This is a genomic window from Bradyrhizobium cosmicum, from assembly GCF_032290525.1.
Lineage (GTDB): Bacteria > Pseudomonadota > Alphaproteobacteria > Rhizobiales > Xanthobacteraceae > Bradyrhizobium > Bradyrhizobium cosmicum_A.
The window spans coordinates 112018-167854 of record NZ_JASXTA010000015.1 but is presented as its reverse complement, the minus strand read 5'-3'; the positions used below and the strand labels follow the sequence as shown (position 1 = coordinate 167854).

Sequence of the window (55837 nt, the reverse complement as noted above, 5' to 3'; positions counted from 1 at the left end):
TCACGAGCTGAACGCGTCGACCTTCACCGCGCGATGCGCTGCGTCCACCGGCCTCAACCTCTATGATTCCGTCATCGCCGGGCTCGCCGCGCTGAAAGGGCCCAAACATGGCGGCGCCAGCGTGCTCGCCTCGCAGCTCGTGAAAGCGCTGATCGACCGCGACGTCGGGCCGATGGTGCGCGAACGCGTCGCGCTCGGCGAACGCTTTGCCGGCTTCGGTCACGGCGTCTACAAGCGCGGCGATCCCCGTGCGCAGTCGCTGCTCAACGCGCTCTCGCGTGCAGGCGCGCCGCGAAAGTTCACCCGTGAGCTGCCGGAGCGGATCGCGGAGGCGACCGGCGAATTCGTCAACATCGACTACGCCCTCGCGGTCCTCGTGCACGCGCTGCGGCTGCCGGCCGGCAGCGAGCTTGCGCTGTTCGCGATGGCCCGCAGCGTCGGCTGGATTGCCCATGCCAGCGAGCAATTGCAGTTCGGCAAGCTGATCCGCCCGCGGGCGCGTTACGTGGGACCCGCGCCGGGGCGGAGAGCGGGGGCTGAGCCCAGAAGCTGAATTCAGACCCTCATGGTGAGGCCCGCGCAAGCGCGTCTCGAACCGTGCGGGCCTTGCTCCCGCCGCTCGACCGGCGCAGGCCGCGGCGTCGGGAGAAGCGCTTAATTGCTTTCCGTATCGTCCACCCCCGGGCACGCTTCCGGCATCTTCGATCTCCCCGGGAGCAATTCGTGTCGCAAGCCGTCCTGCCCAGCCGAAGCCGAGCCCTTCGCTCGCGCGCCGAACTCAATTCAGCCATTGCAACGGCATACCAGCGCATCGAAAGGGACCGACACCGCAACTGCTGGGTCCATGTGAGGCCGATCGAGGAGGCGCTGGCGGAGACGGAGGCTCTCGCGCGGCGCGAGGCGCAAGGCGAATTCCTGCCGCTCCTCGGTGTGCCTTTCGGCGTGAAGGACAACATCGACGTGGCGGGCATGCCGACCACGGCGGCCTGTCCGTCATTCGCTCATATCGCCGAGCGGTCAGCCCGGTGCGTCGAGCGGCTGACCGCAGCCGGCGCCATCTGTCTCGGCAAGACAAACCTGGATCAGTTCGCCACCGGACTCTCCGGCGCGAGGTCACCTCACGGCGCCTGCCCGAGCGCGGCCGACGATCGCTATGTCGCGGGCGGATCGAGCTCGGGCTCGGCTGTCGCCGTGGCCTCCGGCCATGTTGCTTTCTCGCTCGGAACGGACACCGGCGGCTCCGGCCGGATACCGGCAGGTTTCAACGGCATCGTCGGAATCAAGCCGACGGTCGGGTTTGTCTCGTCCCGCGGGCTGGTCCCGAACTGCCCGACGCTCGATTGTCCGTCGATCTTCTGCAATTCCGCCGCCGAGGGCAAATTGCTGCTGGGGCTCGTCGAGGGCTTCGACGACGAGGATCCATACAGCCGTCAAGCGCCCGGCCTGTCGTCGGTCTTTCCCCGCCAATTCCGCTTCGGACGCATTGCCGCTCGTCAGCTGAATTCATTCGGCATGCCCGAATGCGATGCGCTCTACGAACAGGCCTGCGAGAGGCTTGTCGGGCTCGGAGGCCAGGCCATCGAGATTGACTTCACGCCGTTCACCGAGGCCGGCGCAATGCTGTTTTCGGGGCCTTGGATCGCCGAACGCTATGCGTCGGTCAGCAGGCTCCTCGACATCGATCATGGTGATCTGCTGGAGGTGACCCGTAAGGTCCTGCATTCCGCGGCGCAGTTCACCGGGGCCGATGCATTCGCGGCGCAACACCGTCTCCTGAAGCTGCGGCGGCAGGTCCAGCTGCTCTTCAGGCAGATGGATGTCCTCGTGGTGCCCACCGCGCCGCGTCCCTACACCATTGCGGACATGCTGGAGCACCCCATCGAGCTCAATAACCGCCTCGGTCACTACTCCTACTTCGCCAATCTTCTGGACCTGTGCGCGGTGGCGCTTCCCAATGCAACGCTCGCCACCGGCATGCCCATGGGCATCACCCTGCTGGCACCCGCATGGCACGACCATGCCCTGCTGGATTTCGCGTCGCGATGGCAGCCGGACGAAGGCGGCGCTCTGTTCGGTCTCAAAGTCTATTCGCCCGCCGCCGGCTAGACGAGTTCGAGATCGAGGGCGCGCAAATTCAGAATGACGATCAGGCCCCTGTCGTAGCGGATGACGCCTCTCGCCTGCATGCGCGAGAGCTGTACCGTCACCCATTGTCGTGTCGCCCCGATCAGGTTGGCGAGATCGCTGTGGGTGAACGGAATGCCGATCACGATCTGGCGGCCCTGCTGCGAGCCATAGATCTTCGACAGAAAGATCAGCAGGCGCTGCAACCGCTCGGTCACCGATCGCGTGCCGAGCATCTGCGCCATCGCCGAGTAGCACCTGGCCTTGAAGGCCAGTGCATCCAGAAGCGCAACCGCGATGGGTGCCGACTGAAGCGCAAGCTCGCGCAAGGCCGCGCCGGGTAAAAACAGAAGCCGGCTGCGCTCGATTGCAACCGAGGACCACATATGCGCGCCGGCTCCGAACAGGTCCGGCCCGCCGACGAAATTACCGGCAAACCAGTAGGCGAGCGTCACCTCGCGTCCGGAGGGAGCTGCATAATAGCTGCGGATCCGGCCCGACTCGATCAGATAGATGCCGCTCTGCGTGTCGCCCTGGCGCCAGATATGCTTGCCGGTTTCCAGCACCTCCCTGCGGCCTATGGCGAGGACGCGGCGGCGGTCAGCCTCACCCAGGGGATCGAGCAAGCCTGGCAATGAGCTGACCAGAGTATCCGACTCCGCCAGCATGATGCCGGCCGTAGTCCTGAGAATTGCCGCTGGCATCTGCCCGCTCCCTCGTAGGAGGGCAATGCCATTCAAGAGCCATGCCAGCTCGCGCTGCGGCTAGCCGCGTGCAGTCATGAATGCGGCTTCTCGCGGTGAAGCCGACTTATGCAGACAAGTCAGGCATTTCGCCTTCTGGACCCAAAGCGGTCCTAGCCGCCCATATCCCCTCATCCCGGTTAGGAGAAGCGAGGCTCGACGAGTTCGGTCGAGGACGGGATGGCTCGAAGAAGTACCCACTTATAGCTGGCTCGCAGCCTGACGAAACAGCCTAAGATTGTATTGGATGTAGTCAAGGAGGATTTCCGATGCGCAGGCAGCTTGTTCCGCTTACTCCGGGGGACCTAGTCGATCGTCAATTCGGCACTGACGACAACCTGATAGGTAATCCTGGCGCATCGACCTTGTTCGGTGATGCTGGCGGTAGCATGTTCGATTTCTCGAAGGGAGGAAACGACACTTTTGATGAAATCGGACTTTCCAACTACACATTCTATGGCGACGTGGTCGGCAGTATCTTCGATTTTGGTCAGGGCGGCGATGACACATTCAACGGACTCACTACGTCTGGTGTCACGGCCTACGGCGACGCAGGCGCTGACATGTCGGACCATGGTAAGGGCGGCAACGATACCTTCACGAGTGGCTTCGGCAGACAGCAGATCAATACGTTCTTCGGCGATGCTGGCGGCGCCATGTCGGGTCATGCTCAGGGCGGCGACGACACTTTCATAACCCAGACGGTACAGGGCGGCACCCACACGTTTTACGGCGACGCGGGTGGCGACATGTCTGAGCACAGCAAGGGCGGTAACGACAGCTTCCAGGGCTCCAGACAAGCTGGAAACATCTTCTTTGGTGACACCGGGAGCAACATGTCCGGTGACGCCCAGGGCGGCGATGATACATTCACAGCGAGAACGGACTCGGGCAACTCATTCTACGGAGATGCCGGCGGCGACATGTCGGGCAACAGCAAAGGTGGCAACGACACCTTCAACGGGGCCTCGTTCGCAACGCAGGTGTTTTACGGTGATGCCGGAGGCAACATCTCCGGCCATGCTGAAGGAGGCGACGACAATTTTGCCGGTTCGGGTGGGGCGGTCACGTCGAAGACTTTCTACGGCGATGCTGGCGGCGGCATCTCGGGCTTTACCAAGGGCGGCAACGATACTTTCATCAACGACGGCGGCTCCACAGTATCTTTTTACGGAGACGCCGGCGCCACAATGTCGGGCCATGCGCGAGGCGGCGATGACCTTGCGACGTTGCAGGGGAGCAAGAACTTCGCCGTCGGAGATGCTATTACGATGCTTGACGCTGCTATTGGAGGTAATGACAGTCTAAGCGGCGGCGACAGATCGCTGACTGATGTTGTAAATGAGCTCTATGGGGACGCGCAGGGCATGGGCGGGGCGACCCAAGGAGGCGATGATCTTATTATCGGTGGTCATGCCGTTGTTATCGGCCGGGTCGATAACTTCTTATGGGGCGACGCGGAGCAACTTTCGGGTCATGCCAAAGGCGGCAGCGATGTCCTATACGCAGGAACGGCTGGGCAAGGTTGCACGGTCAGCAATGAGATGTGGGGAGATGGTGAACTGAGCGGCAATGCTCATGGAGGTTCCGACACGTTTGTCTTCAAGGACAATGGTCTGACGACCGTTGGAGCTAATAATCTGATCCGCGATTTCAGCCAATCTCAGGATGATAAGATAGCTTTCATTGATGTTTCCGGCGTGCAGTCGTTTAGTGACCTTGTCATCACGCAAAGCGGAACTAGCACCATCATCATGGCGGGAGCTGATCAGGTCACGCTTGCAAACTTCACCGGCTTGATGACGGCGAGTGACTTTTTGTTTGCTTGAGAGCGCACTTCGCCCACACGGCTTCATCTAGCAGGCCGCCGTAACAGTCCCGGGTACTACCGTGGTTTTTGCTGCCGTGTTCTATCTTGCCGCGTTTTTCCAAGCTCAAGGTGCAGCCTCTGAGCGGGAGATGGGCCACTACATTAGCGGGGCTGATGCAATCGTTCCTCACGGCGGAACAGATGTGTTGGCCGCAGGCAGCGCCCTGTCTTTGGCAAGCATCGCATTTGGCGAACGACGATACTTGCCATTGACCGCCCTGCCGTTGACGTTGCCGCGCTGTCCATATCGATGGGCAGTTCCTTCAAAGGCCCTGAACTATCGGCGTTACGGCTTCCGCGCCTGGCCCTTAACCGACCAGCCGGGGCGAACCGGTCCATCTCCGGTCTCGAACTGCAAACGGACCTGTTCCACTTCGCGTCTGATCGGATTCATGAGGACACGCGCTATGTCACCGTTTCCATTTGCTCGAACGCCTTGCGGCCTTCGGTCCGGATCAGATCGAGGCAGTCCCGCTTCAGGGCGAGATAGGCCGGGTCGGTCAGGATGGCGCTGGAGCGCGGGCGCGGCAGGCCTACGGGAAGGTCGCGCAGGATACGGCCCGGCCCGGCGCTCATGATCAGCACCCGATCCGACAGCAGAATGGCTTCGTCGATATCGTGCGTGACGAAAACGATGGTGGCGTTGATCCGGTCGCGAAGCTCGAGAAGATTATCCTGCATCACCGCCCGGGTCTGCGCGTCCAGGGCACCGAACGGCTCGTCCATCAGCAGGACACGCGGCTGGTTGGCGAGGGCGCGAGCGATCGCCACCCGCTGCTGCATGCCGCCTGACAGCGTATGCGGATAGGCGTTCGCGAATCTTGTCAGCCCGATCATTTCGATCAGGTCGTTCGCGATCCGCAGCGCTTCTGCTTTCGATTTGCCGAGTGCGCGCGGTCCGTGCGCGATATTACGGCGCACCGATTTCCACGGGAACAGATGCGGCTGCTGGAACACCATCCCGATATCCGGTCTGGGCCCCAGCATTGGCTCGCCGGCCACCGTCACGAGGCCTTCGAACGGTCGTTCGAGGCCTGCCATCGCATTCAGGAGTGTAGATTTTCCGCAGCCCGAGGGGCCAACGAGCGAGACGAATTCGCCCGGCATGACGGCCAGAGAGACCCGGTCCACCGCAATCACCTGGCCGCGCGGTACGTCGAAGACGATGCTCAGATCCTCGACGCGGATGGTCGCCTGAGCTGCTGTCGATGAAGCTGCGGGCGGAGCATCCACCAGCCGGAGCGGCAGGGCCGGACGAAGCGGGTTGTGCATCATCGCCACCATACGGCGCGTTCGGCAATTGCCGCGAAGGAACGATCGGCCACGAATGAGAGCAGCCCGAGCGCCGCCAGCCCTCCCATGACCTGTCCGGTCTGCATGTTCTGTTGCGCAATCTCGATCCGGTAGACGATGCCGGCAAACGCGCCCGCCAGCTCGGCGGCGACCAGTGTGTAAAACGAGATGCTGACGGCGGTGCGCAGGCCGACGACGATGTAGGGAAGCGCGCCCAGCAGGACGATTTCCGATAGCATCTGCCGGCGCGGCGTGCCGAGCATCTGCGCGGCGCGAATGAGGCCGCGGTCGACCTTCTGCACGCCGATATGGGTCGCGAGCCACACGGTGAAGAACACGCCCCAGACGACCAGAAACAGTTTGCCGGCCTCCGACAGCCCAAACCACAGGATCACGATCGGCACAAAGGCGATCGGGGGGATCGGCCGAAGAATATGGAACAACGGGGAGAGCAGGCTCGAGACCAGCCTGAACTCGCCCGTCAGGACGCCGAGCACGATCCCGCCCGCGGCGCCGATCAAAAATCCTGCGGTGACGCGGAAGAGGCTCGCGGAAAGGTCGCCGAAAAACTGGCCGTTATTGATCCAGTCGAGGACGGCGACAGCGACCGTCGAAGGCGGCGGAAACAGCACCGCGTTGACGATCCGCAATCGTGCGATCAATTCCCATACGCCGACGAAGGTCGGCACGGAGAGCACGCCGACAAGCACGTTCAGGCGCCCGGCCGCGTTGGCACGGCTGCGTGCGCCGACGCTCATGGATTGGCCGACAGCGTCACACGTGCGGCATCAAGTGTCTTCAATGGCGCAGTCGCGACGATCTTCGAGAAGTCGGGCATCCCGGCCCCGGGCGGATGATTGCCGGTATCGAGCCGCCAGGCTGCATGCGTCTTGAGCGTCTCGAGCAGCTTGTCGTCGATCCGCACATGATAGACGTAGTCCGACCAGATCAGCGCCAGCTCGTCGCGTTTCATGCCGGTCGCCGTGGCAATGATGTCGATCGCTTCATCCGGATGAGCCTTGACCCAGCCTTCAGCTTCGATGAGGGCAGCCAGGAATTTGCCGACGACCGCGGGGTTGGCCTCCAGATAGGATCGCATCACGACGATGTTGAAGGTCTCCGAGTAGAGCCCCTTGGTGTCGAGCAGGACGGCCGCCTCGCCGAGGGCTTTTTTTGCATTCGCCACATGCGGCTCCCAGGTGTCGAAGGCATCAATGCTCCCCGCCGCCAGGGCGGGAAGCATCTCCTGTGGGCGAAGATTGACGAGCGTAACGTCCTTGGCGGTGAGTCCGGCGGCTTTCAACAGAACCGTTGTGTAGACCTCGCTGCCCGTCCCGGCCGTGAAGCCGATGCGCTTGCCGCGCAGATCGGCCTTGGTCTTGATCGCGGCGGACGCGGCCGTCATCGTCTTCAGATCCGAGTACTCCATGCCGGCCACGAAGGCGATCGGCTGCTGGGCCATCGCGGCCGCGGTGACCGGCGCTTCGGCGGTCGTTGCGATGTCCGCGCCTCCTCCCACCACCGTATCGAGGCACTGCTTTCCGCTGGTGAAATTCGAGACGGAGATATCGAGCCCCTGCTTGGCGAAGAGGTCTTTCGCCTTGGCGACGATCGCGAGGCCCGAAATCGGCCCGAGATTCTGTGCAAGCCGTGCCTTCAGCAGATCTTCGGCTTTCGCTCCGGCTCCGGAATTCAAGCCCGCATACGCCGAGATCGCCAACAAGACCACGCGAAGAGCTGTTTTCGAGCGCATGCAACCACCCCCAGGAACGTCGGCGGCCGCAACGGCCGGCCGGTGATTGGATGAGGGTCATCCGAAGGCAACGCGCCGTGAAGCAATTAATCGACAACCTGGAGCGCTGACACATATTTGCGCATCGTAGATGCGCTGCGGACCGCAATTTGGGCAACAGAGAGCCCCATCCGCCCGCCGCTCGTGCTGCGCGGTCTGCGCCCAGCGGTGGGGCTTTCAACAAAACGCCGCCTGCTTGAAACGATTGCAGACGGCGTCAGTCCAGCCCGAGAGGAATTAGCAAAATCCCGGATATGCATTGGTCAGAAGGCGCGTGGGAAAGGTTCATCCGTCGGGATCTTTCGGACCCCGTCTTTCTCTAGCCACATTGCGAAACGCCAAGCGTCTGCTCAAGCAATCCGAAGCAAATGTCGTGAAGAAGAGGACGCATCTGGGAAAGGGCCGCCAAGAGATAGCTTCCTGCTCATAGTGGTGCGCGCAAGCCGGGAGATGAAAGCCATTCGTTGGTTTGCGCGGCGATATCGAGCTGACGAAGCTTCTGCAAAAGCTCGTTGCGTTTTGATCCGGGTGCGAGAAGAACCATCGCCGCTTCGATGCGCTTGTGCTCAACGGCAAGGCGTTCGTACAGTGTTGGGGATTTGTCGATAAGCCAGGTCATGGCCGCTCCTTCCAAACGTTGGGCGGGAGCATTACCGAACTCTCAGTCACCGATATGAGCCGAAAGGCAGCGCGGTGATTCCGGAACTAGGCGCCTGTTGCGTCCTGAAGTCCATCTAATTCGCTCGCTTTGCGAAATGTCACCGATCGCGCGCTCAGCCGCGACAAATCGCCCTCTCTCGGACGGCAGGACGCGGAATCATTCGGCCGCCATCGATAGCTTGGTTGACAGGACACGAAACCGGCAGGGCAAATATAAGTTGTCTAAATGGAACTATTAGTCTTTATAGTTGTTGTCTGCGGTGGTCCCCGAGAGTGGAGGGACCCACTCCAAAAGTCAGCAGCCCAAAATGGTCAGATCGCTCGTCGCCCTCGCGATGGTCACGCTCCTCGGAGCATTGGTTGTCGCTCTGCCGGGTTTCACTCCCGAAGTGCGGTCGGGCGAACTCGCGGCGATGGCCAAGAGTGACCGGCTTAAAATCCCAGCTGCAGCCTCGAATTGCTCGACGCAGGTCTGGCCAGATTTCACCGTCGCTTGCTTGCAAGGCGCGGGCTCCGGAGGCAAAGTTCTGGAAGCTCGTCTTGTGACCGCTCGCCGATAATGGCGCTTCCCTGAGCCGTTTCATCGACGACGCGCTGTCGGAAGCTGCGCGTGCTCGCCAGAAACGCGCAGCAATAACCATCGGCGCGCCGCTCTGCCGCCACCCAGTGGCCGAGCAATTGCTTTTCAGCGTCCGCTGACAATTTCCGACAAATCCATCCGCTCCCTTCTTTTCTAAAGAGTGAGGCTATTCATGTCAGCAGATCCAGGTCCGGTGCCGAATGTGCTTGTCGTGGAGGATGAGATGGTCCTGCGCATGCGCGCGGTCGACATCGTGGAGGATGCCGGCTTTCATCCCGTCGAGGCTGTCAACGCCGACGAAGCAATATCGATACTCGAGTCTCGCTCGGACATCTCGCTGCTTTTCACGGACATTCAGATGCCTGGGACCATCGATGGTCTCAAGCTCGCCCATGCGGTGCACGAACGCTGGCCTTCGATCAAGATCATACTGGTATCAGGCCAAGTGAAGCCATCCGACGCGGAAAGGCCGGAGAACAGCCGCTTCTTCGGCAAGCCGCTCGGCGTCTCGCAGATGATCACCGAGTTGCAGGACATGGTGGGCGTAGGTGCACTCAGGATCGTTCCGGATCCGACCCAGTGGCCATCTGATCCCGCTCCCCGGGTAGCCCAGGATGCCGTCCTTTCTGCGGAGAACGACAGCCTTCGTTTGCTGCTCGAACAGGCCGGGATTGACGCGCAGGCTCTCCTTGTCCAGGCGGGGATCGATGCCGAGCGGCGTGAGGCCGCCGACAAATTGCAGAAGCTGATCCTCGGAGAGCTTCATCATCGCGTCAAGAATACGCTGGCGATGGTCAGCGCTATCGCGTCCCAGAGCTTCCGCGCGGCTCCCAGTATCGAGCACGGACAGAGGGCGATGGAAGGGCGGCTGGCCGCATTGGGACGAGCCCACGATCTGCTGATGCAGGTCAGCTGGGCGGATGCCAGCCTTACTCACACGCTGAGCAGTGCGACGGAGCCCTATGACGGGCAGGGGGACAGACGCTTTCATTTCAACGGACCGGACATCAGGATCACTTCCGCAGCGGTCATCGCGCTCGCGATGACTTTCAACGAGCTGTGCACCAATACCACCAAGTTTGGGGCCCTCGCGGTCGCTATAGGCCGCGTCGAAATTGCATGGACGATAGATGAGCTGAAGCAACGTCTCCGCCTTGTGTGGACGGAAAGAGGGGGCCCAGCGGTCGAGCCTCCAACGCGGCGAAGCTTCGGCACCCGCATGATGGAGTCTCTCGGCCAGCAACTGAGCGGTCGGGTGCAACTCGCCTACGAACCGGGTGGATTCGTCTATTCCCTGGATGTGCCGCTTGGCCCAGTCGCAGTGCCGCCCGAAGCTGTCCTTTTGCGCTAGCGCCAGCAAGCTCGTGCGAGGTCGAACAGGAAACAGAGCGTGATGTCTCCTAAAGACGTGACCATGCCGGTATGGCACGAAAAGCACCTGCGCGCCGCTGGCGTCGCACCCTTCGAAATACTGTCCAAGAATATCCACCCTGCCGATCTCGAAACGGTCAGGTCAGCATTTGGCCGCGATCAAGCGCGACCAAGATCAACTGTTATGAGGTCGTCCAGGCGATATAGCCCTAAGCCGGCGGCTTGGCCGCCGCGATGCCGCCGCTGCGCCTGTGGCGATGGTACCAGATCGCAAGCCCCGCGATGATCGCGACGCCGACCACACCGAGAATCCAGACGTGCTTGCCGATATGCCCGTGATGCGGAAGCCCGGCATATTCATGCAGGGCCGACACCGCCAGCACGCCCGGCAGCACATGCGCGGGCGCCCAGAGCAGGATGGCCGGGATGTTCACCGCATAGAACTTCGCGGGCGCCATTCCCAACGCGCCGGCGGTCACCGGCACGAAAGCGCGGATCGGCGGTACGAAGCGGGCGAAGAAGACGGCCCAGGTGCCGAAGCGGTTGAAGAAGGTTTCGCTCTGTTCGACGACGCGCGGATAATTGGTCAGCGGCCAGGTATTGAGGATATCGCGCTGCTGCCGGTGCCCGATCCAGTAGGCCGAGCCGTCGCCCAGCACGGCGCCGATCGCCGCCGCCAGCAGCACCCATTGCAGCTTGAGCTCGCCGCCCGGAACCAGGGCGCTCAGCGCCAGGATGATGGTCGATCCGGGGATCACTGATCCCACCACCGGCACGGCTTCGAGAAGTGCGGCCAGGAACAGGGTCAGATAGGCCAGCCACGCATGGGCCGAAACGAACGAGATGAGGGGATCGAGAAAGGAGGTCACGTCGTCTTTCGTGCTGGCGGCGGGGATCGCAGCTCGGACCCTACATAAGTAGGGCAAGCCGGGAAAAGTGCCATTCGCTTGGGCAGGCCCCCCATCCCGCCCGAAATTCAGGCGTGATTCGCAACGCAGCCCTCCCAAAACTGCGTTCCTCACCTATCTAAATGAAAAGACAGCGGAACTTTGATTGCGGGGCGGGCTTCTGCCCGCACGTTGTCTCTGATAAGTTCGCAAACGCACCCAGCCGCAGCCACCGTGCAAATAAACTGGTTTCGGGATCGCCCGGGACCTCGGAGGATTGATGACGACCGCCGCCCTGTCCAAAGTTGAGGAAGTTTCCGGTTTGCCCGACATGAAGGTGTCGGTCCGCCAGGTGTTCGGGATCGACAGCGATCTCGAAGTGCCGGCCTATTCCGAAGTCGATCCTCACGTGCCCGAAGTCGATTCCGACTACCGCTTCGACCGCGCCACCACGCTCGCCATTCTCGCCGGCTTCGCCCGCAATCGCCGCGTGATGGTGACCGGCTATCACGGCACCGGTAAATCCACCCATATCGAGCAGGTCGCCGCCCGCCTGAACTGGCCCTGCGTGCGCGTCAACCTCGACAGCCATATCAGCCGCATCGACCTCGTCGGCAAGGACTCGATCGTGGTCCGCGAGGGCAAGCAGGTCACCGAATTCCGCGACGGCATCCTGCCCTGGGCGCTCCAGAACAACGTCGCCCTGGTGTTCGACGAATACGACGCCGGCCGCCCCGACGTGATGTTCGTGATCCAGCGCGTGCTGGAAGTCTCCGGCCGCCTCACGCTGCTCGACCAGAACAAGGTGATCAAGCCGCATCCGGCGTTCCGCCTGTTCTCCACGGCGAACACCGTTGGCCTCGGCGACACGTCGGGCCTCTATCACGGCACCCAGCAGATCAACCAGGGCCAGATGGACCGCTGGTCGATCGTCACCACGCTGAACTATCTCAGCCATGACGAGGAAGTGGAGATCGTGCTGGCCAAGGCCAAGCACTATCGCACCACGGAGGGCCGCGACATCGTCAACAAGATGGTGCGCCTTGCCGATCTCACCCGCAACGCCTTCGCCAATGGCGATCTGTCGACGGTGATGAGCCCGCGCACGGTGATCACCTGGGCAGAAAATGCCGACATCTTCGGCGATATCGGCTTCGCCTTCCGCGTCACCTTCCTCAACAAGTGCGACGAGCTCGAGCGTCCGCTGGTCGCCGAGTTCTATCAGCGCTGCTTCAACGCGGAGCTGCCGGAATCGGCGGTCAACGTGGCGCTGAGCTAGAAACCAGTGATGTCGTCCCGGACAAGCGAACTCCTGGCGGCGCGAAGCGCCGTCCGGAATGAGCGCAGATCCGGGACCCATAACCACGGGACGTGGTTGTTGCGAAGATGGGGCCGTCAGTGCGCTCAATAACTGCATGCAGTGGTTATGGGTCCCTGCCTTCGCGGGGACGACGGTGAGATCGAGATGAGCACATCAACGTCCAACTCCAAATTCCGCAACACCAAGGAAGCCCCGACCGAGCCGTTCAAGCGCTCGGTGGCGTCGTGCCTGAAGGCGATCGCCAAGACGCCCGAGCTCGACGTCAGCTTCGCGGCCGAGCGCCCGGGTCTTGCGCCAGGCAAAGCCCGTTTGCCCGAACCCGCGCGGAAAATGACCAAGCGGGATGCCGCGATCGTGCGCGGCCATGCCGATTCCATCGCGCTCAAGCTCGCCTGTCACGATGCCAAGCTGCATCGCAAGCTGATGCCCGGCAATCCGCAGGCGCGCGGTGTGTTCGAGGCGGTGGAGCAGGCTCGCGTCGAGGCGATCGGCGCGCGCCGCATGGCGGGCGTGGCCAAAAACCTCACCGCGATGCTCGACGACCATTTCCACCGCGGCAAGTTCGACGAGATCACCGATCGCGCCGATGCGCCGCTGGCCGACGCGCTGGCGATGCTGGTGCGCGAGCGTCTCACCGGCATGGCGCCGCCGACGGCCGCGAAGAAGATGGTCGATCTCTGGCGTCCCATTCTCGAAGACAAGATCGGCAAGCGGCTCGACCGGCTTGATAATCTCGTCGAGGACCAGACCCGGTTCGGCGACGCCGTGCATGATCTCCTGACGGCGCTCGAGCTCGGCGACGAGCGCGGCGCCGACAGCGAAGACAATGACGACAACGACGAGAACCAGGACGGCGACAACGACCAGTCCGGCGCCGAGGGCTCGCCCGATTCCGACGCCGCCCAGGAGATGAGCGCCGACCAGGCGCAGGCCTCCAGCGAGGAGATGAGCGAGAGCGCGATGGAAAGCGCGCAGGCCTCGACCTCGGACAGCTTCGACGACGGCGAGCTCGGCGACGACGAGACGCCGGGCGAGGCGACGCGTCCGAACGCGCACGGCAAGAACGAGCCGCGCGGACCGGAATATCACGCCTTCGCGCCGAAATTCGACGAGGTCATCGCGGCCGAAGACCTCTGCGACCATGACGAGCTGGAGCGGCTGCGCGCCTATCTCGACAAGCAGCTCGCGCATCTGCAGGGCATCGTCGCCCGCCTCGCCAACCGCCTGCAGCGCCGCCTGATGGCGCAGCAGAATCGCGCCTGGGAGTTCGATCTCGAAGAGGGCATTCTGGACCCCGCGCGGCTGTCGCGCGTCGTCACCGATCCCTATCATCCGCTGTCCTTCATGCACGAGAAGGAGGCGACGTTCCGCGACACCGTGGTGACGCTGCTGCTCGACAATTCCGGCTCGATGCGCGGACGCCCGATCACGGTCGCGGCGACCTGCGCCGACATCCTCGCCCGCACGCTGGAGCGTTGTGGCGTCAAGGTCGAGATTCTGGGCTTCACCACGCGCGCCTGGAAGGGCGGGCAATCGCGCGAGGCCTGGCTTGCCGCCGGCAAGCCGGCCAGTCCCGGCCGCCTCAACGATCTCCGCCACATCATTTACAAATCGGCGGATGCCCCGTGGCGTCGCGCGCGAAAGAACCTCGGCCTGATGATGCGCGAGGGGCTGCTGAAAGAGAACATCGACGGGGAGGCGCTGGACTGGGCGCACAAGCGTCTCTTGGGCCGGCCCGAGCAGCGCAAGATCCTGATGATGATCTCCGACGGTGCGCCGGTCGACGATTCCACGCTGTCGGTCAATCCCGGCAACTATCTCGAGCGGCACCTGCGCCACATCATCGAGGAGATCGAGACCCGCTCGCCGGTCGAGCTGATCGCGATCGGCATCGGCCATGACGTGACGCGCTATTATCGCCGCGCGGTGACGATCGTGGACGCCGAAGAGCTCGGCGGCGCCATCACCGAGAAGCTCGCCGAGCTGTTCAGCGAGACCAACACCGCGCCCACGCAAGCTCCGGGCCGTCCGCGGCGCAAACTGCATTCGTGAGCACGCATCGATCCCGCCGCAGCTTTATCGGCCACGCGGCGGCGGGATTTTCCAGTCTCGCGATATCCCGATTTGCGCAGGCGCAGCCTGCGACCGAGCCGCCGCCGCGCAGCGCCCAGAACGAGCACGCCGTCACCGAGCCCGTCAGCATCGAGGTGAACGCGCGCCCGATTCCGAATTTCGAGCCGCGCGACCGCGCGCGGACGCGCTTCGGCTCGCTGGAATATCGCAGCGGCCTGGTGCTGACCTCGCCCTATCGCGGCTTTGGCGGCCTGTCCGGCATCCGGCTGGACGCCAAGGGCGAGCGCTTCCTCGCGATCTCCGACCAGGGCGGCTGGTTCACCGGCCGCATCCGCTATTCCGGCCGCACCATGGCCGGGCTCGACGACGTCGAGGCCGCGCCGATTCTCAACGCCGAAGGGCGGCCGATCACGGAGAAGCGGCTCTGGTACGATACCGAGGCGCTCGCGCGCGACGGCAATCTCGTCTATGTCGGGCTCGAGCGCGTCAACCAGATCATGCGCTTCGATTTCTCGAAAGGCGGCACGCGTGTCCGCGGCGAGGTGGTGCCGACGCCGCCCGCGTTGCGCAAATTGCCCTATAACAAGGGACTGGAAGCGATGGTCGCGGTCCCGAAGGGCCAGCCGCTTGCGGGCACGCTGATCGCCTTCTCCGAGCGCGGGCTGGATGCCGACGGCAATCTGGCCGGCTTCCTGATCGGCGGCCCTTCGCCCGGGCAGTTCAGCGTCCGCCGCCTCGACAAATTCGACATCAGCGATGCCGCGCTGCTGCCTTCGGGCGAGCTTCTGATCCTCGAGCGCAAATTCTCCTGGTTCACCGGCATCAACATCCGCATCCGCGCGATCCCCCTGAAGTCGATCGCCCCGAACGCGCTGGTCGACGGCCCCGCGCTGTTCAACGCCGATCTCGGCCACGAGGTCGACAACATGGAAGGCCTCGACGCCCATGTCACAGCAGAGGGCGAGACCGTGCTGACACTGGTGTCCGACGACAATTTCTCGCTGCTCCAGCGCACGCTGCTGCTGCAATTCACGCTGGTGGAGTAGTTCCGGCAGTTTCCGCAGCACCGCCATGCCCCCGGTGCGGCTGGCAATCCGCAGCTCCTCCACTACACTTCCCTCATTGCCACCTCACATCCCCTGGAACTCCCCGCATGAGCGCCCTGTTTTCCCCGATCAAGCTGCGTGGCCTGACGCTGAAGAACCGCATCGTGGTGTCGCCGATGTGCCAGTATTCGGCCGAGGACGGCGTTCCCACCGACTGGCACTTCACCCACATCAACAATCTCAGCCTGTCGGGCGCCGCGATGTTCTGCATCGAGGCGACCCATGTCGAGGCGATCGGCCGCATCACGCCGGGCTGCCTCGGGCTCTACAGCGACGCTGCCGAAGCGGCGCTGAAGCAGATCCTAACCTCCGTGCGCAAGCATTCGACCGCGGCGATCGCGATGCAGCTCGCCCATGCGGGCCGCAAAGCGAGCAGCGCGCGGCCCTGGGACGGCGGCCAGCTGATTCCGGTCAGCGATGGCGGCTGGCAGACGGTGGCGCCATCAGCGGTGCCGCACAAGGAGGGCGAGGCCGCGCCGCTGGCGCTGGACGCGGCCGGCCTCAAGCGCATCCGCGAGGCCTTCGTCGACAGTGCGAAGCGGGCCGCACGGCTCGGCATCGACGCGATCGAGCTGCACGGCGCGCACGGCTATCTCATGCATCAATTCCTCTCGCCGATCTCCAACAGGCGTACCGACGAATATGGCGGGTCTTTGCAAAACCGCATGCGCTTTCCGCTCGAGGTGTATGACGCGGTGCGCGCCGTGTTCCCGCACGAGCGGCCGGTCGGCATGCGGGTGTCGTCGACCGACTGGGTCGAGGGCGGCTGGGATCTGGCGCAGACCATTGAATTTTCAAAGGCGCTGAAGGCGCGCGGCGTCGACTGGATCGATGCCTCCTCCGGCGGCGTCTCGCCGCTGCAGAAGATTCCGCTCGGCCCCGGCTATCAGGTGCAGTTCGCCGAGGCCATCAAGCGCGAGACCGGCCTGCCCACCATGGCGGTCGGCCTGATCACCGACGCCAGGCACGCCGAGGAGATCGTCAGCAGTGGCAAGGCCGACATGGTCGCGCTCGCCCGCGGCATGCTCTACGATCCGCGCTGGGGCTGGCACGCCGGCGCCGAGCTCGGCGGCGAGATCGATGCCCCGCCGCAATATTGGCGCTCGCAACCGTCGACGCAGAAGGCGCTGTTCGGCAAGACCAGTTTCGGAGCGCGGTAGGCGCTTTACCTCGCCCCGCTTGCGGGGAGAGGTCGCATCCCATCGAAGATGGGATGCGGGTGAGGGGGTGCAGGTGCGGCGATGATCTCAAGTGTGGAGAGAGGCCCCTCACCCCAGCCCTCTCCCCGTAAGAACGGGGAGAGGGAGTAACTCCTCCCTCACGCATCCGTAAAGTTCCTCAGCTTCCACGCTCCGCAAAACTGGCTTAACCTTGCGCCCGTCAACGCCTCACGGAGGCCGGCCATGCGATTTGGTGTTCGCAAAACTGCCCACGTCTTCGAGCGCGTCGGCCTCGCGATGGCGGGGGCGGCGTGCGGGCTGTTCGTCGGTGCCTATGTCGGCTCGGCGATCGCGCCGCTCACCACGCAGGGCTTCCTGCTGCTGATGATGCTGCTCGGCTTCGTCGGCTTCTATCTCGGCATCGACACGCCGCAGCTTCCCTTCGACGAGGCGCATAGCGCCATCGACGCAGCGGAATTCCTGAGTTCCGCCGGCACGCTCTTCGCCACGCTCACCGCGCTCGCCTCCGTCGCCGTCATCGTGCTGCGCCTCGACCCGCACATCGCCTGGACCTGGCTCGCGCTGCTCGGCTGGATCGCGGGTGTCGCGATGCAGATCGTCGCGGGCGCGAAGGCGCGGATGCGGAAGTAGCCTTTTTACCCTCCAGGGAGGGTGAGCGCTCGCTCAAAACACCACGCCGACCCGCGTGCCGCGCTTCCAGGCGATGCGGCAGCGCTTCTTGGTGTTGACGTGCAGCAGCTCGAACCTGTCGGGAATCTTCACCTGGCCGCCGAGATCGACGCAGGCCCCGCCCGGCGAATAGTCGATCAGCGTGCAGACGATCACCGGCGCGCGGGGGTCGGTGATGATCTTGGCCTGGCGGGACACCAAGCCTGCGGGTTTTACGCGGGCGTATTTGCGCGGATACATTGGCACTCTCCTCCAATGCCGCGGGTAGCGGCGGGTCTGTTCCAATGATGAAAGGGAGATGATGCGATCCGGCTAAGGCGAGGCCGAGAATTTTAATGAAAAGTGTCGGCGAATGGAGAAAGCGGCGGTAGTGGGGTGTGCTGCCACTGCCTCAACCACCGTCATTGCGAGGAGCGCAGCGACCAAGCAATCCAGACTGCCTCCGCGGAAGGACTCTGGATTGCTTCGCGGAGCCTGTCATCGGGCCGCGCCTTGCGCGGACCCGGTGGCTCGCAATGACGAGCAGAGTCACCCCGTCACGATCTCCCCCGCCGCCTCCACCCCCTCATGCGGCGGCACCGGCATCGGCACCGTCACGTACTCCTTCGGCAGATTCACCGGCCGATAGCCCGGCTCCACCGCCATCCGCTTCAGCACGCTCTCATGCACATGCGCGCCTTCGGGAATGACGCGCGGCTCGCAATCGGGGATGTAGAAGCCGAAAGACACCTTCCGCTCCGGCCATTCCCTGTACTTCGCGCTCTTCGGCAAATACTCCAGCACGCGCCAGCCCGGCGTCATCGAATTGTGCAGCTCGCCCACCTTTCCCGTATATTCAGGCGGCACGTATTTGAACGGCGAGTTCTTGCGCTGGACGCCCCAGGCGAGCTGGTTCACGGTGCGCGGGTTGAAGTTCAGCCCGGCCTTTGCCGCCTCCTCGATCATCCAGAGCAGCGGATACTTGGACTCCCCGCTCTCGGCCTCCGGATAGCCGCCGCCGACGTCGCCATGCACGCCGGCGAACCACACCTGCAAAATGTCCTGCGGCTCCTTCTTCTCGTCCGGCACGTAGCGATTGCGCCAGAACTCCTGCGGCTCCGCATACGCGTTGAGGCGGAACATGCGGCGCTGCTCGTCGATCGCGATCGCCTGGCGGAAGATCTTGACGCTCGGATTGCGCAGCGTGAAGGCGAGCTCCTCCAGGCTGAACACGAAGAAGAAATTGTCGCGCCGCGGCACGATCACGCTCGCCACCGTGTCCCAGACGCCGATGAAGTGGATGGTCGGCCAGCGCGTCGAGGTGATGCGCGCGAACTGGGCGGCGAGATCGAATTCGTCCTTCGGCAGCGGGCCCTGCTCGTCGGTGGCGATGTTCTTGAGGTCCTCGATGTCGTTGCCGCGCCCGGTGCCGGAATATTGCTTGTAGGCGACAAGGCCCGAGCCTGCGAGGTTGGCCTGCTCCGGCGAGATCAGCCCGATCTTGTGGATCAGCCCGGCCAGCACCCGCACCGTATAGGCACCGCGCGAGAAGCCGAACAGATAGATGCGGTCGCCCGGCGCGTAATGCTCGACCAGGAAGCAATAGGCGCCGAGCACGTTGTCATCGAGCCCGTAGCCGGTGGCGAGCCCAAGCACCAGGTTGAAATTGGCCTTGAGCCGGTGCCACGTGGTCGGCTCCGTCACCGTGCCGACGCCGGGGTCGTAAAACACCATCTGCCGCGGCTGCGTCTTGTCGGTCTTGCGCAGGCAGCGATACAGCTTGAGGACGTTGGAGATGTTCTCGCCGATCTCGTTGCCGGTGCCGTCGCAGCAGATGACGAGGTTCTTCGGCTCGACTTTGTGCTCGGTCTCCACGGTATGCCCCTCCCGGTGATGCTACCCGGGCGAGTATAGCCGAAAAGCGCGACGGCGAGGAGACGATGGTGCCAGCCGCGACGGCAGTGCGCTCCCTCGCCCCGCTTGCGGGGAGAGGGTTGGGGTGAGGGGGAGTCTCCGCGAGGGAGGTGAGGGTTGGACTCGCGGAGAGTCCCCCTCACCCGCCGCGCGCGGGACGATGCTTCGCATCGCCCGGGGCGCGTCGGCCTCTCCCCGCAGGCGGGGAGAGGCGAAGAGCTCGAGCCGCTACTTCTTCTTCGTCGGCCCGAAATCCGGCTGCCAGGCCGGCTCCTTGCGGCTCGGTGCCGCGGCGATCGGCTTGGCCTTGTCCTTCTTCGGCTTCTTGATCTCGCGGTTGCTGCGTTGCTGGCCCTTGCTCATGTCGCTCTCCGGTGGTTTGAGTTCGTCGAGTTCGTCCGATTGCAGCACGCGGCCGCGCGGGGTGCAGACGCGCACGTCCATGTAGCCGTCGCGCAGCAGTTTTCGCGCGAGCTGCAGCGCCACCGTGGCGCTGCTGCGGCCGAGATTGGCGTTGCCGTATTCGCCCGTAGCCCAGACCAGATAAGGCACGCGCACGGCCCTAGCCATTGAGAATCGCGGCTCCGCGCAGGAGGAGAAGCAGGAATAGCGGCATCACCGCCAGAGGCACGATCCATTCGAGGATGCGACCGCGCGACATCGAACGTTCCCTGCGGGTCGGTCGGCGGGAGCGCAACCGCCCCTCGGTCACCGGTCGAAGCCCGTCGGATGTGGCCTTGATGCCGCGAGTCTACGCCTGCGGCCTGCCAATAGCGAGCGCTAAAGTGCGCCGCGCTGCGGCAAGGCTCGCGTGCAGCGCGGCCGCGATAATGCTGGCTATTGCCGCGCAAGGAGCACATGGTTGGGCCACGTCGGCGTCGGTTGGGGCCCCTCTTTGCCAAAGGCAGGTGCACATGACTATCCGCTCACGGCGAGAAACAATCACCTTCAAGCATCCGTTCCACATCCGCGGCGTCGAGCGCGAGCTGCCCGCGGGCGCCTATGAGGTCGTCACCGACGAGGAGATGATCGAGGGCCTGTCGTTCGCGTCGTATCGCCGCGTCGCCACCATGATCACGGTGCCGTCCGAAGGCGTGCGCGGCGCGACGGAGCTGCTGTCGATCGGCTCGGTCGACCTTGCGGACGCGCAGGCGGCCGATGCGAGTGCCGCCACATGACTGACCACTCCGTGGATCTCGACAAGCATCGCGGCATGGCCGCCCAGAAGGCGACCGACCTGCGCCGCGCGCTGGCCGAGGTCGAATCCCATGTCAGGGAGCTGCGCGAGCGCGAGGCCGATCTCGAGCACCGCATGATGACGGTGCCGGCGATGTCGTGGCCCGAGGCCGCGGTGAAGGCGCGCCATCTGCTCAACCTCTATGCCGCAAGCCTCCCCGTCGAGGACACCCGCCACCGCGCCCTGGTGGCCGCGCTGCTGGACGATTTCGCAAGGCTCGGCGGCGATAATTGAAGGCGGCCACGGTTCACCTCTCCCGCCCTCGTCTCGCCGAAGCCTTAGCGAAGGCGGAAGGCCGAGCGCACCTATCATGCAAAGGAACACCCCATGACCCTCACCACCGGCCGCTTCATCGCCCACGACCAGGACCGCGGCATCGTCCAGTTCTCGATGCAGGACGGGCCTAAGGAGATTCCCTGCGCGATCTCGACCTCCGCCATGGACGACCTCGAGCGCGGCCCGCGCGCCCGCCCCAATGAGCGCGAAGCCCAGTTCACCCGCCTGCGCGACCGCATCGAAGCCTGCACCGGGCGGAAGTATCAGGCGACGGAGTTCGAAGGCACCCCGCCGGGCATCGTGCTGCGGAGCATTGATTTTCGGGGGTAGGGGGAAAGCTGCGGGCTTACTCGCACATGACGAAATTTCGCTGTTCGTTGCTGCCTGTAAAGAACTTGGTTGGATTATGTAGCTCAGGATCAATTGCTACGAAGAAGCCTTCATCTGGTGAAATTCCCAAAAATACAGTTGTGAGAAGACCAAGGGGATCTTGGTAGATCTCATGAAGGTTGTTTTCGAGCTTGCTCCCATACTTCACTTGGAAGCTTCTTTCATCGTCTGGTCGATTCTTTGTCGGCGTTCTTGTAGCGAGAAAGGCGTACGCGACGACGCCCATTCTCTCGCCGGCGAGCGTTTCGAAAGCAATCACAAACGGGGCGCGATCTGGCTCGGAGGCGTAAATGATCCGGCAGCCACGAGATTCAAGCGCTTCACGCATGAACCGAACGAGCGGTTCGCGGTCTGCTCTCTGAACGCGATAGGTCCTTGGCCCTTCGAACATCATGGAAGCTTCCGTATCTGCTCGGCCCAGCGCCGTACGCAAATCATTTGCGCCAATTATTGAGGAGACTTTCGCGTGCGGCTAGAGGAAATGCAGTCCTGCAATCGTGGAATGGGAGCGCCCCACAAACAAAAACGGCCGGATCTTCCGATCCGGCCGTCACGCAAAACTCTACTCGGCTAAGCCTACGCCACGCGACGCAACCTAGCCCCCGCCCAATTCCAAATCCGCTTAGCTCGCCTGCTTCTCCGGCGCCGGGCCGACCTTTTTCTGGATGGCGCGCTTCAGCTCGAGGGCGCGCGGCGACAGCAGGTCGGCCTTGGCCTTGAGCAGATAGGGGTCGAGGCCGCCATTGTGGTCGACGCTCTTGACCGCGTTGGTGGAGACGCGCAGGCGCACGTTGCGGCCCAGCGCTTCGCTGATGAAGGTCACGTTGACCAGGTTCGGCAAGAAGCGGCGCTTGGTCTTGATGTTGGAGTGGCTGACCTTGTGGCCGACGAGGGGGCCCTTGGCCGTCAGTTCGCAGCGGCGAGACATGGTAGAAATCCTCTTCTGTCCCCCAACGATTTGCGGCCGCCATCCGGGGCGCCACGGGGGCTAATTCTGTCGTCCTTGCAGGGAGCGGGCGGACGTATAGGGGGGATGCGGCGGGACGTCAAGGCGACGGGCTGTTTTTGGCCCGTCGTTCCCCCGTTGCGCGCTTGCGCAATGGGGGCGCGCGGGAGCGCGAACACGGGATCTCGAGCCGCATATCACGAGCCTCAAATCAGGTGTCATCGCCCGGCTCGACCGGGCGATCCAGTACGCCGTGACGGTGCGGCTGGAGCCGAGGGGCCGCGGCGTACTGGATGCCCCGGTCAAGCCGGGGCATGACAGGGGAATACGCGGCAACAGCTTACTACCCCCGATCACCAAAACGGCAATGTTTCAAACCCCTTACCATCACATAAAGGGCGTATTCACCCGCGAAATATCGGGTGGAGTTCCCGGCCCGATAGGCCCGGACACATTGTCTGGCGCGGTTTTTGGCTTAAGTAACAGCCGTCGCGCCCCGATTGGATCGTTCCGTGCTCACATCTTCCCGACTTTTGCCCAAGGGCTTGGTCAGGCCCCGTGCCGGCCGGCTGGCCTTCGCGGCCCTGTGCGGGCTCGCGCTGGCGTGGGCGGCGGAGCCGGTGGCGGCGCAGGGCAAGCTCGAGGCGCAGTATGAAGCGACGCTGTCGGGAATTCCCGTCGGCAAGGGCGCTTGGAACATCGACATCGGCGACGACGTGTTCGCGGCCGCCGCCTCCGGCGGCACCTCGGGGCTGCTGAAATCGTTTGCGGGCGGGTCCGGCACCGGCGCCTCGCAGGGGCGGGTGGTGAACGGCGCGCTGGTCGCGACCGGCTATCAGGCCTCCACCACCACCTCGAAGAAGACCGAAGAGATCCGCATCACGCTCGACAAGGGCAATGTGAAGGAGTTCGGCATCGTGCCGGAGCCGCCGGTCGATGCCGACCGCATCGTCGTCACCGAGGCGCACCGCCGCGGCGTCTGGGATCCGATGACGGCCTCGCTGCTGCGCGTGCCCGGCACCGGCGACCCGGTCTCGCCGGAGGCCTGCCACAACTCAGCGCCAGTGTTCGACGGCCGCATGCGCTACGAGCTCAAGCTCGATTTCAAGCGCATGGAGAGCGTCAAGGCGGAGAAGGGCTACAAGGGCCCGGTGGTGGTCTGCTCGCTCTATTTCGTCCCGGTGGCGGGCTACATCCCCGACCGCCCCGTGATCAAATACCTCGCCGCCCAGCGCAACATCGAGATCGCGTTCGCGCCGGTGGCGGGCACGCGCATCCTGGTGCCGTTCTGGCTCAAAGTGCCGACGCCGCTCGGCCCCGCCATGCTGGAAGCCACCAGCTTCATCACCTCGGCCCAGCCCCCGAAGGTCGCCAAGACGCAGTAAAGCCTCGCTGCCGTAGCCCGGATGGAGCGCAAGCGTAATCCGGGATTCTTTGCAGCGGCTCCCCGCATTCCGCTCCGCTCCATGCGGGCTACGGGCTGAACGCCTGTCGCGTTGACCCGTCCCGTCGGGCAGATACGAATACACATGATTTCAATGGCTTACCTACTGTGCATGGGGTTGTTTTCGCAGTTTTGTCGTGGCGGGCCTTCGGGCCGGGAATCCATTTGACTCCTTGTCGATTCTGATTCGACTCGGCGCCATCCCCAACTTAAGGCTTTCAGCCACCGAAACGCCGCTTGTGCGGCGGGGCAAAACTCCATCTAGTGCGCAACCGGGACGAGTCCCGCGACATGTTGCGTGAACGGAACGGGACTCAATTGGTCGTCAGCGATTCGGCCGCGATTCGTTCTGGAGTCGTTCCGAAGCTTAAAGCCAACGGGAAAAGCGTCGCAAAGTGAGACAGTTGCGCGGGATTTTTGGAAGCAGCTCCCACAGACTCGGTGTCATCGCCCGGCTCGGCCGGGCGATCCAGTACGCCGAGGCGGTTGTGGTTGAGCAGGCAGGCTGCGGCGTACTGGATGCCCCGGTCAAGCCGGGGCATGACAGCGGAGAAGGTGACCAAGCGTTCGGAGACATGGCGGACAGAGCCCAGTCGCCTCATCGCCCACAACAGCACTGACATTCGCCCCAATCGGCACTACCTAATCCCCCAGATGCCCTTTTCCTCCTCCCCCTTCGCTTCCGACCGCGCCCCCGGCGCTGGCGTCACTGCGGTGCTCGGGCCGACCAACACCGGCAAGACCCATCTCGCCATCGAACGGATGCTGGCGCATCCCTCGGGCGTGATTGGCCTGCCGCTGCGCCTGCTCGCGCGCGAGGTCTACAACAAGATCGCGGCACGGGTCGGCAGCGACGCCGTCGCGCTTGTAACGGGCGAGGAGAAGATCAAGCCGAAGAACCCGCGCTACTGGGTCTCCACCGTCGAGGCGATGCCGCGCGACCTCGACGTCTCCTTCCTCGCCGTCGACGAGGTCCAGATCGCCTCCGATCTCGAACGCGGCCACGTCTTCACCGACCGCATCCTCAACCGCCGCGGCCGCGACGAGACGCTGCTGCTGGGCGCCGCGACGATGCGCCCGATCATCGAACGGCTGCTGCCGGGCGTCTCCATGATCACGCGGCCACGGCTGTCGCAGCTCGAATTCGCCGGCGACCGCAAGATCACGCGCCAGCCGCGCCGCACCGCCATCGTCGCTTTCTCCGCCGACGAGGTCTATGCCATCGCCGAGCTGATCCGCCGCCAGCATGGCGGCGCCGCCGTGGTGCTGGGATCGCTCTCGCCGCGCACGCGCAATGCGCAGGTGGAGATGTTCCAGAACGGCGATGTCGACTACCTCGTCGCCACCGACGCGGTCGGCATGGGCCTCAATCTCGACGTCGATCATGTTGCGTTTGCCTCCGACCGCAAGTTCGACGGGTACCAGTTCCGCCGCCTGACGCCGTCCGAATTCGCGCAGATCGCCGGCCGCGCCGGCCGCGCCACCCGCAACGGCACCTTCGGCACCACGGGCCGCTGCGGGCCGTTCGAGCCCGAGCTCGTCAATGCGCTGCAGAACCACACCTTCGACAATGTGAAGATGCTGCAATGGCGCAACTCGAAGCTGGATTTCTCCTCGCTCGGCGCGCTTCAGGTCTCGCTGAACCAGTCGCCCGGCCATGAGGCGCTGACGCGTGCGCCGATCGCCGAGGACATGCGGGTGCTCGACCACGCCGCCCGCGACGTCGATGTGCGCGATATCGCCCATGGCAAGGAGGCTGTGGAGCGGCTGTGGGAGGCCTGTCAGGTCCCCGACTACCGAAAACTGTCGCCCGCCGCCCATGCCGAGCTCGTCACCACGCTGTACGGCTTCCTGATGCGGAAGGGATGCATCCCCGATTCCTGGTTTGCGGCCCAGATCGAACAGGCCGACCGCATCGACGGCGATATCGACACGCTGTCGGCCCGGATCGCGCAGATCCGCACCTGGACCTTCGTCGCCAACCGCCCGGACTGGCTGAAAGACCCCGAACGCTGGCAGGGGATCGCGCGGGAGGTCGAAAATAAATTATCGGATGCGCTCCATGAACGCTTGACTGAGCGTTTCGTTGATCGCCGGACCAGTGTATTGATGCGCCGCCTGCGGGAGAACACGAGCTTGAATACTGAAATCGGCAAGACCGGCGAAGTCATCGTCGAGGGCCATGTCATCGGCCGTCTCGATGGCTTCACCTTTGCACCGGATGCTGCGGAAGCCGGCTCCGATGCGAAAGCCTTGCAGGCTGCAGCCCAAGCGGTGCTTGCCGGCGAGATCAACACGCGTGCTGAAAGACTGGGCAACGCGCCGGACGAGCAGTTCGTGCTGACCTCCGAAGGCACCATCCGCTGGACCGGCGACGCCGTGGCGCGGCTGTCCGCCGCAGAGGACGCGCTGCATCCGCGCATCCGCATCATCTCCGACGAGCGGCTGACGGGTGCGCCCCGTGAGAAGGTGCAGGCCCGGCTCGAGCTCTGGCTCAAGACGCATATCGAAAAGCTGCTCGGGCCGATGTTCGAGCTGTCGAAGGCCGAGGACGTCACCGGCATTGCCCGCGGCATCGCCTATCAGCTGGTCGAGGCGCTCGGCGTGCTCGAGCGGCCGAAGATCGCGAACGAGCTGAAGGATCTCGACCAGCCCTCGCGCGCGACCTTGCGCAAATACGGCGTCCGCTTCGGCGCCTATCACCTCTATTTCCCCGGCCTCTTGAAGCCCGCCGCGCGTGCGCTGGCCGCGCTGCTCTGGGCGCTGAAGCAGGACAATGTCGATCTGTCGTCGTTGTCCGGCGCCCAGCATCTGGCAAGCTCCGGCCGCACCTCGTTCCCGGTCGACAAGCAGCTGCCGCGCGATGCCTATCGCGTGCTCGGCTACAAGCAGGCCGGCGAGCGCGCCGTGCGCGTCGACATTCTGGAGCGCCTTGCCGATCTGATCCGCCCGGCGCTGGCCTGGCGCGAGAACTCGCCCGGCGAAAAGCCCGCCGGCGCGTTCGATGGCCGCAGCTTCGTGGTGACGCAGGCGATGACCTCGCTCACCGGTTCCGCGGGCGAGGACTTTGCGTCCGTGCTGCGTGCGCTCGGCTATCGCATGGAGAAGCGCCCGCCGCTGCCGCCGAAGCCGGTGGCGCCTGTCGTCGCTGAGACGCCGGCCGCTGAAGTCGGCGCAGAGACTCCTACCGAGACGACTGCGACCGAGGACGCCGCAGCACCCGCGGACGCCGCGATCGAAGCTGCAGCTGAGCCGGTCACCGTCGAAGACGCGCCCGCCATGGAGCAGCACGACGAGCCCGCGCCCGAAGGGCCTGTGCTCGAAGCATCTGCTGAAACTTCCGTCACGCCCGAAGACGCCCCCGGCATCGCGCCGCCGGCGGATGAAGAAGCTGCTGCACCCACGGAGGCTGCTGACGCAGCTCCCGCCGAGGCCGCCGCAGCGGAAGCCGCTGCATCGCCCGATGCCGCCGCGCCGGTCGAGGCCGCGGCTGCGCCTGCCGAGCCGGAGCTCATCGAGGTCTGGCGTCCCGGCGGCCGTCACGAGGAGCGCAAGCCGCGCCACGAGCGTCATCGCCATCAGCGTCACCACAACAACCAGCCGCGTCCGCAGGCCGGCGCTGAAGCAGGCGCCGCACCCGCTGAAGGCGAGGCCGCGCCGGCTGCCGATGGCGAGAAGCGCGGCGAACGTCATCGTCACGGCGGCCATCGCCGCGATGGGGCGAGGGATTTCCGCAAGCCGCGTGAGGGTGGCGCCGAAGGCGCGCCGCGCCAGGAGGGGCGCGACGACAAGAACCGCCGATTCGAGGGCAAGGACAACAAGGATCGCGATCGCAACAAGGGCAAGTTCGGCGGCGATCGCGACAAGGGCCGCGACAATCGTGGCCGCGACCGCGACAAGGGCCGTGACCGTCAGGGTGGTCCGTCGCTGCGTCCCTACGCCTCGAGCGCTACCCCGCGCGAGCGCGATCGTCCGGTTGATCCCAACTCGCCCTTCGCAAAGCTCGCTGCACTGAAGGAGCAGCTCGCGGGGCGCAAGGAGTAGCCCCACGACCGAGCGGCAGCGCATCGACAAATGGCTGTGGCACGCGCGGGTGGTGAAGGCGCGTACCTCCGCGGCCGAGCTCGTCGGATCCGGCCACGTCCGCGTCAACGGCGCGCGCGAGACGTCGCCGGGCCACGCGATCAAGATCGGCGACGTGCTGACCATCGCGCTCGATCGCACCGTGCGCGTGTTGAAAGTCACGGGCTTCAACGAGCGCCGCGGCGATGCCGCCTCGGCCCGCGTGCTCTACGAGGAGCTCAGCGAAGCAAAGCGCAATTAATTGCGCTTAACGTTCATTTCTTGGTCGATCACGCACACAAAGCCGTCATGATCGGCCGTTCCCGACCTTGCAGCGCCGGGCCATCCGCGCTACGCAAGCCGCGACTTTTGAATAAGCTTTTCGGAGCGTTGGATGACTTACGTCGTCACTGAAAACTGCATCAAGTGCAAGTACACCGACTGCGTCGAGGTCTGCCCGGTCGACTGTTTCTACGAGGGCGACAACATGCTCGTCATCCATCCTGACGAATGCATCGACTGCGGCGTGTGCGAGCCGGAATGCCCCGCCGACGCCATCAAGCCGGACACGGAACCGGGCCTCGAAAAGTGGCTTTCGGTCAACGCCGACTATGCCAAGAGCTGGCCGAACATCACCCAGAAGAAAGAATCACCTGCCGACGCGAAGGAATTCGACGGTCAGGAAGGCAAGTTCGAGAAATATTTTTCTCCGAACCCCGGCTCGGGGGACTAATTCGCGCCCAAACTTAACCCTAATAGCGTCGTTGCCGCCGAAAACCAGCCCTCAAGACCCCTAAATCATTGATTTTTGCGGGAAATGTGCTATATTGGGCACATTAAGCCGAACCCCGTCAGCCCGTTGGCCCCTCTGGGTTCCCGTGAAACCAAATGTCGAACAGGGGCGTGGCAGTTTCCGCGCGCAGGCTGTGTCACAGAAAACGCGTAAAAAGAGTACTTCAGCGAGGGCTTCCCACAAGGAGGCCAAAAAAGTCGCCGCGGCCAGCCGTAGCGCATCCAAGGGTCGGACCGCGACGAAGGCGCCGGCTGCAAAGTCCTCGAAGAACAAAAGAAGCGCAATGCCTCACAAGACTGCCAAACCGGCCGCGAAAGCGACCGTTGCCAAGCCTGCTGCCGCCAAGCCCGCTGCTGTTAAGGCTCCCGCTAAGCCGGTCGTGAAGGCCGCTGCGCCTGCGCCGAAGGCTGCTGTTGCTGCTGCTCCTGCCAAGGCTCCTGTCGCTGCCAAGCCGGTTGCGAAGGCCGCTGCGCCTGCGCCGAAGGTCGAGGAAAAGAAGGTCGTGACCCAGCGTCAGGGCTTCAAGGCCAACGAATTCGTCGTCTACCCCGCTCACGGCGTCGGCCAGATCCTGGCCATCGAGGAGCAGGAGATCGCCGGTGCGAAGCTCGAGCTGTTCGTCATCAACTTCATCAAGGACAAGATGACGCTGCGCGTTCCGACCGCCAAGGTCGCCAACGTGGGCATGCGCAAGCTGTCCGATCCCGCGTTGGTGAAGAAGGCGCTGGAGACCCTCAAGGGCCGCGCCCGCGTCAAGCGCACCATGTGGTCGCGCCGCGCCCAGGAATACGAAGCGAAGATCAACTCGGGCGACATCGTCGCGATCGCGGAAGTCGTGCGCGACCTCTATCGCTCGGAGTCGCAGCCGGAGCAGTCCTACAGCGAACGCCAGCTCTATGAAGCGGCGCTCGATCGCCTCTCCCGCGAGATCGCGGTGGTGCAGCACTCGACCGAGACCGAAGCGGTCAAGGAGATCGAGGCCCAACTCGCCAAGAGCCCGCGCCGCACCGGTGCCAAGTCCGAAGCCGCCGAAGGCGAGGGCGATACGGATGCCGAGGGCGACAGCGACGATGGCGATGGCGCCACGGTCGCCGACGAGGCAGCGTAAGCGTCTCGCGTCGATCGCAGACAATCAAAGCCCGGCCGGTTTGGCCGGGCTTTTTGTTGCCGTTGGACGAGCCCGGGCCGACGCCTACCTCACCGGACGCTTCTCCAGCTTCCTTGCCAATGTCCGCCGGTGCATCCCGAGCCGCCGCGCGGCTTCCGAGATATTGAAATCCGTCTCGATCAGCGTCTGGTGGATGCGCTCCCATTCCAGCGTCTTGATCGAGGTCGGCCGCGCGTCGAGCGCGACTTCGGCGTTGCCCTCGGCCCTGTGGAAGGCGGCCTCGATGTCGTCGGTGTTCGACGGTTTTGCGAGATAGTGACAGGCGCCAAGCTTGATCGCCTCGACGGCGGTGGAGATGCTGGCAAAGCCGGTCAGCACCACGATCAGCATGTCCGGATCGTGCGCGTGCAGCAGCTCGACGCAGGCGAGGCCCGAGGCGCCGCCGAGCTTGAGGTCGACCACGGCATGGCCGAAAGATCGTTCCTCCAGCACTTGTCGCACCTCGTCGATGGAAGCTGCCAGCACGACGTCGTAGCCGCGGCGCTCGAATGAGCGTTTGAGCGTGCGCGCGAAGCCGGCATCGTCCTCGACGACGATGAGCGAACGGTCAGGCGTCAAAGTTGCCTCCGATCGCGAGCGTTGCGAGCGGCAGGGTGAGGCGGACGGTGGCGCCGCGCTTGCGATGGTTCTCGGCGGTCACGCTGCCCCCCAGCTTGCGTACCACGTTCACCACCAGGAACAGGCCGAGCCCGCCGCCGGCGCGGCCCTTGCTCGACTGGTAGGGCTTGCCGAGCTGCGCCAGCATCTCCGGCGCGAAACCGGGGCCGCGGTCGCTGATCGACAGTACGAGATTGTCGCCCTCGCGCTCGGCCACCAGCTCGACCCAGTCGCGCGAGACCTCATAGGCGTTGTCGAGCACGTTGAAGATCACCTGCTTCAGCGCGATGTCCGAGACGATCGCGACGTCCTCGCCGAACGTGTTGATGAAGTAGAGCGTCCGGGCCGATCGTGCGTCGCGCCATTCGTCCACCAGCGCGGTGATGAAGGCCGTCACCGTCGTCGGCGACGAGCCTTCGCCGCGGGCTTCGCCCGCCGAGACCAGGATGCCCGTGACGATCGATTTGCAGCGCTGCAGCGAGGTCTCCATTTCCGAAAGGTCCTCGGCGAGCTCCTGGTCGGCGGCGAGATCCGGCATGCGGCGCCAGTCGCTGAGGATCACCGAGAGCGAGGCGAGCGGCGTGCCGAGCTCATGGGCCGCGCCGGAGGCGAGCAGGCCCATGCGGACAATGTGATCCTGCTCGGCGGCGTGCTGCCGCAGCGCGGCCAGATGCGCGTCGCGCTCGCGCAGGTTCCTGTTGATGCGGGTGACGAACACGACCAGCAACACGGCATTGAGCACGAAGCCCAGCAGCATACCGGCGACAGTGAGCGTGTAGGTCTCGCTCAGCGGGTTCGGCGGAAGCTCGAGCGGCCGGTAGGCCAAGGTCAGCCAAACGAAGCTCGCGCACGTCAGGGCCACCAGCGACCAGGTCGAGCGGGCGTCGAGCAGCACCGCGCCCAGCGTCACCTGAAGCAGGAACAGCGAGGTGAACGGATTGGTGGCGCCGCCGCTGAGGTAAAGCTGCGCGGTCAGTGCGGCGACGTCGAGCATCAAGGCAACCAGCAGCTCGTTGCTGGAGACGGCGGCACGATGGCGCACCCAGACGAGGCTCGAGACGTTGAGCAGCACCAGCGCGCCGATCACCGCGCCCATCCGCTCCAACGGCAGGGGAATGCCGAGCCAGAAATGCACGCCGCCGATGGTCACGATCTGGCCGACCACGGCGGTCCAGCGCAGCTGGATCAGCAGCGCCATGTTCTTGCGGTTGGTCTCGTCGTCGGTGGGCGCGGTGCCGATCAGCTCGCTGCGCGCATCCGCCTGCGATTGCAGCGTGACGACGCCATGCGTTCTTCCGTCGTCAGGCCTGTTCGACGATCGTTCCAGCATCTGATCCCGTCCTGCGGGCGGTGGCGTCTGAGCCGCCGGCCGGTTCGTGGACGAAGCGGTTGCGGCGGAACAGTCCGCCGCCGAATGTGACGAAAAGCCTGCCCGCCAGCATGAAGGCTAGGGCAAACCACGTCAGCGCGTAGATCAGGTGGTTATTGGGAAAGCGGATCACGGTCAATCCGCCGATTGGCCCGGCGCCGCTTTGTGATCCGGCATCGGCGTCGATGAAGAAGGGCGCGACCTCGTGGAGGCCGCGTGCCGCCGCAATCGCGGCGACGTCGCGCGAGTACCAGCGGTTGTGCTGAGGCACGTTGGTCCTGAGGAAACCGCCCTTCGGCTCGCTCATGCGGAGCAGGCCGGTGACCTCGACCTCGCCGTCCGGATTGCCGTCCCGGCGCGTCGATGCGTCGCGCCGCTCGGACGGCACAAAGCCGCGGTTGACCAGGACCTGTGAACCGTCGCTGCGCTCGAGCGGCGTCAGCACCCAATAACCGGGACCTTCCTCTGTGACGGCCTGGACCAGCGTCTCGCGGTCGTGCAGGAAGCGGCCCTTGAGGCGGACATGCCTGTATTCGTCATTGGCGTTGGAGACCGCGGGCCACGCCGCCGGCGCGGGGATCGGCTGCGCCGAGGCGTGGACGCGTTGCTCGACACGGTCGATCAGCGCCAGCTTCCAAGTGCGGCGCTCGATCTGCCAAACGCCGAGCGCGATCAGAACAGCAAAGGCCGTGAGCGAGAGGACCGTGAGCCACAGGCGCGGACGCGCAGCGTTGCGCCGAGCGTCCTTTACCTTGCCTGTCACGGTCCTCAACTCGCTCACTTCATTCCCGTCATCTGATGCATCGGCATCATGTTGCTGTTGAGGTGGTTCATCACCCACAGCGAACCCGACAGCGCGATCACCACCATGACGATGGTGAAGATCAGGGCCATCATGCTCCAGCCGTTCTCCGACGTCGTGTTCATGTGCAGGAAGTAGACCATGTGCACGACGATCTGCACGACCGCGAACGCCATGATGACGAGTGCGGTGATCTGCTTGCTCGGCAGCGCTCCGCTCATCACCAGCCAGAACGGGATCGCGGTGAGCACGACCGACAGCACGAAGCCGAGCATGTAGGTCGAGAACGTGCCGTGAGCGTGGCCGTCGCCGTGGTGACGATGGTCCGCGCCAGCTGTGTGGGTGTCGGTGTTCATCGCAGAACTCCCAGGAGATAGACGAAGGTGAAGACGCCGATCCAGACCACGTCGAGGAAGTGCCAGAACATCGACAGGCACATCAGGCGGCGGCGGTTGGCCTCGATCAGGCCGAACTTCCAGACCTGCACCATCAGGGTCACCAGCCAGATCAGGCCGCAGGAGACGTGCAGGCCGTGGGTACCGACCAGGGTGAAGAAGGCGGACAGGAAGGCGCTGCGCTGCGGGGTGGCACCCTCATGGATCATGTGGGCGAACTCGGACAGCTCGATGCCGATGAAGGCGGCGCCGAACAGGCCGGTGATCGCCAGCCACATCTGGGTCTGAGCGATCTTGTTCTGCTGCATCGTCAGCATCGCAAAACCATACGTGATCGACGACAGCAGCAGCATCGAGGTGTTCACCGCGACCAGCGGCAGCTCGAACAGGTCCTTCGGCGCGGGACCGGCGGCGTAGTTGCCGCCGAGCACGCCGAAGGTGGCGAACAGGATCGCGAAGATGAGGCAGTCGCTCATCAGGTAGATCCAGAAGCCCAGCGAGGTGCTGTACCCTTCCGGATGCGGATGTTCGTCGGCGAGGTAGAAGACCGGCTCGCCGGTTTGGGTGGGATTGACAGCGACAGTCATTTACTTGGCTCCGGCGAGCAGTTTGGTGCGCGCGTCCTCGGCCCGGACGACGTCGTCGGCCGGAATGTCGAAGTCGCGGTGATAGTTGAAGGTGTGGCCGATGCCGACGGCGAGCATCGCGATGAAGCTCACGGCGGCAAGCCACCAGATGTACCAGATCAGTCCAAATCCCATCGCGGTGGCAAAGCCGGCGAGGATGACGCCGGTGCCGGTGCTGCTGGGCATGTGGATCGGCCTGAACCCGGTGAGCGGACGCTGGTAGCCGCGCTTCTTCATGTCCCACCACGCGTCATTGTCGTGAACGACGGGCGTGAAGGCGAAGTTGTAGTCGGGCGGCGGCGAGGATGTCGCCCATTCCAGCGTGCGTGCATCCCAGGGATCGCCGGTGACGTCCTTGAGCTGCTCGCGCTTGAGGAAGCTCACCGCGAACTGCATCAGCATCGAGAGAATGCCGAGGAAGACGAGGAAGGCACCGATCGCGGCGATGACGAACCAGATCTGAAGGCTCGGATCGTCGAACACGCGCAGCCGGCGGGTCACGCCCATCAGGCCGAGCACGTAGAGCGGCATGAAGGCGAGATAGAAGCCGACCACCCAGAACCAGAACGACAGCTTGCCCCAGAACACATCGAGCTTGAAGCCGAACGCCTTCGGGAACCAGTAGTTGATGCCGGCAAAGGCGCCGAACACCACGCCGCCGATGATGACGTTGTGGAAGTGCGCGATCAGGAACAGGCTGTTGTGCAGGACGAAGTCCGCCGGCGGCACCGCGAGCAGCACGCCGGTCATGCCGCCGAGCACGAAGGTCAGCATGAACGCGATCGTCCACATCATCGGCAGCTCGTAGCGGATGCGGCCGCGATACATCGTGAACAGCCAGTTGAACATCTTCGCGCCCGTCGGGATCGAGATGATCATCGTGGTGATGCCGAAGAACGAGTTGACGCTGGCGCCCGAGCCCATCGTGAAGAAATGGTGCAGCCAGACCAGGTACGACAGGATGGTGATGACGACCGTGGCGTAGACCATCGAGGTGTAGCCGAACAGCCGCTTGCCGGAAAAGGTCGAAGTGACTTCCGAGAAGATGCCGAAGGCGGGCAGAACCAGGATGTAGACTTCGGGATGACCCCAGATCCAGATCAGGTTCACGTACATCATCGGGCTGCCGCCGAAATCGTTCGTGAAGAAGTTGGTGCCGACGTAGCGGTCGAGCGAGAGCAGCGCGAGCACGACGGTCAGGACGGGGAAGGATGCGACGATCAGGACGTTGGTGCAGAGCGAGGTCCAGGTGAACACCGGCATCCGCATCATGCTCATGCCGGGGGCCCGCAGCTTCACGATGGTGCAGATCAGGTTGATGCCGGACAACGTCGTGCCGACGCCGGCGACCTGGAGCGCCCAGATGTAGTAGTCGACGCCGACGTCGGGACTGTAGCCGATATTCGACAGCGGCGGATAAGCCAGCCAGCCGGTGCGGGCGAATTCGCCGATGAATAGCGAGGCCATCACCAGCACCGCGCCGCCGACCGTCATCCAGAAGCTGAAATTGTTCAGGAACGGGAACGACACGTCGCGGGCGCCGATCTGGAGCGGCACGACATAGTTCATCAGGCCGGTGACCAGCGGCATCGCCACGAAGAAGATCATGATCACGCCGTGGGCGGTGAAGACCTGGTCGTAGTGATGGGCGTTGAGATAGCCTTCGGAGCCGCCGAACGCGAGCATCTGCTGGCCGCGCATCATCAGCGCGTCGGCGAAGCCGCGCAGCAGCATCACGATGCCGAGGATCATGTACATGATGCCGATGCGCTTGTGGTCCACGGTGGTGAACCACTCGCGCCAGAGGTAGCCCCAGAGACGGAAATAAGTGAGACCGCCGAGCAGCGCGGCGCCGCCGAGCGCGACGACCGCGAAGGTGCCGACGACGATCGGCTCGTGCAGCGGCAGCGATTCGAGGCCGAGCCGGCCGAAGATGAGCTTGAGAAGATCAGGAGACATGGGGGATCTCTTTAGGAGTCTGACTTCGGACGCTGTCCGAGGAGGAAGGACGAGGACTTCAGCGGCGCGAAGATCGGCCGCTTCAGGCCGGCGCCGGTCAGCGGCGCGGTGTCAACGGGGGCCGTGACGGAAGCAGTGGTCTTGCCCTGCGGCGCATCGGGCGTGCAGGTGCCGGCGACGAAGCTCGGCTCCGGCCCCAGCGCCGTGCCGCGGCGAGCGTATTTGTCGTAGGCCAGCGGCAGCGTGTTGTTCAGGCCCTGATGGCCGGCGCCGCCCTTGGCGTCGATCGCCATCATCTCGCTCTGGCACATCTTGCCGGTCTCGACGCACATGTTGAGGATCAGGCGGTAGAGGTCGGAATCGATCGTGCCGTAGCGGCGCACCGGCTCGTTCTGGCTGGGTTTCTCCAACTGGAGATATTCGGCGCGACCGAGCGAGCCGCCGGCGGATTTGGCGCTGGCGACCCAGGCGTCAAAGCCCTTGTCGTCGAGGCCCTGGAAGTTGAAGTGCATGCCGGAGAAGCCGGCGCCGCTGTAGTTCGCCGAAAAGCCCTTGTAGGTGCCGGCGTGGTTCACCACCGCGTGGAGCTTGGTCTCCATGCCCGGCATCGCGTAGATCTGGCCGGCGAGCGCGGGGATGTAGAACGAATTCATCACCGAGGACGCGGTGATGCGGAATTTGATCGGACGGTCGACCGGAGCTGCCAGATCGTTGACGGTGGCGATGCCGTAGTCCGGATAGATGAAGAGCCACTTCCAGTCGAGCGCGACGACGTCGACCTCAAGCGGAGCCTTGGATTGGTCCACGGCGCGGTCGGCATGGATGCGGCCGAGCGTGCGATAGGGGTCGAGCAGATGCGTGCCCATCCAGGTCAGCGCGCCGAGGCAAATGATGATCAGCAGCGGTGCCGACCAGATCACCAGTTCGAGCTTGGTCGAGTGGTCCCAATCCGGCTCGTAGCGAGCCGAGGTGTTGGACTGGCGGTAGCGCCAGGCGAACAGCACCGTCAGCGCCATCACGGGGACGACGATCAGGAGCATCAGGACGGTGGAGATAATGACGAGGTCGCGCTGTTGTGCCGCGATATCGCCGGCTGGCGCCAGCACGACGTAGTTGCAGCCACTGAGCGCAGCTGCCAGGGGTAGCAGCGCCAGGATCTTGAGACGGGACACGGGCCGAGCCTTTGAGAATGAGTTTCCGTTGCGGGGCCAAGGGGTAGCTGCGGCGCAGCAATCCGGACATTGGACAATTTGTCCAATGTTGCAGTGCGGAATATTGAGCCAGACAGGACCAGATTGCCTGGCGCCTCGCCGGGCGGTCGGCTTTGGTTTTCAGGACGTTAAGGGCGCTACGCATGGCGACGGCACAGACCTCCGCATTGGCAGACATCCCCTCGGGCGAGCACGGCCACGACCAGGCCAGTCCCGGCGAGATCGCCATCGGCGTCATCATCGGCCGCACCTCGGAATTCTTCGACTTCTTCGTCTACGCGATCGCCTCGGTGATCGTGTTCCCGCGCCTGGTCTTCCCGTTCACGAGCGAGCTGACCGGCACGCTCTATTCCTTCATGATTTTCGCGCTGGCCTTCATGGCCCGGCCGATCGGCACCGTCATTTTCATGACCGTCGACCGCGAGTACGGCAAGACGGCCAAGCTGGTCTCGGCGCTGTTCCTGCTCGGCACCGCCACCGTGGCGCTGGCGTTCCTGCCCGGCTATCACGAGATCGGCGTTGCCGCGATCTGGCTGCTGGCGTTGGCGCGGATCGCGCAGGGTCTGGCCTGGGGCGGCGCCTGGGACGGCATGGCTTCGCTGCTGGCGCTGAATGCGCCGTCCTCAAAGCGTGGCTGGTATGCGATGGTGCCGCAGCTCGGCGCCCCACTCGGGCTGATCGTGGCGAGCGCGCTGTTCGCCTATTTCGCCGGCAATCTCTCCGCCGACGACTTCTTCGACTGGGGCTGGCGTTATCCGTTCTTCGTCGCCTTCGCCATCAACGTGGTGGCGCTGTTCGCGCGCCTGCGCATGGTGACGACGGAAGAATATGCCTCGCTGTTCGAGACCCGTGAGCTGCAGCCGGCGCGCATCTCCGAGACCGTCGCCCGCGAAGGCCATAACATCATGCTCGGCGCATTCGCGCCGCTGGCAAGCTTCGCGCTGTTCCACATGGTCACGGTGTTTCCGCTGTCCTGGGTGTTCCTGTTCACCCGCGAAAGCCCGGTGCGCTTTTTGATCATCGAAATCGTCGCCGCCGTGTTCGGTGTCGCCGCGATCGTGCTCTCCGGCATCATCGCCGACCGCGTCGGCCGCAAGTCGCTGCTGATGGGATCGGCGATCGCGATCGCGATCTACAGCGGTTTTGCCCCGCAGCTGCTCGATGCCGGCGCGTTCGGCGAGACCATCTACATGGTGATCGGTTTCATCCTGCTGGGTCTGTCGTTCGGCCAGTCGTCGGGCGCGATCGCCTCGAACTTCAAGCAGGCCTACCGCTACACGGCCTCGGCGCTGACCTCGGACATGGCCTGGCTGTTCGGCGCCGGCTTTGCGCCGCTGGTCGCGCTCCTGCTCGCGACCAATCTCGGCGTCATCGCCTCGGGTGCCTATCTGCTGTCGGGCGCGTTCTGGACCCTGCTCGCGCTCTGGCTCGCTGGCCAGCGCGAGGCGGGTGACATGGATGCGGGCGAATCTTCGGCCAGCTGACAGCCTCTACCCGCGTGGCCTGCCGTCTCCCTGCGAATCCCGATCGATATTGAGATTCGCAAGCAGGACGGTCAGCCGCTTCGCTAACTGCCTGACGTCGGAATCGACCAGTCCTTCGCGGATGCAAACGACGGCGCGAGAAGGAGGCAGTTTTGGCAGATAGTAATCATTGGATCTGACGACGTCGGATGTGACCAGGGCGCTCGGCATCGCGGATACGCCGAGGCCCGCCCGGACGGCACTGATGCGGACGGCGGAGTCCGAGCTTCGAAGCACGATCCGGTAGGGGATTTCGCTGTGCCCCAGCGGGCCGATCATCCAATCGTCCTCGGGCAACGTTACGATCGGGATCGGCGCACCAGGCCGAGCGACAAAGTCTCTCGACTTGATCCAGGTCGTCTCAAACTGGAACTCCCCGACGATTAAATCTTCGAGATCGTTTCCGAAATCCTCACGCAGGAACAGACACGCGACATCAACGAATCCTTCGAGGAGACCGCGTCGAATTTCGCTGGAATGCTCGGCTGAGACGAAGGCGTTGGAAAGACCTTCCTTGCTGAACTCGTCGAACAGCGGCTGTGCGAGAAGTTGGCTCACGCCGAGGCGGCGCACGGAGGATTTATCTGATCCTCCCAGCCTGAGAAGCTGATCATTGGCGTCGATGATGCGGCGAGCTTGCTGAAGCGCAAGCTTGCCGAGTTCGGTCAGAGCCGTCCCGTTCGCCGTCCGTGAGAAAAGTTCGCCGCCGACAAGTCCTTGGAGACGTTTGACCTGGGCGCTGATCGCCGGCTGGCTGAGACTAAGCTTATCGGCGGCCTTGGACATGCTGCCCGTCTCGGCGATTGCCACGACGGTTCGCATGGTCTCCATAGGAATATTCTGAATGTGCTGTCGAAGCATACGGGCTCCTTTGGCCTGTCTGCATCAAATAAATTGATCTCCCTATCCGTGCGATTTTGCTGATCGAGCGCAGGTCCACGGTCGGAAAACACATCAAAACTCTTATCGTTCGCGCTTTTCAGCGTCGATTACGTCAGGGAAATCTATATGCCTATTTGCATGCATAGGCTTATCAACTTTTGCGTGCAGATCAGTCCATACATTTTAAATGCGCCTTGCTCAAGCTCGTAGAAATTCGGGTATTGAGGCTTTTGCCGCATGCGCTTTTTAAGAAACCAGAGTGGGGCATCGTCGGTCGAATTCGCCATTATGCTCCCTCTCTTCCTCACGCTCATATTCGGGATCGTGGTGTTCGGGTCCTATCTCACGATGGTCCACGGCGTTCAGCAGCTTGCTGCGGAGGCTGCGCGCACGTCGATCGCGGGGCTGAACGATAGCGAACGCAGCAGCCTCGCCAATGCTTATGTCACGTCCAGCGCGTCCAGCTATCCGTTGCTCGACGCCAACAAGCTCAACGTGGCTGCGGCTCCATCGAGCTCGGATCCAAACTCTTATGTCGTGACGGTTCGATATGATGCGTCCTCAAACTTCATATTCGCGCTTCCCTTCGTGCCCTCGTTGCCATCGTTGATCGCGCGGTCGGCTGTGATTCCGAATGGAGGCTTCTGAAATGAGGTTGCGGTCGCACATTCGCCGTTTCGTCGCCAACACGCGAGGAAACTTTACGATGATGAGCGTGGGGTTGATGACGCTCGTCATCGGCTGCACCGCGCTTGGAGTCGACGTCGGCGCGATCTTCACGGACAAGCGAAGAGCGCAGAGCGCCGCCGATCTTGCCGCCATCATCGCCGCGAGCAATTTGACCGGCGCCTACAACGCTGCGTCCGCAACTGTGGTCAAGAACAACTACCCAGCAAACGCACTGGTTGCCGTGGATATCGGCACCTATACACCCAATCCTGCGGTGGGGCCGCAAGCTCGCTTCGTAACGCCGGCCGCGGGGACCGCCAACGCCGCGCGGGTCACGTTGAAGACCGAGACGCCGCTGTATTTCGCGCGTTACATCACCGGAAAAGACAAGTTCACGATCAACACGTCGGCGACGGCTTCAAGCACGGCCATTGCCTCCTTTGCGATCGGTTCCCGCCTTGTTTCGATGAACGGTGGCCTGCTCAATGCCATTCTTGGCGGTATGCTCGGCACCAGTATCTCGCTGTCGGCGATGGACTACCAATCCTTGGTCAACGCCCGGATTGACGCCTTTGATTTCCTTTCGGCCCTGGCGACGCGCTTGAATCTGACCGGGGTGAGTTACGACACGCTACTGTCGGGTAATTACAAGCTGCCCGACGTGATCGCTGCGGCCCTTGCGGCACAGCAGGCCGCCAACGGCGCGAGTTCGGCGACGATCGCGCTGTCCACCATATCGCAGGCCGTTGCCGGCCTTCCGACCAAGGTCAGTCTTGGCTCGGTGATCGACGTCGGACCGTACAACGGGATGATTGCCGGACAAAAGCCGAAGGCCGGTGCGAGCGTTTCGGTCTACAGTCTCGTGTCGGCGATCGCCGAGTTGGCCAACGGTTCGCATCAGGTCACCGCGTCCGTCAACCTCGGACTGCCGGGCATCACGGCTGCCAGTCTCGTCGCCATGGTCGGAGAACGCCCCGTTGGCTCGAGCTGGCTTGCAGTCGGCACGCAGGGTGCGAGTGTTCACACTGCCCAGACGCGAATCCTGCTCACCGTCCAGATAGGCGGAAGCGGAATCATTCCGGCGATCAATCTGCCTCTCTATGTCGAGATCGCCCAGGGGACGGCCACGCTCGACGCCATTTCCTGCAACCGGGCGAATATCACGAACTCGACTGTGACGCTGGGTGTGACGCCGGGAGTCGTGGACGCGTGGATCGGCAATGTCTCGCTGGCGGACATGACGAATTTCAGGAGCAAGCCGAATCCACCCGCGGCCGTGCTCGTCAATGTCGCCGGGCTCAATGTCTCGGGCCGTGCGCATGCTGCGATCGGGAATACGTCAGCGACATCGGTCGAGTTCACCTACGTCGACATTCAGTCGCAACTGGCGAAGACGGTCAGCACGCGAAACTTCACCTCGTCGCTAACCTCGAGCCTGCTCGGCGATCTCTCGTTGAGCGTCAGCGGCGCGGGTCTGCCGATCCCCGGACTGACATCCGCGGTCAGCGGCATCCTGGCGGGGGCGACCGGCCCGATCGATCAACTCATTGGCTCGGTGCTGTCGACGCTCGGGGTCCGTGTCGGCCAAGCCGATGTTTGGGTGTCTGGCGTCCGTTGTGACGGCGCAGTGCTGGTCAACTAGAGCCTGACCGATGATACTCGATGATCTCAGCCTTGGGCGGGGACGCACGACATCCTGTGGCCGCGCTGGCGATGATGCGCCTCAATCCGCGACGACCTTGACGCGATCCCGCACCTTCACCTGCGCGTTGCGATCGAGCCCGTTCAGGACGCGAAAGCGCTCGGCGGGATGATCGACGCCGGCCATGCGGTGCGAGAGCGACTCCACGGTGTCGCCCGGCTGCACGGTGATGACCTTGATGCGCAGCGGACGGGCGGCCTGGATTTCCTCGAGCGTCAGGCGGCGGAATGAATTGACGGTCTCGCGCGCGTTGCGATCGCTCTCGGTCGACTTCTGCCGTGCCGCGAAGATGAAGCGATAGACGTCGCTGCCGAAGCGCAGCGCATAGACCTTGAACTGCCACTGGTCGCCCTTGGCAGTGGCGGACGCGGCCGGAAAGCCGTTGATGGTGATGTCCTCGGTCGACGCCTTCTCGACGCCTTCCATCCAGCCGGAATTGAGGTAATCGCCGAGCGACTGCTCGGCCGGCACCCGCACGACGTCGAAGCGCATCGCCTGCGAGCCGCCGTCGCGCACGCCGATCACCGCCTGGGCCGTGTTGTCGAGCGTAAAATTGTCCGGCGCCTGGAAGGTGAAGCCGAGCTTTGGATGCAGAAAACGCCGGCCGCGCACAAAGCCTTCGCTGGGGTCTTCGCCATAGACGAGATTGTCGATTGCGGCGAGATAGGTCTCGCGGTCGCGCTCGGCGCCCTCGGGCGCCGCATATTGCCGCGCGATGGTCTGCGCGTTCTGCACGCGCTCCGGGGTTGCCGGATGCGACGAGGTGAAATCCTGCGCGCGCGGATCGAGCGAGGTCTTGCCGGCCTTGAGCTCGGCATTGCGCTCCATCGCCGAGAGGAAGCGGGCGGCGCCGTAGGGGTCGAAATGGGCCTTGGCGGAAATGCCGACGCCGATGCCGTCAGCCTCGAACTCCTGTTTGCGCGAAAAGCTCGCCATGGTGAGCTTGGTCTTGGCGAGCGCGAGTGCGGTGAGGTCGGGATCGTTGCTCATGTCGGTGACGACACGGGTGACGATCGCGGCCTGGCGGGCCTGGTCCTCGCGCATCGCGGCATGCTTGGACAGCACATGCGCCATTTCGTGGCTGAGCACGGAGGACAATTCCGACGTATCGCTCGCAAGCGCAAGAAGTCCGCGCGTGACATAGAGCTGGCCGTTCGGCAGCGCGAAGGCGTTCACCGCGCCGGAATTGAGAATGGTGACCCTGTAGCCCTGGTCGGGTCGGTCGGACGCCGCGACCAGCCGGTCGACGGTTTTGCTGACGAGTGATTCGAGCCTGGGATCGTCATAGGTACCGCCATAGCCCGCCAGGATGCGCTCGTGCTCCTTCTCGGTGGCGGGGGTTTGCGCGACGGCCGGCTTTGCCTTCGGCATGGCGACAGTCGACGGCGCCGCCGCGGTCTGGAACCGGTTCATGTCCCCGCAACCGGCCAGAAGCCCGCCCAGCACAAGGCATAGCGCGGCCGGCGCAGCCCGAAGGCGGCGTGCTTCGCCCTTTCTGTGCTGTTCTAGCACCCCATCCACGTCGCTTAACCCGTGCCCGGCCCCTTTAGGGCCTTACCCCTGTCGGCTCGTTTGCGCCCAGCAACTCGACCTGTCCCACGAGGCGCACGTCGATCCGTGGCCCCGTATTCCCCTCAACCCAGCCCCGAACGCGAACACGTTTATTTTCCAAGGACTTAAGGGTTAATCCGGCGGTTTCGAACGCCGGCAGCATGCGCTTTGAAATAGTCACGGCAAAGCCGCGTGTCCAGTTCCGTCCGAAGTTGAGGTAGGTCGTTGCCCCAGCTTGCCGGACCGACAGGACTTTGCCCTCGACCACCATAAAGCGCCCCATCCCCGCCAAAATATCGTCCGGACTTTCCGGGTTTTTTATGGCCGACGGGTCAGCCCAGCTGCCCTTTTTTTGGCGCCGTGCCTCGGCTTCCGACGCCATCAGGGCGGCCGCGCAGACCTTGTCCGCGATCTCGGCGGAGGCGATGGCATCGCCTTGGGCCAGCAGCGTGGCCTGCGCCGATACCTCGCTGTCCCGAATGAAGACCAACGCGCCTTGCCGTCCGTAGCGATCGGGCGTGTCGTCAGAGCTCCGCAGCGTCACGTCGCGGCCGACGAGCAGCGCTGCCAGCGACTGCTTCGTCGTCGCCGTGGGCTCAATGCCGGTGAGACGGATTTCGCGGCCGTCGTCGAGACGCACACTCCGCCCATCGATGATGGCGGCGACGCGGCCTTCGCCTTGTGCTTCGAATTGGCACGGCGCGGCAAACGCGGCATGAGCCGCGACGAGAGGAAATGCGATAATGAGGTGAAGCAGTCGCGTCACGTTGCCCGGAGAGGTTGCGTTTCGCTCCAACCATAACTCAGGCGCGGCGGAACGCGAAGACTGCTCGTTCATACTCCGTCATTGCGAGCGCAGCGAAGCAATCCAGACTCCCTCCGAGGAAAGATCCTGGATTGCTTCGCTACGCTCGCAATGACGACGGAGGCACTCTTCCGCATCTCGTCATTCCGCTTTGCGGAAAGCGCGCGTTGATCGTTCACTTGCATCGCCGCTCGCGCTTGCTGCGCTCACGCGCATGCGGCATGATTGCGGCAACAGCAATAACCAAGCCGCCATCAGAGTACGGCGCGATAAGGGAGGTCTTTTCGATGAAGAACATGTTGTCGGGCATTTTTGCCGCAGCGCTTGCCCTCAGTGCGAGCGCCGCGCAGGCCCAGGACAAGCCGCCACTCAAGATCGGCGGCATCCTCGACATGTCGAGCCTGTACGCCGACATCACCGGCCCCGGCAGCGAGACCGCGGCCAAGATGGCCGTGGAGGACTTTGGCGGCGAGGTGCTCGGCCGCAAGATCCAGGTGCTGGCCGCCGACCATCAGAACAAGGCTGATCTGTCCGCCAACATCGCCCGTGACATGCTCGACAATCAGGGCGTCGAGATGATCTACGACGTCGCGGCGTCCGCGACCGCGCTGGCCGCCGGCGAGATCGCGAAGGCGCGCAACAAGATCGTCATGTTCAACGGCCCGGGTTCGATCCGCCTCACCAACGAGGCCTGTGGTCCCTACACCATCCACTACGTGTTCGACACCTACGGCCAGGCCAATACGACCGGCCTCGCCGCCGTGAAGTCGGGCCTCGACAGCTGGTACTTCCTGACCGCCGATTACGCCTTCGGCCAGGACCTAGAGAAGGACACCAGCGCCGTCGTCACCAGGACCGGCGGCAAGGTGCTCGGCGCCGTGCGTCATCCGCTCAACACATCGGATTTCTCGTCGTTCCTGCTTCAGGCGCAGGCCTCCAAGGCCAAGGTGATTGGCCTCGCCAATGCCGGAGGCGACACCGTCAACGCCATCAAGCAGGCGGCCGAGTTCGGCATCACCAAGGGCGGCCAGAAGGTGTCGCCGCTGCTCGCCTTCGTCACCGACATCGATTCGATCGGACTGGAGACCGCGCAGGGCCTGCTGCTGGCCGAAGCCTTCTACTGGGACATGAACGATGAGACGCGCGCGTTCTCGAAGCGCTTCCAGGAGCGCGTGAAGCGGCCGCCGACTTCGGCGCAGGCCGGCGTCTATTCCTCCATCACGCACTATCTCAAGGCGGTGAAGGCGGCCGGCACGACCGACGCGGCCACGGTCATCAAGCTGATGAAGGAAACGCCGATCAACGACTTCTTCGCCAAGAACGGCAAGATCCGCGAGGACGGTCGCATGATCCACGACATGTACCTGTTCGAGGTGAAGAAGCCGTCGGAGTCCAAGGGACGCTGGGACGACTACAAGCTGCTCGCAACCGTATCCGGCAGCGAGGCGTTCCAGTCGCTGGAGCAGTCGCGCTGCCCGCTGGTGAAGAAATGACGGCGTGACGTAAGTCGCGACGTCATCCCGGGGCGCGAAGCGAACCCGGGATCTCGAGGTTCCGGGTTCTCGCTTCGCGAGCCCCGGAACGACGGAGATACAAAACAACAAGGGAGACGTCCCATGAACGACATGGTCCTGCAAAAGCTCGAAGGCGGGCTGCTCACCATCACGATGAATCGCCCGGAGCGGAAGAACGCGCTCAATCCCGACATGGTCGCAGGATTAGTCGAGGCGGCGCGGCGCGCGGCTGATGATCCCGAGGTGCGTGCGGTGCTGTTCAAGGGCGCCGGCGGTTCGTTCTGCGTCGGCGGCGACGTCAAGTCGATGGCGGCAGGCCGTGCGCCGCTGCCGTTCGAGCAGAAGCTTGCGAATTTGCGCCGCGGCATGGAGGTCTCGCGCATCCTGCACCAGATGCCGAAGCCCGTGGTGGCGCAGCTCGACGGCGCGGCGGCCGGCGCCGGCCTCTCGATGGCGTTGTCCTGCGATCTGCGCATCGCCTCCGAATCCTGCAAGATCACCACAGCCTTTGCGAAAGTCGGCTTCTCCGGCGATTACGGCGGCACCTATTTCCTGACGCAGCTGCTCGGCAGCGCGCGGGCGCGCGAGCTCTATCTGATGTCGCCGGTACTCACGGCGAAGGAAGCGCATGCAATCGGAATGGTAACGAAGGTCGTGCCCGACGCCGAGATCGACGCCGCCGCGCACGAGCTCGCGCTGTCGCTGGCGCAGGGCCCGTCGATCGCGCTCGGTTTCATCAAGCGCAACATCAACAATGCCGAGCATCTGGCGCTGGAGGACTGCTTCGACGGCGAGGCGATCCACCACACCCGCTGCAGCGACACCGAGGATCACAAGGAGGCTGCGAAGGCTTTCGTCGAGAAGCGCAAGCCGGCCTTCAAGGGCGCATGACCATGGCGCCCTACATGCGGTTGCGGCAGATCTGCCTGGTTGCGCCGCAGCTGGAGCCTGTCATCTCCGATATTGCCGGGATCATGGGCCTCGAGGTCTGCTACCGCGACGGCAATGTCGCGAAATACGGCTTGGAGAACGCGTTGCTTCCGGTCGATACGGTCCTGCTGGAGGTGGTGGCGCCGTTCAGGGGCGGCACCACGGCGGGCCGCTTCATCGAGAAGACCGGCGGCCGCGGCGGCTACATGGCGATCTTCTGCTGCGACGATCCCGACGAGCGTGGCCGCAATGCCAATGCGCTTGGGGTGCGCACCGCCAACGTGATCGACCACGCGCCCTATCACGGTGTCCAGCTCCACCCGCGCGACTGCCGCGCCGCCTTTATCGAGTTCAACCACACCGAAGGCAGCGACGATATTTTTGGCCCGTATCCGCCGGCCGGGCCGAACTGGCAAAAGTTCATCCGCAAGGACGTGACGCAGGCGCTGACGGGCGTTGAGATGCAGAGCCCGGATCCGCAGGGGCTGGCGGAGCATTGGGGCGGGATCATCGGGGTTGCGGCCGGCGACGCCGAACTGAAGCTGCCCAATGCGACCTTCCACTTTGTGAAGAGCGCCAGCGAGATCATGAGTGCGCTGGAGTTTCGGGTGGCCGATGTCGCGGGCGTGCTGCACGCCGCGAAGGCCCGGGGGCTTCCGGTTGCGGGCAACGAGTTCTTGCTCGGTGGCGTGACGTTCCGCGTAAGTTGATTTCTTGGCGTGATCCGTCACCCTGAGGTGCTCGCCTCTTCGGCGAGCCTCGAAGGGCGACGGCCACCAGCGGGGCCGCTCATCCTTCGAGGCTCCCGGCGCGATGCTAGGCATCGCGCCACTCGCACCGCAGGATGACGGGTTGCGAGAGGGGCGTGCGGCGAGACTCCGCCGCAATCATCTTCCCCTAAAATTCGCGGCTCGGCGCTCTTCGGTGGCCTTGACGCCTTCCTTGAAATCTTCCGTCGCGCGCAACCGTGTCTGTTCGCCAAGTTCATGGTTGGTCGCAGCCATGACGCGGTCGGCGAGGCTGGCGCGCATCGTGGCGCGCGTCGAGAGCAGGCCGAGCGGGGAGCATTCCGCGATCTCGCCGGCGAGCTTCATCGCGGCCGCCTTGACCTGGTCCTGCGGCACCAGCTCGTTGGCGAGGCCCCATTTGACTGCCTCTTCGCCGGTGACGCGGCGGCTGGTGTAGAACATCAGCTCGGCGTTGTTCTTGCCGATCAGCTCGGGCAGGGTCACGGTCAGGCCGAAGCCGGGATGGAAGCCGAGTTTTGTGAAATTCGCGGAGAAACGCGCTTCGGGACAGGTGACGCGGAAGTCGGCCGACACCGCGAGACCCAGGCCGCCGCCGATGGCCGCGCCCTGCACGGCGGCGACGATCGGCTTTTTGGCGCGGAAGATGCGCACGGCCTGGATGTAGAGATGATTGATCGAGCCGAGATTGTCGGCCGGATCGCCCTTCTTCTCGGCCTCGCGCGCCTCCTGCGCCTGCCGCGCCGGATCGCCGAAATTGGCGCCGGCGCAGAACGCCTTGCCTTGTGCCGAGAGAACCGAGGCGCGGATCTCGATGTCGCGATCGAACTCGTCGAGCGCATCCGCAATCTGGTTGATCAGCGAGATGTCGAAGAAGTTGAGCGGCGGGCGGCGGATCTCGATGGTGCCGACATGCCCGACTTTTTCGACGCCGATATCTGTGTAGGTGCTCATGATGTCCTCGAAGAGTTAGCGCAAACCGAGCCCGCGCGACTAGCGCAAGCCAAGGCCGCGGGCGATGATGCCGCGCAGCACCTCGGTGGTGCCGCCCTGGATTGTGAGTTTCGGTGCGGTCTTGATGGCGAAGTCGAGCTGCCGCTCCAGCGTCTCGCGGTTGGTCGCGGTCTCCTCGACGAACGCCGCCAGATCGCGGACGCGATGAGGCAGCTGCTGCTCCCAGACCGTGCCGATGTCCTTGACGATGGACGCCTCCACCACCGGCTCCTTGCCGGCCTGCAGCATGCCGGCGACCGAGACCGACATGCGCCGCATGGTGTGGAGCTGCGCCACGAGCCGGCCGATGCCCTCGGCGCTGCGCGTGTCCGGGTCGGGACCGACCGCGCGCACGAGCTCGGTCAGCACGTAGTAGGTCTCGAGGAAGCGTTCGGGACCCGAGCGCTCATAGGCGAGCTCCGATGTTGCCTGCTTCCAGGCACCGTCGACCTCGCCGAGCACGTGATCGTCGGGCACGAAGAAGTCGGTGAACACGACCTCGTTGAACTCGTACTGGCCGGTGATCTGGCCGATCGGGTTCACCTGGATGCCGGGCTGCTTCATCTTGACCAGAAACTGCGTCAGGCCGTGACGGCGGTTTTCCTTGGTCGGCGGTGAGGTCCGGAAAATCGCGATCATGTAATCGGCGATGTGCGCCGACGAGGTCCAGATTTTCGTTCCGTTGACGAGATAGCCGCCGTCGGTCTTGGTCGCACGCGTTTTCGCGGCGAACAGGTCGGAGCCCGAGTTCGGCTCGCTCATGCCGATCGCAAAACAGATCTCGCCGCGGCAGATGCGCGGCAGGATGTCCATCTTGATGTGCTCGGGCGCGTATTTGATCAGCACCGGCCCGCTCTGGCGATCGGCGACGAAGAAGCGCCGCGTCGGCGCGTTGGCGACACGCATCTCCTCGGTCACCACGTAACGTTCGAGGAAGGAGCGTTCCTGGCCGCCGTATTTCTTCGGCCAGGTCATGCCCAGCCAGCCCTTGGCGCCGACCCGGCGGGAAAATTCGGGCGCGTCGGTGTCCTCGCGGTTGGGCTTGTGCGGATCGAAGGTGCCGGCGGCGATCTCCTCGGCGAGGAACGCGCGCACTTCCTTGCGCAATTGCTCGCACTTCTCGGGCAGGCGGATCGGATCGAAACGGAGGGCAGCGGTCATTGTTGTCTCGTCTCCTGATCAGCGCGACGCCACGAGCGGCCACAATTCGTCGGCGCCGCGGTTTGCAACCAGTCTGCCGAGCTCGACGGCCCAGTGGCTCTCCGAGCCGAAATCGTCGCGCCAGGCCAGCGCCCGCAGCGAATAACGATGCAGGATGTGCTCGCTGGTGAAGCCGATTGCGCCATGCACCTGATGGGCGATGGCGCCGCCCTTTTCGGCGGCCTCCGCGCAGCGGATCTTTGCAGAGGCGGCTTCGAGATAGACCTCATCGTCGAACGATTTTGCATTGGCGATGGCATCGGCGGCCGAGGTTGCTGCTGCAAGAGCGGCGGCGGATTCGCCGGCGAGGCGGGCGAGATTGTGCTGCACCGCCTGGAATTTCGAGATCTTCTTCTCGAAGGCGACGCGTTCGTTGGAATAGCGCACGGAGATGTCGAGCATCGATTCCAGCGCGCCCGCGATCTGGAGGCTGCGCGCGACGCCGCCGATCAGCATCATCGTGGTCTGGTCAAAGCCCTTTGGTGCGGGCTTGATGGTGATTGGCTGCACCTCGTCGAGCGTGACGGTGTCGCTGTGGTCGTAACCGACATTGAGCCCGGCCTCGATCCGCGCCTTGCTCGCATCCACAAGCGCGATCGAGACGCCGTCGTTGCGATGCGTCAGTACCGCAAAGTGCTTCGCCGCCTTGGCAAAGGGCACGCCGCGGGCGCGCCCGGAGAGTGCACCGTCGGCGTCGAGCGTGATGCGGTCCCTCGGGGAGGCCGGCAGCACCGTCATCTCGCCTTCCGGCGACGCGATCCTGGCCTGTGCCAGCAGCCAGCCCGCCAGCATGGTCTCGGCCAGCGGAACTGCGACCGCGAAGCGGCCGGCGGCGTTGAGCAGCGCAAAACCGTCGGCGAGACTCGCGCCGGAGCCGCCGAGATCGTCGGGCACCCAGGCCAAGGGCAAGCCGGCTTCGCTCAGCGCCTGCCATAGCGGCGCCTGCCAGGAGTCCTTCTTGTCGTTGTTGATGGTCTGCGGGTCGGCGAGATCGGCGAAGATTTTCTCCGCGGTCTCGACGACGATATTGTCACTCTCCGCCACAGCGTTCCCCGTCTCTTGCCATTGGCGCGGTCCGCCCTGAGGCACGGCGCGCGGTCTCTTCTTGCGCCCGATGATCCGAAAAAGCCATGGCCCTGACAAGCGTTGACCGCAAGCCTGTCTGCGGCACCGGCATGGGGCGAGAGCCGGTCTGGACTAATTCCGCTTAGCGGAGTTTGCTCGATTTGCAGCGCGCGACAAACTCGCTAAACAGGGCGCCGATAAGTCAATCAAGGGGAAGGACATCCGGATGGCAAAAGACGGCTTGTGCGCAATCGTGACGGGGTCCGCATCCGGACTTGGTGCGGCGACCGCGGAAATTCTCGCGCGGAGCGGGGCGCGGCTCGTCATCAACTATTCCTCGAGCCAGAAGGAGGCCGAGGCCACGGCAGAGCTCTGCCGCAAGGCGGGCGCTGCGGAAGTTCTGGTCGCGCAGGGCGACGTCTCGAAGGATGACGATTGCCGCAAGATCGTTGCGGCCGCCAGCGGCTGGGGCCGGCTCGACATCCTCGTCAACAATGCCGGCACCACCAAGCATGTCGCCCATGCCGATCTCGACGGATTGTCCGCGGAAGATTTCCAGCGATTGTACGGCGTCAACACCATCGGCCCGTTCCAGATGGTGCGCGCGGCGCGCAGCCTGCTGGAGGCTGGTGCGAAGGCCGCGGAGCGGCCGTCGGCCGTGGTCAACATCTCCTCCGTTGCCGGCATCAGCGGGGTCGGCTCGTCGATCGCCTATGCCGCCAGCAAGGGCGCGCTCAACACCATGACGCTGTCGCTGTCGCGCGCGCTGGCGCCGCTGATCCGCGTCAACACGGTCTGCCCCGGCTATATCGATACGCCCTGGTTCACCAAGGGCCGCGGCGAGGCCGGCGCAAAGCAGGTACGCGACGGCGTGGTGGCGAAGGTGCCGCTGAAGGTCGCATCGACTGCGGAAGACATCGCGCAGCTCGTCTGCTTCCTGGCAATGCCGGCCTCCAGCAACATGACCGGCGAGGTCGTGCGCATGGATGCGGGCATGCATCTGATTACGTGAGTTCTGACGCGCTCTCTCCACGTCATGGCCGGGCTTGACCCGGCCATCCACGTGTCGCCGCGCGGATCAAAGACGTGGATGCCCGGGTCAAGCCCGGGCATGACGATGAGGTGGTGGTGTGCCGCTTTCGGCGCCTTGAAGCGTCATCCCTTGATCACGCCGCTCGCGACCAGCCGGTGCCAGATGAACAGCACCACCACCGCACCGATCGTGGCCATGATGAAGCCCGCGCCCTGGTCGGGGGTATAGTGCCCGATGGCCTGGCCGACGAAGGTGGCCAGAAACGCACCCGCGATGCCGAGGACGGTGGTGAGGATGAACCCGCTCGGGTTGTTCGGTCCCGGCGCGAGCCAGCGCGCGATGAGGCCGGCGACGAAGCCGACGACGATGATCCACAACAGGCCGCCCATGCTCATGTCTCTATTCCCCTTGCCGAATGCGTAGATCCAATTTGGATTAGAGTCTGCCCGAGAGCTCGTTCTCGGTCGGCAGCCGTCCGTCCGGCGTCAGATGGTCGATCACCTGCGGCAGGTACTGGCTGAGGCCGGAGAGCAGCTCCTCGCGCGACAGGCCGCTCTGGGCGGACAGGCTTTCGATCTGGTCGGCGCCGAGCGCATTGGCGAGATCGTTCGGCGCGATCGGCTTGTTCTCACCCTTGCCGACCCAGGTCTTCGCGGTCTCGCCATGACCGCCCTGCTGAAGCTGGTTGAGGAGATCGCCGAGGCCGCCGCTGAGCACGGTGCCGGCCGCACCGCCCGCGAGCAGGCCGCCGAGGCCGCCTTTGAGCAGGCCTCCGAGACCGCCAAGGCCGCCGCTGTCCGCGGTGTTCACAGGCGGAGGGGCCGGCGTCGGCGACGGTTGCGGCGCCGTGCCGGACTGGTTTGCGGTCATATGCTTGAATGCTTTCCAGGCGAGCAGGCCGAGCAGCGCCATGGTCATCGGCGACATGCCGCCGGAGGATTTCTCGGAGCTCGGTGTGCTGGGGCCGCGCGGGCCGTTCTGCATGCCGTTGAGGACGTCGAGTAGACCCATGGTGCTCTCCTTTGGCGTCTCGTTCGGCGAGCGCTCGCCGCCGACTGCCCCCGGGGCGAAAACATATGAGGCTCTCATGACGGTTACAAGGCGAATGCACCGCGATGGGCAGCCGGTCGCGCCTCTGCTATCCAAGGCGGGTCGTTCAGAGAGCAAGGCGAGGCGATGACGGATCGACCGATCGTGGTGGCCGGCGCGGGTGCCATCGGCTGTTTCGTCGGCGGCATGCTGGCGGCCTCGGGCCGCCGCGTCGCGCTGCTGGTGCGGCCGCGGGTGAAGACCGAGATCGAGCGGTTCGGCCTGCGGCTCACCGATTTCGACGGCTCCGAGAACAAGCTCGGGCCGGGCCAGCTCGCGCTGTCGGAAGATCCCGCGATCTTCCACAGCGCCGGCATCGTGCTGGTCACGGTGAAGAGCGCCGATACTGCCGATGTCACGGACCAGATCGCGCAGCACGCGCCGCAGGATGCCGTGATCGTTTCGCTGCAAAACGGCGTCGGCAACGTCGCGGTTCTGCGCGAGCGCCTCGGCGGCCGGCGTGTGCTCGCCGGCATGGTGCCGTTCAACGTGATCGCGATGGGTGAGGGGCGCTTTCACCGCTCCACCTCCGGCGACATCCATGTCGGCGCGGATGAGGCGAACACGGCGGCGGCGCTGTCGGTGCCGGGCCTCGCCATGCGCGCCAGCCGCGACATCACCGGCGTGCAATGGGGCAAGCTGATCATCAATCTGAACAACGCGCTCAGCGCTCTCTCCGACATGCCGCTCGCGGCGCAGCTGGCGAACCGCAATTGGCGAAGACTGTTCGCCGACCAGATGGCCGAAGGCCTGGCCGCCCTGAAGGCCGCCGGCATCGCGCCGGTGTCGGCAACGCCGATCCCGATGCGCTGGACGCCGGCCTTGCTGAGGCTGCCCGATGCGATCTTCAACGCAATCCTCGGACGCACGATGAAGATCGATCCCGAGGCGCGCTCCTCGATGTGGCAGGACTTGAAGCAGGGCCGCAGGACCGAGATCGACTATCTCCAGGGCGCGGTCATTGCGCTTGCCGAGCAGAATGGTGTCGACGTGCCGCTGATGCGCCGCATTGTTGCGCTGATCGAAGAGGCCGAGAGTGCGGGCAAGGGCCCGCCCGGGCTGACGCCGCAGCAGATTCGCGGTGTGGCTTGAGTGCGATGGAGGAGAGCGATGGGGCGAGGTTGGATGATCGGGCTCGCACTGGCCGTGCTCTGCGGCGCGGCGACGCTCGCCCACGCCAGGCCGCCGACGGTCATGAATTCGCCCGGCTATGACAGGCGATTGCAGGAGAGCAGGTCGCAATTGGGCAGTTCACCGGCGACAACAGCGCCGGCGAATCCAACGGTGCCCGCGTCCAAGCGCAGCAAGAAGAAGCATCCGAACTAGGCCGCACCCTCAGCTGTCGTCCCGGACAAGCGCGCCCAAAGCGCGCGCCGATCCGGGACCAATAACCACAGGGAGGCGTTGCGGCGCGAGGTTTGTAACTCCGAGCTTCCGTCAAACTCAATTTCGTGGCTATGGGTCCCGGATCTGCGCTTGCGCTTGTCCGGGACGACAGCGGAGTTTGTGGCCTCAGCTCAACCCTTCTTCGCCGGCTTGCTCGGCGTCGGGTTGAACAGCTTCTTCAGGTCGTTCAGGCTTTCCGACAGCCGTGGCCATTCGCAGGAGAACGAACCCTTGGCGCAGGGCGCGCCTTTTGGCCGCTGAGCGACGGTCTGCAACACCTTCGGTCGCTCGACCGGGACCGGCACGCGCGCGACCTCGGTGCGCAGTGCGACCTGCTGAAGCTGCTGCGCTTGCTGTTCCTGCTGCTCGCGCATGGCGGCCTGGGCCGCTTCGTTGCTGCGGCGCTGATTGGCGAGATAGGCGGTGTAGAATTCGTCGATCTTCTTCTGTTCCTCCGGCGTCGGATTCGGTCCGGCGATATCGAAGCTGCGGTCCTGGAGGAAATCGTAATAGGAATAGCCGCCGCCTGCCTTGCGCCGGCCGGCGAACTTGGCGTTGCACTCGGCAAGGGCGGACGTTTTCTCGGCCTTGGTCGCGGCCTTCTCGGCGAGATCGGCGCATTCCTCGAAATCAACCGGCGCGCGCTTCCACCATTGCGCCTGGGCGTGCGACGGCGTCAGCAGAAAAAATCCTGCTGCGGCAACGACAAGCGCCGCACGACGCGATGCAACTACGTCCGACATTCTACGAGAGCATTCCTTGCAAAACTCAACCCGAACTGAGTCGAGTCGGATTTTTGCCCCTTTCTCGCCCGCTTGTCACCCGTGGAACCCGGGAATTTCATGGCTGTAATGCTGACATTTTTTGCTTGACGTGGCGCGGGAGTCACAGCCTCGCGGCACATGATGCGCTTAGACTTTTATCGGTTCGAATGCGAAGGGGGAATGTCCGTCATGAGAGCGTTGACCTGCGTCGCCGCAATCGCTTTGGCGCTGGTTTCGAGCCATGCGTTCGCCGCCGACGAGGATGCGCCCAACCACAAGCCCGTGAGGGCGATTGCCGATGCGCGCCTTTCGGTCGGCGGCCAGGGCATGCTGCCGCTCTATCTCTCCAGCGACTGGTCGCTGCCGCTGCCGGGGGTTTTGCGGGCCATCATCGTGTTGCAGGGGCGCCTGCGCAACGCCGACGCATACTACATGTCGGCTCATAGCGCGCAGGTCGCAGCGGGCGACGATGGCAGGAGCGCACTCATGATCGTGCCGCAATTCCTGGCGGAGATCGATATCGAAGCGCACAGGCTCCCCGCGGACACGCTGCGCTGGTCACTGGAGGGATGGGAGGGCGGCGATGCTGCGCTGGCGCCGAATCCGGTGTCGTCCTTCGAGGCGCTCGACGCGATCCTGGCAAAACTCTCGGACCGGCGCGTCTTCCCGAACCTGAAGCAGGTCGTGGTCGCCGGCCATTCCGGCGGCGCGCAGGTCGCGCAGCGCTACGCCATTGCCGGCAAAGGCGAGACGGCGCTGGCGCGCCAGCATATCGAGGTTCGTTACGTCATCGCCAATCCGTCCTCGTACGCCTATTTCAGCGACGAGCGGCCCGTCCCCAAGATCGCCGCATCCTGCCCGGGCTTCAACAACTGGAAATACGGCATGGACGGGCGTCCGCCCTATCTTGCGAGCGCAACGCCCGCGGCGCTGGAGCAGCGCTATGTCGAGCGCGAGGTGATCTACCTGCTCGGCACGCTCGACACCAATCCGAAGCACGCCGCGCTCGACAAGAGCTGCATGGCCGAGGCCCAAGGTCCAACCCGCTATGCCCGTGGCCACGCCTATGTCGATGCGATGGTCAAGCGCAATCGCGGCACGCCCAATCACCGGGTCTGGGACGTCGCCGGCATGGGCCATGACGGCG

Annotated in this window: 55 protein-coding genes (2 of these 55 running past the window's edge); 27 read left to right on the top strand and 28 right to left on the bottom strand. The window is 64.3% G+C overall.

The annotated features are described in order from the left end of the window. Nucleotides 1–553: the final stretch of a citrate synthase family protein gene (locus QSV46_RS25775; RefSeq protein ID WP_314958110.1), read on the top strand. 674 nt of this gene lie to the left of the window's left edge; only the last 553 of its 1227 coding nucleotides appear in the window; the start codon falls outside the window, past its left edge; the stop codon is at nucleotides 551–553. A gap of 170 nt (nucleotides 554–723) precedes the next feature. After that, nucleotides 724–2106, top strand: coding sequence for an allophanate hydrolase (gene atzF, locus QSV46_RS25770; protein WP_314958109.1), 1383 nt, complete (start codon nucleotides 724–726; stop codon nucleotides 2104–2106). On the opposite strand, the gene QSV46_RS25765 is transcribed toward atzF, so the two are convergent. Next, the gene (locus tag QSV46_RS25765) at nucleotides 2103–2828 is read right to left on the bottom strand and encodes a Crp/Fnr family transcriptional regulator (protein ID WP_314958108.1); all 726 of its coding nucleotides are present in this window, start codon (nucleotides 2826–2828) and stop codon (nucleotides 2103–2105) included. The two genes, atzF and QSV46_RS25765, sit on opposite strands and share 4 nt — an antisense overlap. A gap of 308 nt (nucleotides 2829–3136) precedes the next feature. Here QSV46_RS25765 and QSV46_RS25760 point away from each other — a divergent pair, with 308 nt between their 5' ends. After that, nucleotides 3137–4696 carry a hypothetical protein gene (locus tag QSV46_RS25760; RefSeq protein WP_314958106.1) on the top strand — a complete coding sequence of 520 codons (1560 nt, stop codon included), beginning with the start codon at nucleotides 3137–3139 and terminating at the stop codon, nucleotides 4694–4696. 446 nt (nucleotides 4697–5142) lie between these two features. Here QSV46_RS25760 and QSV46_RS25755 read toward each other — a convergent pair whose 3' ends face one another. The 4 genes from QSV46_RS25755 to QSV46_RS25740 form a co-directional block, all read right to left on the bottom strand. Further along, nucleotides 5143–6021 carry an ABC transporter ATP-binding protein gene (locus QSV46_RS25755; protein WP_314958104.1) on the bottom strand — a complete coding sequence of 293 codons (879 nt, stop codon included), beginning with the start codon at nucleotides 6019–6021 and terminating at the stop codon, nucleotides 5143–5145. Continuing rightward, nucleotides 6009–6788: an ABC transporter permease gene (locus tag QSV46_RS25750; RefSeq protein WP_314958103.1), complete on the bottom strand. Its 780-nt coding sequence runs from the start codon at nucleotides 6786–6788 to the stop codon at nucleotides 6009–6011. Before QSV46_RS25750 ends, QSV46_RS25755 begins: the two co-directional genes overlap by 13 nt. Beyond that, nucleotides 6785–7783, bottom strand: coding sequence for an NrtA/SsuA/CpmA family ABC transporter substrate-binding protein (locus QSV46_RS25745; RefSeq protein ID WP_314958101.1), 999 nt, complete (start codon nucleotides 7781–7783; stop codon nucleotides 6785–6787). The genes QSV46_RS25750 and QSV46_RS25745 overlap by 4 nt, the downstream gene beginning before the upstream one ends. A 463-nt stretch (nucleotides 7784–8246) precedes the next feature. Next, entirely contained in the window at nucleotides 8247–8441 is a 195-nt protein-coding gene (locus QSV46_RS25740) for a hypothetical protein (RefSeq protein ID WP_314958099.1), read from the bottom strand. A gap of 793 nt (nucleotides 8442–9234) precedes the next feature. Here QSV46_RS25740 and QSV46_RS25735 point away from each other — a divergent pair. Then, a complete protein-coding gene (locus QSV46_RS25735; RefSeq protein WP_314958097.1) occupies nucleotides 9235–10413 on the top strand; it encodes a sensor histidine kinase in 1179 nt (392 codons plus the stop codon). Between the two features lie 229 nt (nucleotides 10414–10642). On the opposite strand, the gene QSV46_RS25730 is transcribed toward QSV46_RS25735, so the two are convergent. After that, nucleotides 10643–11302 carry a DedA family protein gene (locus QSV46_RS25730; RefSeq protein ID WP_314958096.1) on the bottom strand — a complete coding sequence of 220 codons (660 nt, stop codon included), beginning with the start codon at nucleotides 11300–11302 and terminating at the stop codon, nucleotides 10643–10645. A gap of 298 nt (nucleotides 11303–11600) precedes the next feature. On the opposite strand from QSV46_RS25730, the gene cobS reads away from it, so the two are divergent. From cobS to QSV46_RS25705, 5 genes are all read left to right on the top strand, one after another. Continuing rightward, entirely contained in the window at nucleotides 11601–12599 is a 999-nt protein-coding gene (cobS, locus tag QSV46_RS25725; protein WP_314958095.1) for a cobaltochelatase subunit CobS, read from the top strand. A 186-nt stretch (nucleotides 12600–12785) separates the two neighbouring features. Further along, the gene (gene cobT / locus QSV46_RS25720; RefSeq protein WP_314958093.1) at nucleotides 12786–14693 is read left to right on the top strand and encodes a cobaltochelatase subunit CobT; all 1908 of its coding nucleotides are present in this window, start codon (nucleotides 12786–12788) and stop codon (nucleotides 14691–14693) included. Next, on the top strand, nucleotides 14690–15760 hold the full coding sequence (locus tag QSV46_RS25715) for an esterase-like activity of phytase family protein (protein WP_314958092.1): 1071 nt from the start codon (nucleotides 14690–14692) through the stop codon (nucleotides 15758–15760). Before cobT ends, QSV46_RS25715 begins: the two co-directional genes overlap by 4 nt. A 107-nt stretch (nucleotides 15761–15867) precedes the next feature. Further along, nucleotides 15868–16980, top strand: a complete 1113-nt coding sequence (locus tag QSV46_RS25710; RefSeq protein WP_314958091.1) for an NADH:flavin oxidoreductase/NADH oxidase — start codon at nucleotides 15868–15870, stop codon at nucleotides 16978–16980. Between the two features lie 243 nt (nucleotides 16981–17223). Further along, nucleotides 17224–17631 carry a hypothetical protein gene (locus tag QSV46_RS25705; protein WP_314958089.1) on the top strand — a complete coding sequence of 136 codons (408 nt, stop codon included), beginning with the start codon at nucleotides 17224–17226 and terminating at the stop codon, nucleotides 17629–17631. Nucleotides 17632–17664: 33 nt separating this feature from the next. Here the strand turns inward: QSV46_RS25705 and QSV46_RS25700 are convergent, their stop codons facing one another. The 3 genes from QSV46_RS25700 to QSV46_RS25690 all read right to left on the bottom strand — a co-directional run bounded on the left by QSV46_RS25700 (nucleotide 17665) and on the right by QSV46_RS25690 (nucleotide 20133). Next, nucleotides 17665–17910, bottom strand: a complete 246-nt coding sequence (locus tag QSV46_RS25700; RefSeq protein ID WP_314958088.1) for a PilZ domain-containing protein — start codon at nucleotides 17908–17910, stop codon at nucleotides 17665–17667. 288 nt (nucleotides 17911–18198) lie between these two features. Next, nucleotides 18199–19524, bottom strand: a complete 1326-nt coding sequence (locus QSV46_RS25695; protein ID WP_314958086.1) for a DUF2235 domain-containing protein — start codon at nucleotides 19522–19524, stop codon at nucleotides 18199–18201. 267 nt (nucleotides 19525–19791) lie between these two features. After that, nucleotides 19792–20133, bottom strand: a complete 342-nt coding sequence (locus QSV46_RS25690) for a hypothetical protein (protein WP_314958084.1) — start codon at nucleotides 20131–20133, stop codon at nucleotides 19792–19794. A gap of 344 nt (nucleotides 20134–20477) precedes the next feature. Between QSV46_RS25690 and QSV46_RS25685 the strand changes: the two genes are divergently transcribed. The 3 genes from QSV46_RS25685 (at nucleotide 20478) to QSV46_RS25675 (ending at nucleotide 21406) form a co-directional block, all read left to right on the top strand. Then, nucleotides 20478–20741 (top strand): hypothetical protein, encoded by a 264-nt coding sequence (locus tag QSV46_RS25685; RefSeq protein ID WP_314958082.1) that lies wholly within the window; start codon nucleotides 20478–20480, stop codon nucleotides 20739–20741. Next, entirely contained in the window at nucleotides 20738–21034 is a 297-nt protein-coding gene (locus tag QSV46_RS25680) for a hypothetical protein (protein ID WP_314958080.1), read from the top strand. Before QSV46_RS25685 ends, QSV46_RS25680 begins: the two co-directional genes overlap by 4 nt. 93 nt (nucleotides 21035–21127) lie before the next feature. After that, entirely contained in the window at nucleotides 21128–21406 is a 279-nt protein-coding gene (locus QSV46_RS25675; protein ID WP_314958078.1) for a DUF1488 domain-containing protein, read from the top strand. A gap of 16 nt (nucleotides 21407–21422) precedes the next feature. Here QSV46_RS25675 and QSV46_RS25670 read toward each other — a convergent pair whose 3' ends face one another. Both QSV46_RS25670 and rpmB read right to left on the bottom strand, forming a co-directional pair. Further along, on the bottom strand, nucleotides 21423–21860 hold the full coding sequence (locus QSV46_RS25670; protein ID WP_314958077.1) for a hypothetical protein: 438 nt from the start codon (nucleotides 21858–21860) through the stop codon (nucleotides 21423–21425). Nucleotides 21861–22088: 228 nt separating this feature from the next. Further along, nucleotides 22089–22394, bottom strand: a complete 306-nt coding sequence (rpmB, locus tag QSV46_RS25665; protein WP_314958076.1) for a 50S ribosomal protein L28 — start codon at nucleotides 22392–22394, stop codon at nucleotides 22089–22091. Between the two features lie 530 nt (nucleotides 22395–22924). On the opposite strand from rpmB, the gene QSV46_RS25660 reads away from it, so the two are divergent. Further along, complete coding sequence (locus QSV46_RS25660; protein ID WP_409997209.1) at nucleotides 22925–23797, top strand: DUF3108 domain-containing protein; 873 nt, start codon at nucleotides 22925–22927, stop codon at nucleotides 23795–23797. 373 nt (nucleotides 23798–24170) lie between these two features. Here the strand turns inward: QSV46_RS25660 and QSV46_RS25655 are convergent, their stop codons facing one another. Next, on the bottom strand, nucleotides 24171–24479 hold the full coding sequence (locus QSV46_RS25655) for a hypothetical protein (protein ID WP_314958075.1): 309 nt from the start codon (nucleotides 24477–24479) through the stop codon (nucleotides 24171–24173). A gap of 31 nt (nucleotides 24480–24510) precedes the next feature. On the opposite strand from QSV46_RS25655, the gene QSV46_RS25650 reads away from it, so the two are divergent. From QSV46_RS25650 to QSV46_RS25635, 4 genes are all read left to right on the top strand, one after another. Then, nucleotides 24511–27900, top strand: a complete 3390-nt coding sequence (locus tag QSV46_RS25650) for a helicase-related protein (RefSeq protein WP_314958073.1) — start codon at nucleotides 24511–24513, stop codon at nucleotides 27898–27900. Between the two features lie 22 nt (nucleotides 27901–27922). Beyond that, the gene (locus tag QSV46_RS25645; protein WP_314958204.1) at nucleotides 27923–28180 is read left to right on the top strand and encodes an RNA-binding S4 domain-containing protein; all 258 of its coding nucleotides are present in this window, start codon (nucleotides 27923–27925) and stop codon (nucleotides 28178–28180) included. A gap of 132 nt (nucleotides 28181–28312) precedes the next feature. Next, the gene (gene fdxA, locus QSV46_RS25640) at nucleotides 28313–28651 is read left to right on the top strand and encodes a ferredoxin FdxA (protein ID WP_211376938.1); all 339 of its coding nucleotides are present in this window, start codon (nucleotides 28313–28315) and stop codon (nucleotides 28649–28651) included. A gap of 343 nt (nucleotides 28652–28994) precedes the next feature. After that, nucleotides 28995–29819, top strand: a complete 825-nt coding sequence (locus QSV46_RS25635; protein WP_314958071.1) for a CarD family transcriptional regulator — start codon at nucleotides 28995–28997, stop codon at nucleotides 29817–29819. Between the two features lie 84 nt (nucleotides 29820–29903). On the opposite strand, the gene QSV46_RS25630 is transcribed toward QSV46_RS25635, so the two are convergent. From QSV46_RS25630 to cyoA, 7 genes are read right to left on the bottom strand one after another with little or no spacing between them, the layout of a single operon-like run. Next, a complete protein-coding gene (locus QSV46_RS25630) occupies nucleotides 29904–30437 on the bottom strand; it encodes a response regulator transcription factor (RefSeq protein WP_314958069.1) in 534 nt (177 codons plus the stop codon). Continuing rightward, entirely contained in the window at nucleotides 30427–31806 is a 1380-nt protein-coding gene (locus QSV46_RS25625; protein WP_314958068.1) for an ATP-binding protein, read from the bottom strand. The genes QSV46_RS25630 and QSV46_RS25625 overlap by 11 nt, the downstream gene beginning before the upstream one ends. Next, entirely contained in the window at nucleotides 31778–32626 is an 849-nt protein-coding gene (locus tag QSV46_RS25620; protein WP_314958067.1) for an SURF1 family protein, read from the bottom strand. The genes QSV46_RS25625 and QSV46_RS25620 overlap by 29 nt, the downstream gene beginning before the upstream one ends. Next, nucleotides 32623–33003, bottom strand: coding sequence for a cytochrome o ubiquinol oxidase subunit IV (gene cyoD / locus QSV46_RS25615; RefSeq protein ID WP_314958065.1), 381 nt, complete (start codon nucleotides 33001–33003; stop codon nucleotides 32623–32625). Before cyoD ends, QSV46_RS25620 begins: the two co-directional genes overlap by 4 nt. Beyond that, nucleotides 33000–33629, bottom strand: a complete 630-nt coding sequence (cyoC, locus tag QSV46_RS25610; RefSeq protein ID WP_007604612.1) for a cytochrome o ubiquinol oxidase subunit III — start codon at nucleotides 33627–33629, stop codon at nucleotides 33000–33002. The genes cyoD and cyoC overlap by 4 nt, the downstream gene beginning before the upstream one ends. After that, a complete protein-coding gene (gene cyoB, locus QSV46_RS25605) occupies nucleotides 33630–35627 on the bottom strand; it encodes a cytochrome o ubiquinol oxidase subunit I (protein WP_314958063.1) in 1998 nt (665 codons plus the stop codon). An 11-nt stretch (nucleotides 35628–35638) separates the two neighbouring features. Further along, complete coding sequence (gene cyoA, locus QSV46_RS25600; RefSeq protein ID WP_314958061.1) at nucleotides 35639–36799, bottom strand: ubiquinol oxidase subunit II; 1161 nt, start codon at nucleotides 36797–36799, stop codon at nucleotides 35639–35641. Nucleotides 36800–36981: 182 nt separating this feature from the next. On the opposite strand from cyoA, the gene QSV46_RS25595 reads away from it, so the two are divergent. Continuing rightward, entirely contained in the window at nucleotides 36982–38322 is a 1341-nt protein-coding gene (locus tag QSV46_RS25595) for an MFS transporter (protein WP_314958059.1), read from the top strand. A gap of 6 nt (nucleotides 38323–38328) precedes the next feature. On the opposite strand, the gene QSV46_RS25590 is transcribed toward QSV46_RS25595, so the two are convergent. Next, nucleotides 38329–39183 (bottom strand): LysR family transcriptional regulator, encoded by an 855-nt coding sequence (locus tag QSV46_RS25590; protein WP_314958057.1) that lies wholly within the window; start codon nucleotides 39181–39183, stop codon nucleotides 38329–38331. 297 nt (nucleotides 39184–39480) lie between these two features. Here QSV46_RS25590 and QSV46_RS25585 point away from each other — a divergent pair, with 297 nt between their 5' ends. Further along, a complete protein-coding gene (locus QSV46_RS25585) occupies nucleotides 39481–39891 on the top strand; it encodes a TadE/TadG family type IV pilus assembly protein (RefSeq protein ID WP_314958055.1) in 411 nt (136 codons plus the stop codon). Further along, complete coding sequence (locus tag QSV46_RS25580; RefSeq protein ID WP_314958053.1) at nucleotides 39878–41554, top strand: pilus assembly protein TadG-related protein; 1677 nt, start codon at nucleotides 39878–39880, stop codon at nucleotides 41552–41554. Before QSV46_RS25585 ends, QSV46_RS25580 begins: the two co-directional genes overlap by 14 nt. An 81-nt stretch (nucleotides 41555–41635) precedes the next feature. On the opposite strand, the gene QSV46_RS25575 is transcribed toward QSV46_RS25580, so the two are convergent. After that, entirely contained in the window at nucleotides 41636–43027 is a 1392-nt protein-coding gene (locus tag QSV46_RS25575; protein WP_314958051.1) for a M48 family metalloprotease, read from the bottom strand. A gap of 133 nt (nucleotides 43028–43160) precedes the next feature. Further along, nucleotides 43161–44003 (bottom strand): thermonuclease family protein, encoded by an 843-nt coding sequence (locus tag QSV46_RS25570; RefSeq protein WP_314958050.1) that lies wholly within the window; start codon nucleotides 44001–44003, stop codon nucleotides 43161–43163. Between the two features lie 254 nt (nucleotides 44004–44257). Between QSV46_RS25570 and QSV46_RS25565 the strand changes: the two genes are divergently transcribed. The 3 genes from QSV46_RS25565 (at nucleotide 44258) to QSV46_RS25555 (ending at nucleotide 47124) form a co-directional block, all read left to right on the top strand. Beyond that, nucleotides 44258–45463: an ABC transporter substrate-binding protein gene (locus QSV46_RS25565; protein WP_314958048.1), complete on the top strand. Its 1206-nt coding sequence runs from the start codon at nucleotides 44258–44260 to the stop codon at nucleotides 45461–45463. A 123-nt stretch (nucleotides 45464–45586) separates the two neighbouring features. Next, nucleotides 45587–46375, top strand: a complete 789-nt coding sequence (locus QSV46_RS25560; protein ID WP_314958047.1) for an enoyl-CoA hydratase — start codon at nucleotides 45587–45589, stop codon at nucleotides 46373–46375. Nucleotides 46376–46377: 2 nt separating this feature from the next. Then, complete coding sequence (locus QSV46_RS25555) at nucleotides 46378–47124, top strand: hypothetical protein (RefSeq protein ID WP_314958202.1); 747 nt, start codon at nucleotides 46378–46380, stop codon at nucleotides 47122–47124. 177 nt (nucleotides 47125–47301) lie between these two features. On the opposite strand, the gene QSV46_RS25550 is transcribed toward QSV46_RS25555, so the two are convergent. Genes QSV46_RS25550 through QSV46_RS25540 form a run of 3 tightly spaced genes read right to left on the bottom strand, consistent with a single transcriptional unit; the run spans nucleotide 47302 to nucleotide 50397 of the window. Then, nucleotides 47302–48114: an enoyl-CoA hydratase/isomerase family protein gene (locus QSV46_RS25550; protein WP_314958045.1), complete on the bottom strand. Its 813-nt coding sequence runs from the start codon at nucleotides 48112–48114 to the stop codon at nucleotides 47302–47304. A gap of 39 nt (nucleotides 48115–48153) precedes the next feature. Next, entirely contained in the window at nucleotides 48154–49314 is a 1161-nt protein-coding gene (locus QSV46_RS25545; protein ID WP_314958044.1) for an acyl-CoA dehydrogenase family protein, read from the bottom strand. 18 nt (nucleotides 49315–49332) lie between these two features. Further along, the gene (locus tag QSV46_RS25540; protein WP_314958042.1) at nucleotides 49333–50397 is read right to left on the bottom strand and encodes an acyl-CoA dehydrogenase family protein; all 1065 of its coding nucleotides are present in this window, start codon (nucleotides 50395–50397) and stop codon (nucleotides 49333–49335) included. A 247-nt stretch (nucleotides 50398–50644) separates the two neighbouring features. Here QSV46_RS25540 and QSV46_RS25535 point away from each other — a divergent pair, with 247 nt between their 5' ends. Beyond that, the gene (locus QSV46_RS25535; protein ID WP_314958041.1) at nucleotides 50645–51430 is read left to right on the top strand and encodes an SDR family oxidoreductase; all 786 of its coding nucleotides are present in this window, start codon (nucleotides 50645–50647) and stop codon (nucleotides 51428–51430) included. Between the two features lie 143 nt (nucleotides 51431–51573). Here QSV46_RS25535 and QSV46_RS25530 read toward each other — a convergent pair whose 3' ends face one another. Together QSV46_RS25530 and QSV46_RS25525 are read right to left on the bottom strand one after the other, a co-directional pair. After that, nucleotides 51574–51846 carry a GlsB/YeaQ/YmgE family stress response membrane protein gene (locus QSV46_RS25530; protein WP_314958039.1) on the bottom strand — a complete coding sequence of 91 codons (273 nt, stop codon included), beginning with the start codon at nucleotides 51844–51846 and terminating at the stop codon, nucleotides 51574–51576. Nucleotides 51847–51886: 40 nt separating this feature from the next. Then, nucleotides 51887–52462 carry a YidB family protein gene (locus QSV46_RS25525; protein WP_314958037.1) on the bottom strand — a complete coding sequence of 192 codons (576 nt, stop codon included), beginning with the start codon at nucleotides 52460–52462 and terminating at the stop codon, nucleotides 51887–51889. Nucleotides 52463–52627: 165 nt separating this feature from the next. Here QSV46_RS25525 and QSV46_RS25520 point away from each other — a divergent pair, with 165 nt between their 5' ends. After that, complete coding sequence (locus QSV46_RS25520; protein ID WP_314958036.1) at nucleotides 52628–53632, top strand: 2-dehydropantoate 2-reductase; 1005 nt, start codon at nucleotides 52628–52630, stop codon at nucleotides 53630–53632. An 18-nt stretch (nucleotides 53633–53650) separates the two neighbouring features. After that, entirely contained in the window at nucleotides 53651–53866 is a 216-nt protein-coding gene (locus tag QSV46_RS25515) for a hypothetical protein (protein WP_314958034.1), read from the top strand. A 191-nt stretch (nucleotides 53867–54057) separates the two neighbouring features. Here QSV46_RS25515 and QSV46_RS25510 read toward each other — a convergent pair whose 3' ends face one another. After that, a complete protein-coding gene (locus tag QSV46_RS25510; protein WP_314958032.1) occupies nucleotides 54058–54669 on the bottom strand; it encodes a hypothetical protein in 612 nt (203 codons plus the stop codon). A 210-nt stretch (nucleotides 54670–54879) separates the two neighbouring features. On the opposite strand from QSV46_RS25510, the gene QSV46_RS25505 reads away from it, so the two are divergent. Then, nucleotides 54880–55837: the 5' portion of an alpha/beta hydrolase gene (locus QSV46_RS25505; RefSeq protein WP_314958030.1), read on the top strand. 71 nt of this gene lie beyond the right edge of the window; the window shows 958 of its 1029 coding nt (coding positions 1–958); it begins with the start codon at nucleotides 54880–54882; the stop codon falls past the right edge of the window.

Bases quoted from the DNA above. Each gene is read 5' to 3' on its own strand.
- QSV46_RS25765 (WP_314958108.1), bottom strand. From the start codon at position 2,828: ATGCCAGCGGCAATTCTCAGGACTACGGCCGGCATCATGCTGGCGGAG.
- QSV46_RS25760 (WP_314958106.1), top strand. From the start codon at position 3,137: ATGCGCAGGCAGCTTGTTCCGCTTACTCCGGGGGACCTAGTCGATCGT.
- QSV46_RS25755 (WP_314958104.1), bottom strand. From the start codon at position 6,021: ATGGTGGCGATGATGCACAACCCGCTTCGTCCGGCCCTGCCGCTCCGG.
- QSV46_RS25750 (WP_314958103.1), bottom strand. From the start codon at position 6,788: ATGAGCGTCGGCGCACGCAGCCGTGCCAACGCGGCCGGGCGCCTGAAC.
- QSV46_RS25745 (WP_314958101.1), bottom strand. From the start codon at position 7,783: ATGCGCTCGAAAACAGCTCTTCGCGTGGTCTTGTTGGCGATCTCGGCG.
- QSV46_RS25740 (WP_314958099.1), bottom strand. From the start codon at position 8,441: ATGACCTGGCTTATCGACAAATCCCCAACACTGTACGAACGCCTTGCC.
- QSV46_RS25735 (WP_314958097.1), top strand. From the start codon at position 9,235: ATGTCAGCAGATCCAGGTCCGGTGCCGAATGTGCTTGTCGTGGAGGAT.
- cobS (WP_314958095.1), top strand. From the start codon at position 11,601: ATGACGACCGCCGCCCTGTCCAAAGTTGAGGAAGTTTCCGGTTTGCCC.
- cobT (WP_314958093.1), top strand. From the start codon at position 12,786: ATGAGCACATCAACGTCCAACTCCAAATTCCGCAACACCAAGGAAGCC.
- QSV46_RS25710 (WP_314958091.1), top strand. From the start codon at position 15,868: ATGAGCGCCCTGTTTTCCCCGATCAAGCTGCGTGGCCTGACGCTGAAG.
- QSV46_RS25705 (WP_314958089.1), top strand. From the start codon at position 17,224: ATGCGATTTGGTGTTCGCAAAACTGCCCACGTCTTCGAGCGCGTCGGC.
- QSV46_RS25700 (WP_314958088.1), bottom strand. From the start codon at position 17,910: ATGTATCCGCGCAAATACGCCCGCGTAAAACCCGCAGGCTTGGTGTCC.
- QSV46_RS25690 (WP_314958084.1), bottom strand. From the start codon at position 20,133: ATGGCTAGGGCCGTGCGCGTGCCTTATCTGGTCTGGGCTACGGGCGAA.
- QSV46_RS25685 (WP_314958082.1), top strand. From the start codon at position 20,478: ATGACTATCCGCTCACGGCGAGAAACAATCACCTTCAAGCATCCGTTC.
- QSV46_RS25680 (WP_314958080.1), top strand. From the start codon at position 20,738: ATGACTGACCACTCCGTGGATCTCGACAAGCATCGCGGCATGGCCGCC.
- QSV46_RS25675 (WP_314958078.1), top strand. From the start codon at position 21,128: ATGACCCTCACCACCGGCCGCTTCATCGCCCACGACCAGGACCGCGGC.
- QSV46_RS25670 (WP_314958077.1), bottom strand. From the start codon at position 21,860: ATGATGTTCGAAGGGCCAAGGACCTATCGCGTTCAGAGAGCAGACCGC.
- rpmB (WP_314958076.1), bottom strand. From the start codon at position 22,394: ATGTCTCGCCGCTGCGAACTGACGGCCAAGGGCCCCCTCGTCGGCCAC.
- QSV46_RS25655 (WP_314958075.1), bottom strand. From the start codon at position 24,479: ATGTCAGTGCTGTTGTGGGCGATGAGGCGACTGGGCTCTGTCCGCCAT.
- QSV46_RS25650 (WP_314958073.1), top strand. From the start codon at position 24,511: ATGCCCTTTTCCTCCTCCCCCTTCGCTTCCGACCGCGCCCCCGGCGCT.
- fdxA (WP_211376938.1), top strand. From the start codon at position 28,313: ATGACTTACGTCGTCACTGAAAACTGCATCAAGTGCAAGTACACCGAC.
- QSV46_RS25635 (WP_314958071.1), top strand. From the start codon at position 28,995: ATGCCTCACAAGACTGCCAAACCGGCCGCGAAAGCGACCGTTGCCAAG.
- QSV46_RS25625 (WP_314958068.1), bottom strand. From the start codon at position 31,806: ATGCTGGAACGATCGTCGAACAGGCCTGACGACGGAAGAACGCATGGC.
- cyoD (WP_314958065.1), bottom strand. From the start codon at position 33,003: ATGAACACCGACACCCACACAGCTGGCGCGGACCATCGTCACCACGGC.
- cyoC (WP_007604612.1), bottom strand. From the start codon at position 33,629: ATGACTGTCGCTGTCAATCCCACCCAAACCGGCGAGCCGGTCTTCTAC.
- cyoB (WP_314958063.1), bottom strand. From the start codon at position 35,627: ATGTCTCCTGATCTTCTCAAGCTCATCTTCGGCCGGCTCGGCCTCGAA.
- QSV46_RS25595 (WP_314958059.1), top strand. From the start codon at position 36,982: ATGGCGACGGCACAGACCTCCGCATTGGCAGACATCCCCTCGGGCGAG.
- QSV46_RS25590 (WP_314958057.1), bottom strand. From the start codon at position 39,183: ATGCGAACCGTCGTGGCAATCGCCGAGACGGGCAGCATGTCCAAGGCC.
- QSV46_RS25585 (WP_314958055.1), top strand. From the start codon at position 39,481: ATGCGCTTTTTAAGAAACCAGAGTGGGGCATCGTCGGTCGAATTCGCC.
- QSV46_RS25580 (WP_314958053.1), top strand. From the start codon at position 39,878: ATGGAGGCTTCTGAAATGAGGTTGCGGTCGCACATTCGCCGTTTCGTC.
- QSV46_RS25575 (WP_314958051.1), bottom strand. From the start codon at position 43,027: ATGAACCGGTTCCAGACCGCGGCGGCGCCGTCGACTGTCGCCATGCCG.
- QSV46_RS25570 (WP_314958050.1), bottom strand. From the start codon at position 44,003: ATGAACGAGCAGTCTTCGCGTTCCGCCGCGCCTGAGTTATGGTTGGAG.
- QSV46_RS25565 (WP_314958048.1), top strand. From the start codon at position 44,258: ATGAAGAACATGTTGTCGGGCATTTTTGCCGCAGCGCTTGCCCTCAGT.
- QSV46_RS25560 (WP_314958047.1), top strand. From the start codon at position 45,587: ATGAACGACATGGTCCTGCAAAAGCTCGAAGGCGGGCTGCTCACCATC.
- QSV46_RS25555 (WP_314958202.1), top strand. From the start codon at position 46,378: ATGGCGCCCTACATGCGGTTGCGGCAGATCTGCCTGGTTGCGCCGCAG.
- QSV46_RS25550 (WP_314958045.1), bottom strand. From the start codon at position 48,114: ATGAGCACCTACACAGATATCGGCGTCGAAAAAGTCGGGCATGTCGGC.
- QSV46_RS25545 (WP_314958044.1), bottom strand. From the start codon at position 49,314: ATGACCGCTGCCCTCCGTTTCGATCCGATCCGCCTGCCCGAGAAGTGC.
- QSV46_RS25535 (WP_314958041.1), top strand. From the start codon at position 50,645: ATGGCAAAAGACGGCTTGTGCGCAATCGTGACGGGGTCCGCATCCGGA.
- QSV46_RS25530 (WP_314958039.1), bottom strand. From the start codon at position 51,846: ATGAGCATGGGCGGCCTGTTGTGGATCATCGTCGTCGGCTTCGTCGCC.
- QSV46_RS25525 (WP_314958037.1), bottom strand. From the start codon at position 52,462: ATGGGTCTACTCGACGTCCTCAACGGCATGCAGAACGGCCCGCGCGGC.
- QSV46_RS25520 (WP_314958036.1), top strand. From the start codon at position 52,628: ATGACGGATCGACCGATCGTGGTGGCCGGCGCGGGTGCCATCGGCTGT.
- QSV46_RS25515 (WP_314958034.1), top strand. From the start codon at position 53,651: ATGGGGCGAGGTTGGATGATCGGGCTCGCACTGGCCGTGCTCTGCGGC.
- QSV46_RS25510 (WP_314958032.1), bottom strand. From the start codon at position 54,669: ATGTCGGACGTAGTTGCATCGCGTCGTGCGGCGCTTGTCGTTGCCGCA.